The organism is Streptomyces sp. 3N207, assembly GCF_052246355.1.
Taxonomy (GTDB): Bacteria; Actinomycetota; Actinomycetes; order Streptomycetales; family Streptomycetaceae; genus Streptomyces.
This window is the reverse complement of record NZ_JBQQBV010000004.1, coordinates 170967-228182: the sequence shown is the minus strand read 5'-3', so window position 1 is coordinate 228182 and position 57216 is coordinate 170967. Positions and strand designations below refer to the sequence as shown.

Sequence of the window (57216 nt, the reverse complement as noted above, 5' to 3'; positions counted from 1 at the left end):
CGGCACCGACCCGGAAGCCGGCACCCCAGCCCGCGCGGGCCTGCCACAGCAGGGCGAGAACCGGCAGCAGCACGGCACCACCGGTCTGTTTCGAGAGCACTGCTCCGGCCACCGCCAGCCCGGCGCCGAGCCAGCGGGCCCGCTGGGCGCACCAGACCGCCGCGACGGTCCAGGGCAGCATGAAGACCTCGAACGTCGCCGCCTGGGTGTCCTCCGGCTTGAGCCCGACCGTCAGAAAGACGTAGCAGACCCCCGCCGTCCACGCCGCCCGCTCGCCCCAGCGGCGCCCCGCGAGGGAGGCGGCCAGCATCGCACCCACCAGTACGGCGACGATGGCCGCCACCCGCACCGGCCACAGCGAGTCGTCACCGAACAGCGCGAAGGCACCCCGGTAGAGCAGGGGCACGAAGGGAGGCTTCCGGTCCACCACGGTGTCGTAGAGCACGCCCCCCTCGGCCAGTTGGCGGGCCTGCGTGGCCAGATACCCCTCGTCGGGGTTCCAGGGGGTGCGCGCGAAGGACGGGAGGCGGGTGAGGACCGTGAGGGCGACGAGGACGGTGACAAGCCGCGTCCAGTTCGCCACGGGCTCCTTCGCGCTCGCAGCGGCCGTATGGCGCTCCGCAGCAGGGGACAACGGCATACGACCCAATTTAGCGAGCCCCCGCGGGCCCTCGCCGCGCTACCCCCGCCCCGGCCCTGAACAGGGGCGCCCCCTCACCGAACAGGAGCAGGGGGCGCCCCCGCAAAGCCGCTAGTCGCGGGCCACTTCGGCCTGCTCCGCGTCGAAGCGCCCGTCCAGCTTGGCGACGAGCCCCGTCACCTGGCGGGCGATATCGGGCGCGGTGAGCCCGATCTCCGTCAGGATCTCCTTCCGGGACCCGTGGTCCAGGAACCGCTCGGGGATGCCGAAGTCCCGCAGCGGAACGTCGACACCGGCGTCCCGCAACGCCTGCGCCACGGCCGAGCCGACACCGCCGGCACGGCTGTTGTCCTCGACGGTGACCACGACGCGGTGCTGCTCCGCCAGCGGCGGCAGCGACTCGTCGACCGGCTTGACCCAGCGCGGGTCCACCACCGTGGCGGTGATCCCCTGCTTGTCGAGCAGCCCGGCGATCTCCAGGGACATCGGAGCGAGTGCTCCGACCGAGACCACCAGCACATCGCCGGGCCCCCCGTCGGCGGGCTCCCGCAGTACGTCCATGCCGCCCACCCGGCGCACCGCGGGAACTGCCGGGCCGACGGCGCCCTTGGAGTACCGCACCACGGTCGGCGCGTCGTCCACCTCGACGGCCTCGCGCAGCTGGGCGCGAACCTGGTCGGCGTCGCGGGGCGCGGCCAGCCGGAGTCCGGGGACGCACTGGAGGATGGACATGTCCCACATGCCGTTGTGCGAGGCGCCGTCCGTGCCGGTGATGCCCGCCCGGTCCAGCACGAAGGTGACGCCGCACTTGTGCAGTGCCACGTCCATCAGCAGTTGGTCGAAGGCCCGGTTGAGGAAGGTGGCGTAGACCGCGAAGACCGGGTGCAGACCGCCGGTGGCGAGTCCGGCGGCGGAGACCGCGCCGTGCTGCTCGGCGATGCCCACGTCGTAGACCCGCTCGGGGAACTCCTGGGCGAAGGCGTGCAGTCCGACGGGGCGCATCATGGCCGCCGTGATGGCGACGATGTCCTTCCGTTCGCGGCCGAGCTTGACCATCTCGTCGCCGAAGACGGAAGTCCAGTCGGCGCCGGAGGACTTGACGGGCAGGCCGGTGTCGGGGTGGATGACGCCGACGGCGTGGAACTGGTCGGCCTCGTCCTGGCGCGCGGGCTGATAGCCGCGGCCCTTCTCGGTCAGACAGTGCACCAGCACCGGACCACCGAACCGCTTGGCCCGCTGCAACGCCGACTCCACAGCCGCGATGTCGTGCCCGTCGATCGGCCCGACATACTTCAGCCCCAGATCCTCGAACATCCCCTGCGGCGCGATGAAGTCCTTCAACCCCTTCTTCGCGCCATGCAACGTCTCGTACAACGGCTTGCCCACCACCGGCGTCCGGTTGAGCACGTCCTTGCCCCGGGCCAGAAAACGCTCGTACCCGTCCGTTGTACGCAATGTCGCCAGATGGTTGGCCAGACCGCCGATCGTCGGCGAATACGACCGCTCGTTGTCGTTGACCACGATCACCAGCGGACGGTCCTTGGCAGCAGCGATGTTGTTGAGCGCCTCCCAGGCCATCCCGCCCGTCAGCGCCCCGTCACCGATCACAGCCACCACATGAGCGTCCCGCCCGCGCACCTCGTTCGCCTTGGCCAGACCATCCGCCCAGCCCAGAACAGTCGAGGCGTGCGAATTCTCGATCACGTCATGCGCCGACTCCGCACGCGACGGATAACCCGACAGACCACCCTTTGCCCGCAGCTTGGAGAAATCCTGCCGCCCGGTCAGCAGCTTGTGCACATACGACTGATGCCCCGTGTCGAAGAGCACGCTGTCCTTGGGCGAGTCGAAGACCCGGTGCAGGGCGATGGTCAGCTCGACCACACCGAGGTTCGGGCCCAGATGGCCACCGGTCTTGGAGACCGCTCCGACCAGGAAGGTGCGGATCTCCTCGGCCAGCCTCTCCAGCTGCTCCGGGGTGAGCCGGTCCAGATCGCGTGGTCCCCTGATGCGGGTCAGCAACGCCACCCGTACCTCCTTGCGTCAAGCGTGATCGAACGCTGTCGAGCCGTTGTTGTCGGACCGTGCCGATCTTCTCCCAACCTTCGGCCGGGAGGTGCCTCCAGAGTCTAATGTTCCGCCTCCATCCGGATTCACCGGACGGTGCCATCTCAGTCACACGAATGCCAGCCTGCCCTCCAGGGTGCATACGGAGGGCATGGGCAGCCGGAACAGGGGCCGTACACCCATTTGGCGGCGCATCTCGCTGGTCTCACCGTAAATGCGCTTATAACGGACAACGGTGATGGTGATTACGCCGTCATCCCCCGACCCGTAGGAGGCTCCATGCCGAATCGGCTCAAGCGCACCGTCGCTGCCGCAGCCCTGGTGGTCGCCCCGCTCGCCATGACTCTGGGCAGCACACAGGCCCTGGCCGCCGCCCCGTCCTCGGTCGCCGGTGACGCGCCCGAGAAGAACAAGAAGCAGAAGAAGGAGAAGCCCGACCCGGCGTGGAAGGAGAAGTACGAGAAGATCCACGAGCCGAAGGAGAAGTCGGAGCAGGCCGAACTCGCGAGAGAGCAGAAGCAGGCCAGGCGGTAGGCCCGCTCGGCGGATCGCCCGCGAACGGCCTCCGTCACTCCTTGCAGGCGTCGGTCCAGGTACCGGAGCCCTTCGCTCCGGCGCCTGGACCGATCCATCCGCACCTGTGCGGCGTGCGGACTGAGCGCGCTAGGCCCGACCAGCGGTTTTCTGGGTCCGGCGGGAGATCGAGTCGATCACGACCGCCGCCAGCAGCACCGCGCCGGTGATCATGTCGCGGAGGGCCGAACCGGTGCCCAGCAGGGCCATACCGGAGTTGATCGACTGGATGACCAGCGCGCCCAGCAGCGCGGACCAGGTCTTTCCGCGACCACCGAAGAGGCTGGTGCCGCCGATGACGGCCGCCGCGATGCAGTTCATCAGCAGGCTGCCCGCGCCGGAGGACTGGTTGGCCGCGTTGATCTGTGACGCGAAGAACAGTCCGCCGACGGCCGCCATCGTCCCGGCGATGGCGTAGACGGTGATCCGCACCATGGGCACGTTGATGCCGGCCCGCCCGGCGGCCTCGCTGCTCCCGCCGACGGCGAAGACCTGACGGCCGTAGCTGGTGCGGCGCAGCACGAAGTCGCCGAGGACGACCACGCCCAGGAAGATCACCACCGCCAGCGGCAGCCCTTTGTAGGAGTTGAAGACGGCCGCTGCGACGTACGCGGGGATTGCCAGCACCGCCGTGCGCAGCAGGATCTCGCTGAGCGGGCGGCTGGGAACGTCCGCCGCCTTGCGTCGGCGCTGGTCCAGCAGGGAGAAGCCGAGGAAGGCCAGGACGCAGACGGTGGCCAGGCCCATGGCCGCCGCCTTGTCGGAGAAGTAGTAGTTGGTGAGATGCGCCACCAGCCCGTCGTCGTCGAGGTTGATGGTGCCGCTGGGGCCGAGGATCTGGAGCATCAGGCCGTTCCAGCCCAGCAGGCCCGCCAGGGTGACCACGAACGCCGGGACGCCGATCCTGGCGAAGAAGAAGCCGTGTACAGCGCCGGCCGCCATACCGGTGAGGACGGCCAGCAGGACCGCCAGCACCTCGTTCATGCCCTGGTTGATGTTGAGGACGGCCAGCACGGCGGCCGACATCCCGCTGACCGAGCCGACCGACAGATCGATCTCGCCGAGAATCAGCACGAAGACGATGCCGACCGCGATCAGCCCGGTGCCCGCGCTCTGTACGAACAGATCGCTGAGGTTGTTCGAGCTCAGGAACGCGGAGTCCTGGAACTGGAAGACCGCGCCGATGACCAGCAGGCCGACGATGACCGGGACGGAGCCCAGCTCGCCGGTGCGGAGCCGGCGCAGCAGGTCCTCCAGATAGCCGGCGAAGCCCTGCTGGCGCACCAGCAGCCGGGGGTCGACGGTGGCGACGGGAGCGTCCGGGGCCGCCGTCCCGTTCTCCGCCGCCCCGCTCGGGGCCTTGGTGACGTTCAGGTGGGTGCCCTCGGTGGGCGTGTCGTCGGCCGGCGTGCCGTCCGTGGGGGTGCCGGTGGTCACTTGTGCACCTCCGTGGTGCGCGCGTTCTCTGCGGTACGGGCATTGCGGCGGGTGACGACGTTGTCACTCGCCCCGGTGATCGCGGAGACGATCTCCTCCTGGCTGGTCTCGCTCACCGTGAAGGTCCCGTTGTTGCGGCCGAGGCGCAGCACGGCGACCCGGTCGCTGACGGCTCGTACGTCGGCCATGTTGTGGCTGATCAGCAGCACGCCCAGCTCCCGCTCCCGGAGCCGCTCGACCAGGTCGAGGACCTGCGCGGTCTGCTCGACGCCGAGCGCGGCGGTGGGCTCGTCCAGGATGACGACGCGGGGCTCGCCGAGCAGCGAGCGGGCGATCGCCACGGTCTGCCGCTGCCCGCCGGAGAGCGAGGCGACGGGGACCCGGACGCTGGGGATACGGATGGAGAGGGTGGACAGCAGCTCGCGGGCGCGGCGCTCCATCTCCACCTCGTTCAGCACGGCGCGTGTCTTGATCTCGTTGCCGAGGAAGAGGTTGCCGACGACGTCGAGGTTGTCGCACAGCGCGAGGTCCTGGTAGACGGTCGCGATGCCCAGCTGCTGGGCATCGTGCGGCCGGTCGATACGGGCGGGCCGTCCGTCCCATTCGATGGTGCCCTCGTCGGCCGGGCCGACGCCCGCGATGGCCTTGACCAGGGTGGACTTTCCTGCACCGTTGTCGCCGACGAGGGCGACGACCTCGCCGGGGTGGATCTCCAGCTGGACGTCCGTGAGCGCCTGGACGGCACCGAACCGCTTGGAGATTCCGCGCAACGCCAGCACGGGCGTAGCGGACACGTGAATCACTCCTTATGCCTCTGGGCCGTCACACCCACCGTTCGAACGGTGGGTGTACCGGCCGCTCGACGCGATTACTTGATGCCCGCCTCGGCGCATGCCTTCTTGAACTTGGCGGTGCAGATCTCCTTGGACGTGAAGAAGCCGGACTTGCCGACGTACTTCTTGATGTCGTCCTTGACCAGCGGCAGCGGCGTGACGATCTTCGTGGGGACGTCCTTGGCGGACTCGCTGTCGGTCTTCGAGGAAGCGACCTTGTCCACCGACTCCCCGCGGGCCAGCGCGACGGCGAACTCGGCGGCTGCCGAGGTCTCGGGGACGTACGGCTTGTAGACGCTCATGAACTGCTCGCCCGCCAGAATCCGCTGCACGGCGTTGAGCTCGGCGTCCTGGCCGGTGACCGGGGGCAGCTCGTCCTTGTCGAAGCCCGCGCGCTTGAGCGCGGTGATGATGCCGCCCGCCATGCCGTCGTTGGCGGAGTAGACCCCGACGATGTTCTTCTTGCCGAGGGAGGAGATGGCGCCCTTCATGTTCTCGTTGGCGTTCTCCGGCTTCCACTCCTTGGTGTCGTACTCCTTGCCGATCTTCACCTTGCCGTCGAGGACGGAGTGGGCGCCGTCCTTGTACTTCTTGGCGTTGGGGTCGGTGACGGAGCCGTTCATCATGACGATCTTGCCCTTGTCGGCCTTGTCGCCCATCTCGTCGAGGAGGGACTTGGCCTGGATCCTGCCGACCCGCGGGTTGTCGACCGAGGTGTACGCCTTGATCGGGCCCTCGGCGAGGCGGTCGTAGGCGACGACGGGGATGTCGCTGTCGTCGGCCTTCTTGACCGAGCTGGAGACGGACTTGGCGTCCACCGCGTCAAGGATCAGCGCGTCGACCTTCTTGGCGATCATTGTGTCGACCTGCTGCTGCTGGACGTTGGCGTCCTGCTTGGCGTTGGCGTACAGGACCTTGGTGTCCTTGCCCGCCAGCTCCTTGATCTTCTTGACCATCAGCGGCTTGTCGAAGCGCTCGTAGCGCGCTGTCTGGTTCTCGGGCAGCAGCAGCCCGATGGTCAGCGGTCCTTTCTTGGACTTGCCGCTGTCCTTGCCGTCCGCCTGGTCGGCACTGCCACAGGCGGCCGTGGTGAGCGCGAGGGAAAGAGTGACGGTGCCGAGGACGATGCCGCGCAGCGCTGCGTGCATTGAGAGACCTCCCTGACGGGGCCGCGGCATTGCGGCCGAGGTAGCGGGAAGTCAACTCGCAGCTGACTCAGCGGTCAATAAGCAAATCCTTAACGAGATGACAACGATGCCATCCGTTGAACCCCCGAAAAGGGGCGCCCCGATCAGCGCCCCGAAGGGGCGCGGGGAACTGCGCGACCAGCCACAACGAGCCGACACCCGGCAACTGCCCCGATCGGCAACGGCGGGCCGCCGCCCCACCGAGACGGCCACCCGTCATCGCGGCGAGCCCCCAGGGCAGCGAGCCCTCAGGCGGCAGCCGAAGCCGCGTCCACCAGCGTGGTGTCACCCATCTCGTTGAGGACCAGGGCCAGCGCACCCAACACCTCGGCGCGGCTGTCGAGTTCGCCGGGCAGGACCTTCAACTGACGCGCCGCGCTGGGAATGGCGTACCGCGCCACCGAGTCCCGCACGGGACCCAGCACCAGGTCTCCGGCCTCGGCGAGGTCCCCGCCGAGTACGACCCGCGAGGGGTTGAGGAGGTTGCACAGGCTGGCGACGCCGCTGCCGATGTGCCGACCGATGTCGGCGACGACCCGCCGGCAGCCGGGGTCACCCTCGGCGGCCAGCCGCACCACCCGGGCCATGGTCAGGTCCGGGCCGTGGCTGGAGTGCAACAGCGGGAGCACATAGCGGGCCGCGGTGAAGGTCTCCAGGCAGCCGCGGTTGCCGCAGCGGCAGACCGGGCCCGACTCGTCCAGCGTGATGTGGCCGATCTCGCCGGCGGTGCCGCCCGGGCCGCGGTAGATCTGGCCGTTGATCACCAGACCGGCGCCGACACCGCTGGCGACCTTGATGTAGGCCAGATCGCGGGCGCCGTGGCCGGCCCCCCAGACCTGTTCGCCGAGTGCCCCGAGGTTGGCGTCGTTGTCCACGTAGACGGGGACGCCCATCCTGGTGGTCAGCTCGTCGCGCGGGTTGGTGCCGACCCAGCCCGGAAGGATGGCGGTGGAGCCGAGCACGCCCGTCTCCATGTCGATGGGGCCCGGTACGCCCAGGCCGATGCCGATGACCTTCGCCGGGCTGATGCCGCTCTCCCCGACCAGCCGCCGCACCAGCTGCTCGGCGCGGTCGAAGCCCTGGTCCGCCGAGGCGTCCACATCGATGGGCTCGGCATCCTCGGCCAGCACCGTGTGCGCCAGGTTGCCGACGGCGACGCGCAGGTGGGAGTGGCCGAAATCGACGCCGACGACGATCCCGGCGTCGGCGCTCAGCGAGACCGCACGGGCCCGGCGACCGCCGGAGGAGGTGGGGGTGACCTCGACCGTCCCGGCGTCTTTGAGCTCACGGACGATGTTGGAGACGGTCGCGGCCGACAGCCCGGTGGTGCGGGCGATCTCCGCCTGGGTGAGCGAACCGGCCATGCGGACGGCCCGCACGACGCGCTCCAGGTTTGCCCGGTGCAGCGAGGACTGCGAGCCCGGAGTCTCCACCACTGTTCACTCCCCGTTTGTCTCCAACATCTGAACCCTAAGCAGAGCCCCGGCGGATCTTCCCGTCAAGCCCTTTGAGCTCGGCTGGGACCGACTGGTGCTCATTTGTGGCTCATCATACGGAGCGGAGCAGGGCGAATGCGCTGGGTCCCCGGCCGCGGCCGGGGACCCGGAACGGCGAACCGTTCACCTCACTTGACGGAGCCTGCCGTCAGTCCGGAGACCACGTGCCGCTCGATGAAGGCGAACAGAACGATCACCGGCACGATGGCCACGACCGACGCGGCGAACAGGTAGTTCCACTGCACCGTGTAGGCGCCGATGAAGTTGTTGATCCCGACCGTCAGCGGCTGCTTGTCCGGCTCGGTCGAGAGCGTCAGCCCCATCACGAACTCGTTCCAGGCCGAGATGAAGGTGAAGATCACCGCGGTGACGACGCCGGGCAGCGCCAACGGCAGCGTCACCTTGATCATCGCTCCGAAACGGCTGGTGCCGTCCACCATCGCCGCCTCCTCCAGCTCGGCAGGGATCGACCCGATGTAGGCGGTCAGGATCCATACGGCGAAGGCGAGGTTGAACGCGGCGTTGGTGAGGATCAGCGTCCAGACCGAGTTGAGCATCTCCAGCTGGTGGAACTCCCGGTAGAGGCCCACCAGCAGGGCCGTCGGCTGGAACATCTGGGTGACCAGCACCAGCAGCAGGAACCACTTGCGTCCCTTGAACCGCATCCGCGCCGTGTAGTAGGCGGCCGGGAGTGAGACGAGCAGCACCAGCACCGTCGCGCCGCCCGAAATCAGCAGCGTCACCTGGAGGTTGTCCCCGAGCGAGGACTCCTTCCAGACGTCGATGAAGTTCGACCAGTTCAGCTTGCCCGGCAGATAGGTGCGGTCGCGCAGCTCGTCGGCCGGCCGCAGCGCCGTGACGATCATCTCCAGATACGGCGCGAGGAAGAGCGCCGCGAGCAGCCAGGCGACGGCGGTGATCACCAGCGTGCGCGGCCGGAAGGTGCGCTTCGGCGGCCGTACGGCGCGCTTGGCGGGGCCTGCGGGCCCCTCCTTGACGGGTCCGGGCTCGGGTTCGGAGCCGGATCCGGCAGTCTGTGTTGCGGTCGCCATCAGTCCTCCTCGTTCCACCGGCTGACCTTCAGGAAGATCAGCACGAGCACGACGACCATCAGGAAGTTGACCACCGACATCGCCGCGGACTCGCCGATGTCCGTCTCCTTGAGCTTGTACATGAACACCGTGGTCGTCGCGGTGTCGCTGCCCGGTCCGCCCTGCGTCATCGCCCAGATGATCGGGAACGAGTTGAAGACGTTGATCAGGTTGATGACCACACCGACGAGGAAGGCCGGCCGCAGCAGCGGCAGCGTGATGCCCCGGTACGTCTGCCAGGCGCCCGCGCCGTCGATCCGCGCGGCCTCGTAGACGTCCGTCGGGATCGTCTGAAGCCCGGCCAGCAGCGTGTAGGTGGTGAACGGCAGCGAGACGAACACCGCCACGAACATCATCCACGGCCAGGCGGTGCCCGCCGAGCCGAGCCAGTCCTTGGACTTGTCGATGATGCCGAGGTCGATCAGCACGGTGTTGAGGACACCGGCCGTCTGGTTGAGCATCCACTTGAAGCCGATGGCCGTCATCAGGACCGAGGCGGCCCAGGGTGCGATGAGCGCCCAGCGGGTGATCCGGCGGCCCGGGAAGTGCTGGTTGAACAGCTGGGCCAGGGCCAGCGAGACGATCATCGTGACGCCGACGACCACGACGGTCCACAGCGCGGTCCAGAGGATGACGTGCCCGAAGTCGGTCTCGTCGAAGAGCTTCTTGTACTTGTCGGTGCCGGCCGAGCCCCGCACGATCCCCGCGATGCTGATGTTCAGGAACGAGGTCCTGATCAGCTCGATGACGGGCCAGACGACGACAGCGAGAATGAGCAGGACGACTGGAGCGATCCAGGGAAGCGGGCCGAGCCTGGCCAGCCCGCCGCGGGAGCGGCGGACCGGCGGGGCCTTCAATGACACGGGGTCTCCTTGTGATGCGGAGGTTGTGCTGGCGGGGGCCGGTGAGGGGGTGCCCCTGCTGTCCGTCGGCCGGAGGCTGGGGGAGCAGTTCCCCGCGCCCCTGACGTGCTACCCCGCGAAGCTTGGGCAGTCTGCCAGGGGCGCAGGGTGGGCAAGCGCAGCCCCCGTTGCGGGGTACGCAGAATGCGACGGGCCAACCCTGGGACGGAACCGGCTGTCTTACTTGTTGGCCGCGGCCTCTTCCGCCTTCTTCTGCAGGTCGCCGAGGACCTTCTCCGGGTCTTCCTTGGCTGCCTTGCCGCCGGACTTCTTGATCTCGGCGGAGACGACGTCCCAGGCCGGGTCGCCCAGCGGGTAGAACTTCGCGTTCGCCAGCTCGTCGAAGAAGGGCTTCAGGTCCTCGTGCTTGCCGTTGGACTGCATCGTCTTGAGCGCGTCCTGGGTGACCGGCGGGAAGTTGTACATCTCGTCGAACTTCAGCATCTTCTTCGAGTACACGAAGTCGAGGAAGGTCTTGATCTGCTTCTGCTTGCCGCCGTCCTTGAAGGCCATCATCCAGTCGGCGACGCCGAGCGTGGACTTCAGCGGCGCATCCTTGCCGGGGATGGCGGTGACGCCGTAGTCGACCTTGCCCTGCTTGGCCATCTGGACGAGGCTCGGGTGACCGTTGAGCATGCCGGCCTTGCCTGCGGCGAAGTCCGCGAAGGCGGTCTTACGGTCGGTGGTACCCGGGTTGGAGTAGGTCAGGCCCGGCTTGACCAGGTTGCTCTGGAGCCACTTGAAGGTCTCGACGTTCTTCTTGCTGTTGATGGTGTACTTGCCGCTGTTGTCGGTGTAGCCACCGCCGTTGCCCAGCTCCCACATCATCATCTCGCCCTGCGCCTCTTCGGGGCCGAGGGGCAGCGCGTAGGGGGTGTCGGCGGCCTTCGAGCTCTTGATCTTCTTCGCGGCGTCGGCCAGCTCGTCCCAGGTCTTCGGCGGGTTCTTGATGCCCGCCTTCTTGAAGACCTTCTTGTTGTAGAAGAGCACCCGGGAGGAGGAGACCCACGGGATGCCGTACTGGGTGCCGTCCACCTCGCCGGCCTTGGCGAACGACGGGATGAGGTTCTTCTGCGTCTTGGGCGAGAGAACGTCGTCGGCCTTGTAGAGCAGGTCGTCGGCGACCTTGTCGGCGTAGCCGCCGGTCTGGACCAGGTCCGGAACGTTTCCGCTCTGGATCATCGTCTTGACCTGCTTGTCGATGTCGTTCCAGTTGATGACCTGGACGTCGACCTTGATGTCCTTGTGCTGCTTCTCGAAGTCCTTGGCGACCGCGTCCCAGTAGATCTTGGACGCGTTGGACTTCTTGTCGCCGTAGTCGGCGGCCACCAGTTTGATGGTGTTCTTGTCCCCGGAGCCACCGCTGTCACCGCCACAGGCGGTGACGCTCAGTGCCATGGCGAGCACTGCGGCACCGGCCGCCGCTGCTCTCTTGTTCATGTTGCTCAACCCTTCGACATCGGTGTCGACTTGCTCGCAGGTGGTACGTCACTCCGGGCGCGACCCGGATCCCCCAGGCAACGTCGGGCGAGGAGAGCCCCGACTGCCTGGCGAGGTGATCCCCGTGCCGCTACGGCGCAGAGACTACTCACGGCATATTCCGCCGCACAGGTCTAGGCCACTTTCGTGGCCAACCTGAAATCACTGCCCGGCACGGCTGGTTCGGGCCGGCTACTTGAGCGCGCCCGCGGTCAGTCCTGCCTGCACCTGGCGCTGGAAGACGGCGTAGACCACCAGCACCGGGACCATGGCGATGGTCAGCCCCGCGAACAGGGCGCCCCAGTCTCCCGCGTACCCCTGGGAGACCGTCAACGCCGCGAGCCCCTGGGGCAGCACGTAGTTGTTCTCGTCCTCGTTGTTCAGCAGCAGCGGCAGCAGGTACTGGTTCCACTGACCGAGGAAGTTGAAGATCCCGATACTCACCAGCCCCGGCTTGGCCATCGGCAGCATGACCTGGAAGAACGTCCGGGTGTGCGAGGCGCCGTCGATCATCGCCGCCTCCTGGACCCCGCTGGGCAGGGTCCGGAAGAACGAGGTGAGGAAAAAGGTGGTGAACGGCAGCGAGTAGGCGATGTAGGCGATGATCAGTCCCGGGCGGGTGTCCAGCAGGGACATATTGTCCATGATCGTGAACAGCGGGATCAGCGCCAGGATCACCGGGAACATCATGCCTCCCGCGAACAACAGGAAGATGAATCTGTTGCCGGGGAAGGTGAACCGGGCGATGACGTAGGCGGCCATCGAACCCAGCAGCATGGTGCCGGTCAGCGAGCCCGCGAGGATGATCACGGAGTTGAACGCGTACCGGCCGATCTTCGCTTCCGTCCAGGCGTTGGCGAAGTTCTGCCAGTGGATCGAGCTCGGCAGGCCCATCGGGTCGTTGAGGAAGTCCGCCGTGGGCCGGAGGGCCGTCAGCGCCACCCAGACCAGCGGACCCGCCGCCATGACGACCCAGGCGATCAGGAAGGCGTGCGAGAAGACGTTCAGCGCGCCGCTCTCGCTGCGCACTGGCCCCTTGGCCTTTCCGGCGGCGGACCGCCGTCCGGCGGCCGTCTCGGACGAGGACGAGGACGCGGCGGCGTGGGCCGGCTGGTCGGTGACTGCGTCGGTGGGCATCGGTTCGGCACTCATCGCTTCGCTTCCCGTTTCTCAGTACTCGACCTGGTCACGGCGCCCGATCCTCATCACGATCAGCGTGAAGAGCATGCTCAGTGCCAGGAGCACCACGCCGATGGCCGTGGCGTAGCCGAACTGGCCTTCCCGGAAGCGCTCGTAGAGGTAGACGGGGGTGACCTTCAACGCGTGCTTGGGCACCATGATCAGCACGACGGCGAAGGCGTCCAGGGCCTGGATGCCCATATAGATCCAGCCGGTGCGTACGGTGTCCCAGATCAGCGGCAGCGTGACCCGGAAGAACGTGGAGATCCGCCCCGCGCCGTCCAGCAGCGCCGCCTCGTAGATGTCCCTGGGGATGGCACCCATCGCGGCCGAGAAGAGCACCACGTAGAAGCCGACGAAGCTCCAGGCGATCACCGCCATCGTGGCGAACAGCGCCAGTTTGTAATCGCCGCCCAGCCAGCGCTGTTCCAGGCCGTCCAGCCCCACGGCTCCCAGCGCCCCGTTCAGCAGGCCGCTGCGCGAGCTGTAGACCTGCTGCCAGACGACCGCGATCAGCGCGATGGAGAGCACCTGCGGAAAGAAGTAGACGACCTTGTAGAACGAGGAGCCGAAGACCCCCGAGATGGCCTCTCCCCTGCGGTGCCGCCCGCCCGCGGTGATCATGTAGGCGAAGAAGATACCGAGCGCGAGGGTGATCAGTGGCACGATCACCATCAGCAGCAGACTGCTTTCGAGGGAGTCCCAGAACTTCTGGTCGTTCCACATCTTCACGTAGTTGTCGCCGCCGACGAAGTTCGCCGAGGCGCCGCCGGCCCAGTCGGTGAAGGAGTAGTAGATCGCCTGGAAGAACGGGGAGATGACGAAGACCGCGTAGAAAGTCAGCGGCAGTACGAGAAAACCGACGATGAACCGGTACTTGTCCAGCGTGCGGTATCTGCGGTCGTAGCGGACGCGCTCCGGGGTGAATCGGGGCGGCAGCAGAACTGCCACGATGAAGGCCATTTTGTCGCCCAGCGGCAATTTGCGCCACGGGACCGTCTTCGGTGTCGAGGGCCCGCTTTTGGCCGGCCGTATCTCAGTCGTCACGTCGCTCTGCTCTCCCCCGCCCCGGACCGGGCGGTCTCCCGGCCCGGGGCTGCCGCTGCCGCTGAAGGTCAGGCCTTCTTGATCTTTTCGACGTCCGGGTCCTTGGCCACCCGGTCGGCCGCCTTCTGCATGGTGTCCATGGCCTGCTTGACCGACATCTCGCCCATCATGAACTTGCCCGCGACGCTGTTGAAATCGTCGTCGAACAGCTCCGAATACCATTCCTTGAAGAACGGAATGACGACGTTCTTGCCCGCCGCCTTGACCGCCTTCTGCGAACTGTCGACGCCCGGCGGCAGATCCATTCCGTCGATGGCGCCCTTGACCGCGGGCATGGAGGAGACCTCACGGAAGAAGTTCTGCGCGGCCTTCTTGCTGTACATCATCCGCATCCACTCCAGGCCGCCCTGCCGGTTGGTGGCCTTCTCCGGGATGACGAAGGGCTCACCGGGCGGCGCGTAGAGGGTGCCGAACGGCAGGGCGTCGCCCTTGTCGAGCGACGGCGTGGCGCCGACGGCCATCTCGAAGTCCTTGGGCGTGGTGTCCTTCGCCTCGTTCTCCACCCAGGAACCGTTCGGAATGAAGACGGCCTTGCCCTTGGTCCAGGCGGTCTGGGATTCGATGTGCCCCTTTTCCCCGTCGAATCCGAGCAGTACGTACTTCTTGGCCAGCAGCTCCTCGTACGCCTCGAACACGGCCTTGACCGCGTCGCTCTTCCAGGCGTTCGGCTCCAGGTAGTCCATGGCCTCCAGCTGCTTGCGGCCACCGGCCTGGCCGAACATCGCGTACATGCTGAAGAACATGTAGCGCGGGTGGCCGCCCGCGTACGTCCAGCCGTGGATGCCCTTCTTCTTCGCCTTCTTGCAGACGTCGAGCATCTCGTCCCAGGTCTTCGGGTATTCGACCTCCAGCGTGTCGCGGAGCATCTTCTCCGAGTACCAGATGCCGTAGACCGTCTGAGCGATGTTGAGCTGATAGCAGGCGTCACTGCCGAACTGCCCCATCTCGACCACGCCGGGAACGAGGGTGTCGCGGACCTTGACGTCCGGGTCGTCCCAGCTCGGCGCGTCCAGCAGCTCCGTCACATCGGTGACCTGCTTGTTCTTGACGAGTTTGGCGATGTTCATGTCGTCGGCGCCGGAGTTGTTGATGACGTCCGGCGGGTCGCCCTTCACCAGCCGCGGCTGCGTCTGGGTGGCGATCTTCTCGGTCTTCTTCTGGTTGACCTTCGCCTTGGGATACTTCTTCTCGTACATGTCGCTGACGAAGCGCGCGTATTTGTCGTCGTATCCGCCGTTGAAGATATACGTCGCAAGAGCGGCGTCCTCTTTGACGGAGAGCGGATTCTTGGCCGACTTCTTGCCCTTCTCGGCCTTGTTGTCGTCACCGCCGCCCGTGGCGCAGGACGTCAGCGAGCCGAGGGCCGGCACGGCGAGCAGTCCGGCCGCGGTGGCCTTGACGACGTTGCGACGGTTGACGCTGTTGGTTCCCATGCTCAAGTCCTCGCCTTCTCCAGGACTCAGGCGGTGTACCGGTCTCCCGTCAACTCGCCACCGGCGAAGGGCCCGACACCGCGGGTCAGTTCAAGCTGGGTGGTGCGGATCTTGCGGATGGTGCGCCAGTGATACGGCGCCCGCGCGCGGGCACCGTTCAAGGTGCGGACAGGTATAGTCCACTCTTCGCCACCTCGGCAAGATCAAGAACGCTCCGGCCCGGCATCTTTCCCGAGTTGAGACCTGTGCGGATTTCCCCTTCTTCCGATATCTCCAACTCCCTTGACAGCCCGGGGTGTACGTACGCTACTGGTCGCCGAAAATGACAGCCTGGCAACGTTGTCCAGCCTGTTGAGAGGTCCACGTACGCCGCAACCCGCTGCCCCGGTTCGGTCACCATGCCCGGCGGTCCGCGTTCGACGCACCCGTCACCGGCGGCAGCAAGCGGTCGGGCGGCGGCAGCAAGGACGCCCGGGCTATCTGCGTTTCGCCCCCGGCAGCGACCGCACCGTCACCAGGCGGATTGCCACCTCACTGATCAGCGTCGACCAGGCGAAGGCCAATCTGCGCGCCGAGATCCCGACCGACCGCTCTTTCGCGCAGGTCAAGCAGCGGGCGCAGGCGCGGTGGGACGAGCTGCTGGACGTCATCGAAGTCGAGGGCGCCACCTCCGACCAGCTCACCACGCTCTACTCCAACCTCTACCGGCTCTACCTCTACCCCAACGCGGGCCACGAGAAGTCCGGCGGGCGGACCCGGTACGCCAGCCCGTTCTCGCCCGCCGAGAAGCCCGATACGCCCACCGAGACCGGGGCGAAGTCCGTCGACGGCGAGGTGTACGTCAACAACGGCTTCTGGGACACCTACCGGACCACCTGGCCCGCGTATGCGCTGCTATCAAGCAGGCGGGGAAGATGGCCGACGGCTTCGTGCAGCAGTACAAGGACGGCGGCTGGATCTCGCGCTGGTCCTCACCCGGCTACGCCGATCTGATGACCGGCACCTCCTCCGACGTCGCCTTCGCGGACGCGTACCTCAAAGGCGTCGACCTGGACGCGGAAGCCGCCTACGACGCCGCTGTCAAGAACGCCACCGTCGCGCCGCCCGACCCGGGCGTGGGCCGCAAGGGCATGGCCACCTCCCCCTTCCTCGGCTACACCAGCACCGGCACCAAGGAGGGCATGTGCTGGGCGCTGGAGGACTACCTCAACGACTTCGGCATCGCGAACATGGGCAGAGCGCTGCGAGAAGACCGGAAAGAAGCGGTACCAGGAGGAGTCCGCCTGCTTCCGCCAGCGCGCCCGGAACCACGTCCACCTCTTCGACAAGAAGACCGGCTTCTTCCAGGGCCGTACCGCCGACGGCTCCTGGCGACTGCCGCCCGGTGCGTACGACCCGCGGGCGTGGGGCTACGACTACACCGAGACGAACGGCTGGAACTTCGCCTTCACGGCGCCCCAGGACACCCGGGGCCTGGCCAACCTCTACGGCGGCCAGCCTGCCCTCGGCAAGAAGCTGGACCGCTACTTCGCCACTCCGGAGACGGGTGAGGAGAAGTACGCCGGCAGCTACGGCAGCGTCATCCACGAGGTGACCGAGGCCCCCGACGTTGGGATGGGCATGTATGGGCACAGCAACCAGCCCTCGCACCACATCGCGTACCTGTACGACGCGGCCGGGCAGCCGTGGAAGACGCAGGCCACCGTCCGCGAGGCACTCTCCCGGCTCTACGTCGGCAGCGAGGCGGCAGGGCTATCCGGGCGACGAGGACAACGGGGAGATGTCGGCCTGGTACGTCTTCAGCGCGCTGGGCTTCTATCCGCTGGTCATGGGCTCCCCCGAATACGCGGTCGGCTCCCCGCTGTTCACCAAGGCCACCGTCCATCTGGAGGGGGGCGTGATCTGGTGATCAAGGCGCCGAAGAACAGCGCCAAGAATGTCTACGTCCAGAGGCTGAAGGTCGACGGCAAGCGGTGGCGCTCCACCGCGCTGCCGCACGAACTGCTGGCCGACGGCGGCACGCTGGAGTTCGCCATGGGCCCGAAGCCGTCGAAATGGGGCTCGGGCCGCGGCGCGGCGCCGTCGCCCCTGACCAAGGGCGACAAAGTGCCCGCACCCCAGGGCGATGTCACCGAGCCCGGTGACTCTCCACTGCTGGACGACACCTCGGGCACGGCCGCCGAGCTCACCGACGCTCCGGTCACCATGCGCAAGGGCGCCCGCGTCACCTCGTACACCCTCACCTCCGAGGACCAGGACATGGCGCCCGGCAGCTGGCGGCTGGAGGGCTCCCGCGACGGCAAGCGCTGGCACACCCTCCCCCACCCCGGCCGCTACCCCAGCTACCGCCTGGTCCCGGCGAAATCCGGAGGCCGACTCGCGGAGCTCGAACTTCTGGGCAGGGACTGACCATTCAGGCGCGACAGACGCTGTCTCGGGCAAGGTACGTACTGCGCGGTCAGGGGAGTTGAACTTCCGGTACGGCTCGTTCCTGCTCGTCGGAGCGCCTCGTCGCCTGGATCACCACAGGATGTCCGGAATGCTCGCGCTCTACTTGCGTGCGTCCCTGGAGCCTTCGGCGGATCTCCTGCCTCACCGGGTCATGCACCCCCTACAATCCGTTGCTCGGGGGATGACAAAGGGTGAGCGGTCGCCGCCGAGCCACTGCCGCTGACCGACAACCGACACAGAGCACCAGGGGGGCGAATGACGTTCGATGAGGAGTGGGCGGGTCTCAAGTCCGGAGCGCAGAAGGAGTCCTCTCCCCACATGAGACTCAACGGCTACAACGCGGAGAACCGACAGTCCCCGGATGGCAACTACACCCCAAGTCTCACTGTTCACCAGGACGACCTGGGGGACGTGGGTAAAGACGCCTACAAACTGCACCGCCAGCTCCAGAAGTGCGCCGACATTGACGGCAAGGGACTCGACGGCTCTGGTCACAGCACCACTGACCGAGCTGCGCGAGAACTCGACCAGCATGACTTCCGGATGGGGAAGGCCCTGCGCACGGTGGTGAAAATGTGGGACACGCAGCGCAGGACACTGCAACAGGGCTGCGCGCGCATCTCCAACCACCTGGATTACACCAAGGCAACGCACGCCAAGGAGGACGCGGATATCGCCGCCTCCCTGAAGTCACCAAACGGGAAACCGACTTCCACCTCCGCGATCTACAAATGGATCAAGTAAGGGATAACCATGGCTCGACTCACCTGGCGCAGCGTCTACCAGGTCGACCTCGGTCCCTTGAAGTCGGCGATCGCCCAATGGGACACCATGGTTGGCAAGCTGGACGACGCGGCCACCGAAGCACACAGCGGCATGCTCAAGAAGGCGAACAAGGCCCGATGGGCTGGTGTGAACGCGGATGTGACTCGCCCCTTTGTCAAGGCAATCGCGGACGAGGTCACAGACGCCCACACCCAAGCCAGGGATCTCCACAAGGAGTTGAGCGCCGCATACGACGCACTGAAATCCGTCCAGGACGAGTTGCAGACAAAAGTCGATGCCGCGCGACGCAAGGGCATTGAGATCTCGGATGGCAAGGATGGGCAGATTCTCTGCAAGTATCCGCCACAGCCCGGTCACCAGAACGAGGTTGTCTCGGAGGAGAGACGCAAGGAGCTCAAGACTCTCGGGGAAGAACTGGCGGACCTGGTCGCTCGGGCAGACAGCCGGGACTCCTACACAGCAGGCATTCTCGCCCAGATCCACGGCAACGATCCCCACAACTTTGCGAAGAACGGACCGATCGACAAATACAAGGCCAAACAGGCTTTGACCATTGCCAAGAAGGGCACCGAGGCGAGCAACAAGGAGATCCGCGAACTGGCGGAGCTCCTAAAATACAACAAGGACAACCCGACCTTCAGTCACACCTTTTTCAAGGGACTCGGGGGCCCGAAGGAGACACTCGAATACTACGCCAGAATGTCCATCGACAGCACGGGGGATCCAGGGAAGTCCCGCCTCAACGCCGTACAGGACCTCCAGCGGCACCTGGGACCGACTCTCGCCACTGCAACGGACCCCGACCACAAGGGTTATCTGAACTGGGGGCCTGAGTTCCGACGCCTCGGCGCGAAGGACATCCACATCGACGGGCTCGGCTTCAAACCCAAGGGCTATCAACTCCTCGGAGGAATCCTTCGTTACGGGAACTACGACAAGAAGTTCCTCACCCCCATCGCCGAGCATGTCGTGCAACTTCAGCACGACCGCCCCAAGGGCTACTGGAACAGCCCTTCCGGCCCCGACATGCAGTTCGGGCTCGACCCGAACGGGAAGAAGAAATCCGGATACGATCCCGTGACCAGCGTGTTGGAAGCACTTGGGCACAGCCCTGAGGCTTCCGAGGCGTTCTTCTCGAAGGACCCCAGCGATGAGCCAGTCGATGGCTACGACGAAAACGGGAAGATCGACCCGGGGAAAAACATCAACTACAGCTACCTGAGTGAGCTGACCAGCAAGGATTACCACTGGAACAATGACGGTGCCTCCCCTGTCCGAGGTGAACGGGTGCTGGGCGGCAAGGACGCCCTGGGGCATGCGCTTGAGTCCGCCACCATCGGCACTCCGTACGACCGCCCCGGGCAGGCCGCCCCGGAACATACACCAGCGCGGGCAGACATCGTGCGCAGGATTACCGAGGCCGTGGATGATAACCACGACTTTGTTTCCCGAGACATCAGCGACAGCATGGGTAAAATCTCGGCAGAATACATGCCTGAGATCAATCAGGCGATGGCAGCAGGAAGCAAGCGGAGCAACGAGGGATTGTTCCTGGTTGAACATTCGGTTCCCCTGAAACAAGAAGCCACCGCTCGTTTTCTTGATGCTGTTGGACGTCACCCTGAAGGACACGCAGAAGCCACCTTGGGTGCACAGGGATACCAGGCTGAGCTGATGCGCGAAGTGGTGCACCACCCCGACAAGTTCGACGGGCAATCAGCCGCGAACATTCGAGGAATAACCTACAACGGCGGCACCATCGAAGGAATACTCGGCTCGGCTCGACACGACGCCATTCAGGTCGATGGACAGGCGACCGAAAAGGAATTCAACGAAGCGGTTGAAAAGCGCGGGGAATGGGCTAAACAAGCTATCGGCGTGCCGCTGGGAGCAGCGGCCGAAAGATTCCCTGTCGTCGGCGAGGTAATCACCGGTGCCACGGAAGGAGTGGTCGACTCCGTGGTGGAAAGCCACAAGAAGAACACTTTGGAACAGGATGCGGCCAGCGGGGCAGCCGTGTCTTTCGATACACGGCAAGAGGCAGAGCGGTGGGGTCAGCAGGCTGTACGAGAAGCGGGATATCCACCAGGAGTGGATCACGCAACCTTCAGCAGGGGCATTGCGCGAGACGTTACCGAAGGATACGACCACGGTGAAAAAATCAGAGAAAATGCCTTCGATAATAAGGCGCGACGCTCTTCGGACTGAAGCGGCGAGCTCACTGAAGATAGCCACCGCTGCTCTGCTGGCTCTGGCGCTCGTGTCCGGGTGCGGTGAACCGGAGCGGGAATACCAGGTGCCCAGCAGTCTATGCGGCGCAAAGGTGGATCCGGAGAAGGTCGAGCCCTTCCTGCCTGGCGGAAAGGAGGTCAGCGAGAAGGAGTCGCCAGGTCCAACAGATAAGGTCGGCCTCGGCTGCAGATTGAGCGTGGACGGCGATGAGGAGTTGGAGATCAGCGGGTCGTGGGTGCTGCGGAAGGACTTGAAGATTCGCGGATACGATATCAATGACCCCACTCGCCTCAAAGGTGGGAAGCACATCGTCGGGGAAAGGGCAGCAGCATCTCATTTCCCGTGCCTCAACCCGAAGGCGCGCCTCGGCACGCGGACTCCCCCCGGCGAGAAGCACAAGACGGTACCGGCCGACACTTACCTGATCGAAGTCGAAGCGCGGCACGAGCCCGAAGACCCGGAAGAGAGCAAGAAGGCCATGAAGCGCTTTATCGTTCCCTTCTCCGAGGCGGTGAAGAAGCAGCTTCCGTGTCAGGCCCCAAAGTAGACGAAACGACGGGCCGCACCCCTGCCGGGGTGCGGCCCGTCGTCGTACGGCCCGAGCGGCTGATGTCAGTCGCGGATGAGCGAGCGCAGGACGTACTGGAGGATGCCGCCGTTGCGGTAGTAGTCGGCCTCGCCGGGGGTGTCGATACGGACGGTGGCGTCGAACTCCACGCCGGTGTCCGTGGTGACCTTCACGGTGGCCGGGATCTCACCGCCGTTGAGCGCGGTGATGCCGGTGATGGAGAAGGTTTCCTCGCCGGTCAGGCCCAGGTCGAGGGCGGAGCCGCCGGAGGGGAACTGCAGCGGGAGGACGCCCATGCCGATGAGGTTCGAGCGGTGGATGCGCTCGTACGACTCGGCGATGACGGCGCGCACGCCCAGCAGCGCGGTGCCCTTGGCCGCCCAGTCGCGGGAGGAGCCGGAGCCGTACTCCTTGCCCGCGAGGATGACCAGCGGGGTGCCCTGCGCCTGGTAGTTCTGCGAGGCGTCGTAGATGAAGGAGACCGGGGCGCCTTCCTGGGTGAAGTCGCGGGTGAAGCCGCCCTCGGTGCCCGGCGCGATCTGGTTGCGCAGCCGGATGTTGGCGAAGGTGCCGCGGATCATGACCTCGTGGTTGCCGCGGCGCGACCCGTAGCTGTTGAAGTCGCGGCGCTCGACACCGTGCTCGGTCAGGTACTTGCCCGCCGGGGTGTCGGCCTTGATGGCACCGGCCGGGGAGATGTGGTCGGTGGTGACCGAGTCGCCCAGCTTGGCCAGTACCCGGGCGCCGGAGATGTCCTCGACCGGGGCCGGGTCCATGCCCATGCCCTCGAAGTACGGGGGCTTGCGCACATAGGTGGACTCCGGGTCCCACTCGAAGGTGTTGCCGGTGGGTACGGGGAGCGCCTGCCACTGGGCGTCACCGGCGAAGACGTCGGCGTAGTCCTTGGTGAACATCTCCTGGCCGATGCAGGACGCGACGACCTCCTCGACCTCCTGCTCGGAGGGCCACAGGTCGGCCAGGTGGACCGGGTTGCCGTCCTGGTCGGTGCCGAGGGCCTCGGTGGTGATGTCCACCTTCATCGAGCCGGCGATGGCGTAGGCGACCACCAGCGGCGGGGACGCCAGGTAGTTCATCTTGACGTCCGGGTTGATCCGGCCCTCGAAGTTGCGGTTGCCGGACAGGACGGAGACGACGGCCAGGTCGTTGTCGTTGACGGCCTTGGAGACCTCGTCCGGCAGCGGGCCGGAGTTGCCGATGCAGGTGGTGCAGCCGTAGCCGACGAGGTTGAAGCCCAGCTTGTCCAGGTAGGGGGTGAGCCCTGCCCGGTCGTAGTAGTCCATGACGACCTGGGAGCCGGGGGCCAGCGTGGTCTTGACCCAGGGCTTGCGGGTCAGGCCCTTCTCCACCGCCTTCTTGGCCAGCAGCGCGGCGCCGACCATGACGTACGGGTTGGAGGTGTTGGTGCAGGAGGTGATGGCCGCGACGGCGACGGCACCGTGGTCGATCTCGTAGGTCACCCCGTCAGGGCCGGTGACCTGGACCGGCTTGCTGGGCACTCCGTCGGAGACGGCCGGCGCGTCGGAGGCAGGGAAGGATTCCTTGCCCGCCTCGTCGGTGTCGACCTCCGAGACGTAGTTGACGACGTCCTCGCCGAACTTGTGCGCGGCGTCGGCCAGCGCGATGCGGTCCTGCGGGCGCTTCGGGCCGGCGATGGAGGGGACGACCGTGGACAGGTCCAGCTCCAGGTACTCGCTGTACTCCGGCTCCTGCGCCGGGTCGTGCCACAGGCCCTGTTCCTTGGCGTACGACTCGACGAGCGCGAGCTGCTCGGCGCTGCGGCCGGTCAGCTTGAGGTAGTTGATGGTCTCCTCGTCGATCGGGAAGATCGCCGCGGTGGAACCGAACTCGGGCGACATGTTGCCGATCGTGGCGCGGTTGGCGAGCGGCACGGCGCCGACGCCCTCACCGTAGAACTCCACGAACTTGCCGACGACGCCGTGCTTGCGCAGCATCTCGGTGATGGTGAGCACCAGGTCGGTGGCGGTGGTGCCGGTCGGCAGTTCGCCGGTGAGCTTGAAGCCGACGACCCGCGGGATGAGCATCGAGACGGGCTGGCCCAGCATCGCGGCCTCCGCCTCGATGCCGCCGACGCCCCAGCCCAGGACGCCGAGGCCGTTGACCATGGTGGTGTGCGAGTCGGTGCCGACCAGGGTGTCGGGGTACGCCTGACCGCCTCGGACCATGACGGTGCGGGCCAGGTGCTCGATGTTGACCTGGTGCACGATGCCGGTGCCGGGCGGGACGACCTTGAACTCGTCGAAGGCGGTCTGGCCCCAGCGCAGGAACTGGTAGCGCTCGCGGTTGCGGCCGTACTCCAGCTCGACGTTCTTCTTGAACGCGTCGGAGGTGCCGAAGGTGTCGGCGATGACGGAGTGGTCGATGACCAGCTCGGCCGGGGCCAGCGGGTTGATGCGGTCGGCGGCGCCGCCCAGCTCCTTGACGGCCTCGCGCATGGTCGCCAGGTCCACGACGCAGGGCACGCCCGTGAAGTCCTGCATGATCACCCGGGCGGGGGTGAACTGGATCTCCTGGCTGGGCTGCGCCGCGGGATCCCAGTTGCCGAGCGCGCGGATGTGGTCGGCGGTGATGTTCGCGCCGTCTTCGGTACGGAGCAGGTTCTCCAGCAGGACCTTCAGGCTGTACGGCAGCCGGGCGGAACCCTCTACTTTGTCCAGCTTGAAGATTTCGTACGACTCGTCGCCCACCTGCAGCGTGCTGCGGGCGTCGAAGCTGTTCGCCGACACGACAGTCTCCTTCAGTGCCTTGAGTGCATCGGCCGCCGGTGCGCTATGGTGAGCGGAACACGAAGTTAGGTAAGCCTTACCAATCCCTACCGACGCCAACCCGTTCCCGCTCTGCGACAGCGACCGCGACGTATGCCGTCGCCAGTTATCTCGATGTCGAGATAACTCTAGTACACGACCGCCCGCCGGTCATGCGCTGCCCCCGGGTGCCCCTCGCGCGGCGCGCCGACACATGCACGGGATGACCGCCGGGCTGCCCGATTGCAAGCCGACTGTGGCATTCGGGCGGTTGCCCGGACGCCACACGCGCCCTCCGACCCCCGGACGCGTGACTATCTCAGATCTGAGATACGGTTTCCCCCATGACCGACGACTACCTCGCACGAATCGGCCAGTTGATCCGCGATGCCCGTCAGCACCGGGGCTGGACGCAGTCGCAACTCGCGGAAGCACTCGGCACCAGCCAGAGCGCTGTCAACCGGATCGAGCGCGGGAACCAGAACATCAGCCTTGAGATGATCGCCCGCATCTCCGAGGCGTTGGACAGTGAGATCGTCTCCCTCGGGTACTCGGGCCCGATGCATCTGCGGGTGGTGGGCGGTCGGCGGCTCTCCGGCAGCATCGACGTCAAGACGAGCAAGAACGCCTGCGTGGCCCTGCTGTGTGCCTCACTGCTCAACTCCGGCCGTACGGTGCTGCGTCGGGTCGCCCGCATCGAGGAGGTCTACCGCATCCTGGAGGTGCTCTCCTCCATCGGCGTACGCACCCGGTGGATCAACGGCGGTGCCGACCTGGAGATCGTGCCGCCCGCCGAACTGGACCTGGACTCCATCGACCAGGAGGCAGCGCGCCGCACGCGGAGCATCATCATGTTCCTCGGCCCGCTGCTGCACCGGATGGACCGCTTCCGCATTCCGTACGCGGGCGGCTGCGACCTGGGCACCCGCACGGTCGAGCCGCACATGAGCGCGCTGCGCCACTTCGGCCTGGCGGTCACCGCGACCGAGGGCATCTACCACGCCGAGGTGGAGTCGGACATCGCCCCCAAACGGCCGATCGTGCTGACCGAGCGCGGGGACACCGTCACCGAGAACGCACTGCTGGCCGCGGCCCGGCACGACGGCGTCACGGTCATCCGCAACGCCTCGTCCAACTACATGGTCCAGGACCTGTGCTTCTTCCTGGAGCAGTTGGGCGTACGGGTCGAGGGCATCGGCTCGACGACGCTGACGGTGCACGGCGTGCCCGTCATCGACACGGACGTGGACTACTCGCCCTCCGAGGACCCGGTCGAGGCGATGAGCCTGGTCGCTGCCGCCGTCGTCACCGAGTCGGAGCTGACGGTGCGCCGGGTGCCGGCCGAGTTCATGGAGATCGAGCTGGCGGTCCTGGAGGAGATGGGCCTCGACTTCGACCGCAGCGCGGAGTACGCGGCCGACAACGGACGCACCCGGCTGACGGACCTGACGGTGCGGCCCTCCAAGCTGGAGGCCCCCATCGACAAGATCCACCCGATGCCGTTCCCCGGGCTGAACATCGACAACGTCCCGTTCTTCGCCGCGATCGCCGCCTCCGCGCAGGGCAAGACCCTCATCCACGACTGGGTCTACGACAACCGCGCCATCTATCTCACCGACCTCAACCGGCTCGGCGGCAGGCTCCAACTGCTCGACCCGCACCGGGTACTGGTCGAGGGCCCCACCCGCTGGCGGGCCGCCGAGATGATGTGCCCCCCGGCGCTGCGCCCCGCCGTCGTGGTGCTGCTGGCCATGCTGGCGGCCGAGGGCACCTCCGTACTGCGGAACGTGTACGTCATCAACCGCGGCTACGAGGATCTGGCCGAACGCCTCAACGAAGTGGGCGCCCAGATCGAGACGTTCCGGGATATCTGAGCGGCTTTCACGAAAATCCCGTTACTAATTAATCCCGTTACGAACGGTCCCGCACCCCCTTCAGAGCCGCACGGACGCGGGCCAGGAGGGGGTGCGGCAGTACGGGGGCGCATCGAGACTCCGCACCGCAGGCGCCGCCCCCGCGCCCCTTGCGGGGCGCGGCCCTCGATGCCGGATCCGGAGGTTGTCGGCCCGGTGGCGGAGGGACGTCAGCTCTTGACGGCGGCCATTCCGCGCTGGACGTCCTCCAGGTTCATCGCGGGCTGGACGGTGACCTCGGCGCCCATCTGCGAGAAGAACGGCTCGGTGAGGGGCACCATCTGCGACGGGTCGTCCATGTCGAAGATCAGCAGACAGCTCCGGTGCCCCCGCTCGGGGGTGAAGTAGGCGGCTTCGGGCTGAAGTCGCTGGATGATGGAGCTGAGCACGTCGCCCATCCTGCCGCTCTCGATCAGCTCGTTGCCCTTCTCCGTGTCCACTCTGGCCTTCAGCAGCATGCGCATGATGCGGTCTCCTCGCGGGTCTGGGTTCCGGCCCCTCGCGGGTCGTGGTGCCGGGCGATCTCACCCTCTCCCGCCCGGCACCGGCACGCGACAGGACAGCGCCCATGGGGGTGACCGAGCGTCAGGTCGGATGGAAGCGCTGCGGATCGTACGGTGCCGGATCCGGGCAGCCCGGGTACCCCGGCGGCAGCTGCGGGAGTGCCCCCAGCGTCCACCGGTACGGCCCGAGGGTCAGGCGTCGACGCCCGGCCGCTCCGGACTCGTGGCCCGGTGGCCGAACACCCGCAGGAGCGCCGCCGCGGCCAGGTGGAGGGCGGCGACGAGGAGAACGAGGGCCGGGGGCGGGAGCTCGGCGAGGGCACCGACCGAGGCGGTACCGGCCGCTGCCGCGGCCAGCTTGAGCCCGGCGCCCAGGGTGAAAACCTGGGTGCGGGCGCCCTCGGGAGCGTGGTCGGCGCGGATCCGCAGGGTGGCGGTCAGCAGTGGGCCGTCGCCCAGCCCCGCGAGGGCGAACAGCGCGACGGTCCATGGGAGGGACGGGGCCAGGGCTGCGCCCGCCAGCGCGGCGGCGGTCACCAGCAGACTGAGCAGGGCCAGCCGCTCCGGTCCTGGCGCGCGGCGCCACCGCGACAGTCCCAGCGCGCCGGCGAGCCCGCCCACCGCGAACGCCGTCAGCAGCACCCCGCCCCCGCCGGGGTCACCCCGCTCCCTCGCGAGCAGCACCGCGATGACGGGGAGTCCGCCGACACCGAGGAAGGCCACACAGGTCGAGAGGGTGATGGCACGCAGCTGCGGGGTGAGCCACAGGGCGCGGATGCCGGTGGAGAGTTCACCGAAGCCGAGCGCTCGTGTCCGCGGGGTGCTCCGATCGGCGGTGGGAAGCCGCACCGCGGAAAGCCGCTCCGCGGGGAACCGCAGCGTCGTGGAGAGGAGCGCCGCGCCGCCCGCCGAGGCTGCCAGCAGCACCGTCGCCAGGGTCGGCGAGGCGGCGGAGGCCGTGGCGCTGACGGCGGCCGGGGCGGTGAGGGCGGCGGCGTTGTAGGTGGTGGCGTCCAGGGCGTAGGCGCGGGTGCGCGGGAGGGCGGCCGGCAGGCTGGAGAGGCCACCGGTGACGACAGGCCCCATGCTGCCGCCGACCAGTGCGGCGCCGACCGTGAGCGGTACTGGCGCCCGACCCAGCGTCAGCCCCAGCAGGGCGATCGCCGCGCCGAAGAGGGCCAGCGCGCAGCCGTGGAAGAGGCGCCGGGAGCGGGCTCGTTCGGCCAGCGTGCCGACCAGCGGGGCCGCCACCGCGTGCGGTGCCAGCCAGGCGGCGAGCACGAACGCGCCCAGCGCCGGGCTGTCCGTCCGCTCCAGCGCGAGCAGGGCGAGCGCGATACCGACACCCTCGTCGGCGAGCCGTGCGAGGAAGGCCGTGGCCAGGTACGTCCCCATCGACGCGGCTCCCTCACTCCCGGTTGGTGCGTGTACGCCTCTGGGTGTAACGCCATTGGATGTAACGCCTTTTTTCTATAATGCGTTACATGGAGCAGCACGGCGAGCAGCTGATCGACCTCGCGAACGCCGTACGTGAGAATCCCGCGCTCCCCCGCGACGCGCTGGCGGCCCTCCTCGCCCGGCACGGCGAGACGGAGCGGGAGCTGCGCAGTCTGACCGCCCCCGCCGCGGCGGCACTTCGCCGTGCGGTGGCGGAGCTGACGGAGCGGGTGCTCACCGAGACCGACACCGATCGCGCGGCCGAGGCGCTCAACGCGCTGCTGGAGCGCTGCGCCGCCCGTCCCCGGCTGAGCAGACACGACGGCCACGCCTGGCACCTGCATGTCGACCGGGGCGACGACGCGAGCTGGGCGGACTGGTTCACCGCGGGCGCTGCGGTTGCTCTCGCCCGGCTGTTGAGCGAGCGCCGCGGCGTCGTCTGGGGCGAGTGCGCCGCCCCCGACTGCCGTCGGCTCTTTCTCGGCGGCGGCCCCGGTGCGGCGCGCCGCTACTGTTCGCGGACCTGCGCCACCCGTACCCGCGTCGCGGAGCATCGCCGCCGGCACGCCGCCGACTGCGGGTGAGCTGTCGCTGGTCGCGCAGTTCCCCGCGCCCCTTACGGGGCGCAGCCCCATGCCGGGCCACAAGACTGTTATGGCAGCACCGCGATGCCGTCCAGCTCGACCAAGGCTTCCTCGTCCCACAGCCGTACCGCTCCCACGACCGCCATCGCGGGATAATGGCGTCCTGCCAACTCACGCCAGATGTGGCCGAGTTGGGCGGCGTGTGCCCGGTAGCCGGGCACGTCGGTCGTGTAGACGGTGACCCGGGCCAGCCGACTCGGGTCACCCCCGCACTCGGCGAGGGCGGCCAGCAGATTGGTGAGGGCCGTCCGGAACTGGCCGGGGAGGGTGTACGCGGCGATACGGCCGTCGCCGTCCAGGGCTGTCTGGCCCGCGAGGAAGACCAGCCGCGAGCCGGTGGCCGTCACGGCGTGCGAGAAGCCGCGCGGCGGGGAGAGGTGTGCGGGGTTGACCCGGTGCAGGGCGCCTCCCGCGGTGGGTTCGGGGCTCGTGCTCATGCGTGCGGCCCTCCAGTCTGTCCCGTCTCCGTCGCGGCCCGGTCCAACTCCCTGTAGAGCTCCTTGGCGATGAGGGAGCGCTGCACCTCGCTGGCGCCCTCGTAGATGCGGGGTGCCCGCACCTCGCGGTAGAGGCGTTCGAGGAGGTGTCCGCGCTGGAGGGCGGCGGCTCCATGGATCTGGACGGCGGCATCCACCACGTACTGCGCGGTCTCGGTCGCCAGCAGCTTGGCCATGGCCGCGCGCCGCACCAGATCCGCACCGCCGTCACCACCGTCGCCGCCGCTGCTGTCGTACGCGCACGCCGACGCGTACACCAACAGCCGGGCAGCCTCCGTACGGGTCGCCATCTCCGCCAACTGGTGGGCGACGGACTGCAGATCGCGCAGGACGCCGCCGAACGCGGAGCGCCGCGCGGCATGCGTGAGCGAGGCATCCAGCGCAGCCTGCGCCATGCCGACGGCGAACGCGCCGACGCTGGGCCGGAAGAGGTTGAGGGTGCGCATGGCCACCCCGAAGCCGCCGCCCGGCTCGCCGAGGAGGTCGGCCCGGGTGACGCGTACGGCATCGAAGGTGAGGGTGCCGAGCGCGTGCGGCGCGAGCATGTCGAGCGGCTCGCCGGTCAGTCCGGGCCGGTCGGCCGGGACGAGGAACGCGGTCACTCCCCGGGAGCCGGGGGCCTCGCCGGTTCGGGCGAAGACGGTGTAGAAGTCGGCCCAGGGCGCGTTGGAGATCCACGTCTTGGTGCCGGTCAGCCGCCAACCGCCCGTATCGTCCGGGCCGCCCCTACCGCCGGCCTCCGGTTCGGCCTGAAGCTTCAGCGCCGCCGCGTCGCTGCCCGCCTCCGGCTCGCTCAGCGCGAACGCCGCCACGGCTTGTCCCGCGGCGACGGCGGGCAGCCAGCGGGCCCGTTGCTCGGCCGTCCCGGCATCCGCGACGGGCCCCGCGCCGAGTCCCTGGAGGGCGAGGGCGGTCTCGGCCTCCGGGCAGGAATACGCCAACGACTCGCGCAGCAGGCACAGATCGAGCGCGGCGACACGGCGCCACGGCGGCGCCCCGGGCACCACGCGGGCCAGCAGTCCGAGCCCGCCGAGCTCGCGGAGCAGCGCTCTGTCGACCTGTCCGGCCTCGCCCTCGGCGGCCGGCGGGGCGAGCTGTTCGGCACCCAGCGTGCGCAACCGCGCACACCAGGCGCGCTGTTCAGGTGTGAGCGCGAACGAGGACGTCGATGGCGGGGTGGTGGTCATGGGGGCTCCCCTCGGCCGTGGCCCGGTGCGGCCCGCACGCGCGGACCGCCGACTCCTGTCTATCGCGGACTGTTGACTGCCGTCACCAACGCGTTACGCTCGACGCCACTCGCCGCGCGGCACCACCGGCAGCCCGCCGCCTGCCGTCCGGCGTTCGGAAGGCCGCCCGCGAGGGGGTAGACCGGTGATGATTCCGACTCCGTCCGCGCACGTCGACACCTTCGTACGGGACCATCTGCCGCCGCCGGAACAGTGGCCGGTCCTGCTGCTGGACGATCCGGCCCTGGCCTACCCCGCCCGCCTCAACTGCGGTGCCGAGCTGCTGGACCGGACGATCGAGCGGCTGGGCGCCGACCGGCCCGCCTTCCACTCCGGCGGGCTGCCCGCGCCGGAGGGTGAGCCGCGTGCGGCAGCGCCGCTGCGCACCTGGTCGTACGGCGAACTGCGCAGCACCGTCGACCGGTTGGCGCACGTACTGACCGGCGAGCTGGGAGTGGTGCCGGGCAACCGGGTGCTGCTGCGCGGGCCGACCAGTCCTCAGCTGGCCGCCTGCTGGCTCGCGGTGATGAAGACGGGGGCCGTGGCGGTGACGGTGCTCGCGGCGCACCGGGCGGGCGAACTGGCCACGATCTGCCGGCTGGCCCGGGTCTCCCACGCGCTGTGCGACGCGCGGGCGGCCGAGGAACTGGCCAGGGCCGAGGTGCCGGGGCTGCGCACCGGGCTGTTCGGGGGCGGCCGTGCCGACGACGTCCTGCGGGTGGCGGCCACCAAGCCCGACCGGTTCGAGGCGGTCGCCACGGCGGCGGACGACGTGGCATTGATCGCCTTCACCTCCGGCACCACCGGTAGGCCCAAGGGCTGTGTGCACTTCCACCGGGATGTGCTGGCCATCGCCGACACCTTCGCCGCACGCGTGCTGCGTCCGCGCGGCGACGACGTGTTCGCGGGAACACCGCCGCTGGGCTTCACCTTCGGGCTGGGCGGGCTGGTGGTCTTCCCGCTGCGTGTGGGTGCCTCGGCGCTCCTGGAGCAATGGAGCGGCGCGGCCGGGACGTTGGACGCGATCGCGGCGCACCGGGTCTCGGTCCTGTTCACAGCGCCGACCGCCTACCGGGCGATGCTGGCGCTGCTGGAGAAGCCGCGGCCCGGCGGGGGCCCCTACGATCTCTCGTCGCTGCGCCGCTGTGTCTCGGCGGGCGAGCATCTGCCCGCCGCCACCTGGGAGTCCTGGTACATGCGGACGGGGCTGCGGATCATCGACGGGATCGGCGCCACCGAGCTGCTGCACATCTTCATCTCCGCCGCCGACGAGGCGATCCGGCCCGGCCGTACGGGTGTGCCGGTCCCGGGCTTCCAGGCGCGGATCGTCACGGAGGACGAGACGGGGGCGCTGGTGCCGGTGCCGGACGGCAGTCCGGGCCTGCTGGCCGTACGCGGCCCGGTCGGCTGCCGCTACCTGGCGGACGAGCGGCAGCGCAGCTACGTACGCGAGGGGTGGAACATCACCGGTGACACGTATGTACGGGACGCCGAGGGCTACTTCCGCTATGTCGCACGCGCCGACGACATGATCATCTCGGCCGGGTACAACATCTCGGGCCCGGAGGTCGAAGAGGTGCTGCTGCGTCACCCGGACGTATATGAGGCGGCCGTGGTGGGCCGTCCCGACGAGCGCCGGGGCCAGTCGGTGGTCGCGCACGTGGTACTCAACTCAGGCGTGACACCCGACAGCGGCACGGCGGAGCGGTTACGGCAGTTCACCAGGGAGGAGCTGGCCGCCTACAAGTGCCCGCGCCGGTTCGTCTTCGCGACGGCGCTGCCGCGCACCCCCACCGGCAAGCTCCAGCGTTTCCGGCTGCGGGAGCCGGAGCCCGAGCCGCAGCCTGGCGGCGGGCCGAGCGGACAGCAGCTCTAGAGTTACGGCGTGGTCCAGAACGTGTTTCCGCAGCTCGGCGAGGCCGCACCGGCCCCCGGAGCCGCACAGCCCGACGGAGCCGGACAGCCCGACGGAGCCGGACAGCTCCGCAAGCCCTCGCCCAGCTCCCTCATCCTCACCTTCTACGGCGCCTACGGGCGCGACCTGGAAAGCACAGGCACCGTAGAAGGCACTGTGCCCGTCGCCGTGCTCATCCGGCTGCTCGGCACCATGGGCGTGGACGCGCCGTCGGTCCGCTCGGCGGTCTCCCGGCTCAAACGGCGTGGGCTGCTGACGGCCGACAAGCCCGGCAGCAAGGCGGCCGGATACCGGCCCTCGCCCGCCGCCGCGCAGCTCCTCGCCGACGGCGACCGGCGCATCTACAGCCGCCCCGAGCCGGACGGCAACTGGCTGCTCGCCGTCTTCTCCGTACCGGAGAGCGAACGCGACCGGCGGCATGTGCTGCGCTCCCGGCTGACCCGGCTCGGATTCGGCAACGCCGCACCGGGGGTGTGGATCGCGCCCTCGCACCTGGAGGAGGAGACGCGGCACACGCTCGACCGGCTGGAACTGGCGCCGTACGTCGATCTGTTCCGGGGCAGCCACACCGGTTTCACACCCACCGCCGAGGCCGTGGCGCGCTGGTGGGACCTGGAGTCGGTCGCGGAGGGCCACCGTGCCTTCCTCACCGAGCACGAGCCGGTGCTGCGCCGCTGGACGCGGCGGAGCCGGGTGCCCGTACAGGCGGCGTGCCGGGACTATCTGCTCGCGCTGGACGCCTGGCGTCGGCTGCCCTACGCGGACCCGGGGCTGCCGTCGGCGCTGCTGCCCGAGCGATGGCCGGGCGAGCGCTCGGCGAAGGTGTTCTTCGCTCTGCACGAGATGCTGCGGGACGCGGGGTACGCGTATGTACGCGAGGTGTACGGGGAGGGCCTCCCTCGCTGAGGTGTTGCCCCGCCCTCCGTTTTTCCGGTGAGGGGGTGCTTTTCCGTTGAGGGGGTGCCCCTGCCCGTCGTCCGCGGGCTGCGGGTACATCGTGGCTGGTCGCGCCGTTCCCCGCGCCCCTTACGGGGCTCAGCCGCTGTGCCGGTCGGATGGGGGCGGCGGCTCGTCCCACCAGCGGTCGTCGGGCTCCCGCCGGTTGCCGATGATCACGGCGAGGGGCGGGAGGACCATGGCGACGGCACACATCCCGATGGCGGCGGGCACCGACCACAGCCGCACGAAGGACCAGGCGCTGACGAACAGCACCAGGCAGATGGCCATCAGCGTGAAATAGCGCCGCCGCCTCCGTGCGTACATATCTCCACCGTACGGCGACGCCCCCAGGCCGTCAGTCGGAGTGTTCGGAGAAGCGCAGGGCAAGCTTCTCCAGCGCATCGGCGGTGGACTCCGGGTCGGTGAGCGGGCTGAGGTGGTGCGAGGTTCGCCGCAGCACGCGGTGGCCGATGGCCTCGGCACGTATCGCGGTCTCCTCGTAGCCGGGGCTCAGCCGCAGATATGCCGTCCGGGCGTGGTCCGGGTCGGGGGCGGCGTCCGGGGCAGGCTCCTCGAAATAGGCGAGGGGCAGCCGCGGGATGCCTGCCCGGAACCGCTCACGCAGCGCCGGATCGGGCACCTCCTCGATCAGTACCTGCTCCGGGAACCAGGCGTCCCAGGGCGGCAGCGAACCGTCCTCGGCGAGCTCGCGCAGCTGCTCCGCCAGCGGAGGCGGGGCCGCCTCCAGCCAGCTCTGCCAAGGGTGCGGCCACTGGGCGTCCGCGTAGACCGTGCCGACGACGGTACGCAGCGGACGGTGCCCCTGGGTGAGGCGGGCGCGCAGCGCGGGCAGCAGCGGGCCGGCACCACTGTGCCCCACCAGGACGACCGGGAGGGCGGAGGTCCGGTCGGAGTCCGTGGCCGGCCGGCCGGTGACGGCGTCCAGCAGCTTCGGGTAGTAGGGCCCTTCGCCGTCGAAGAGGCCGGTGAGGGAGGGAACGCTGACCGTCCGGCCTCGGGCGCGCAGCGCGTCGGCGACCGGCTGCCAGAGGAGGTCTCCGGTCAGCGGACTGTGCACCAGCACCAGTTCGGCCTGGTTCAGAGCGGGCACATTGCTCCCCTTTCCGGCTCTCGGCGGGTGTCCGCGCTGGCTCGCCGTTCGCCCCCCGGGGCGCCTTCCACCCGGAGGCCGGGGATTGCGAACGAGACCGCTCAGCCTAGACCCGCGCCGGGCCGCAGGACCTGGGGGATCACTACATACCGCGCGGTATGTGCCGGGTGGTCAGAGTGCCAGCCGGGGCTTGGGCGCATCCGTACGGCCGGTGGGGGGTCTGCGGCTTCCCGCCCGGTACGGCTCGGGCCATGGCGCACCCGGCCCTTCGTACCCCTGCTCGGCCGCCGCGTGCAGCGTCCAGTGCGGGTCGTACAGATGCGGCCGGGCCAGCGCGCACAGATCCGCGCGCCCTGCCAGCACGAGCGAGTTGACGTCGTCCCAGGAGGAGACGGCGCCGACCGCGATGACGGGGACGCCCAGCAGGTTGCGGATCCGGTCGGCATACGGGGTCTGGTACGAACGGCCGAAGTCGGGGCGCTCATGGGCGACGACCTGACCGGTGGAGACATCGATCGCGTCCGCGCCGTGCTCGGCGAAGGCCGCGGCGATCCGCACCGCGTCATCCCCCGTGGTGCCGCCCGGGGCCCAGTCGGTGGCGGATATCCGTACGGTCATGGGGCGTTCGGCGGGCCATGCCTCGCGCACCGCGTCGAACACCTCCAGCGGATAGCGCAGCCGCGCGGACAGCGAGCCGCCGTACCCGTCGGTGCGCCGGTTGGCCAGCGGGGAGAGGAAGCCGGAGAGCAGATAGCCGTGTGCGCAGTGCAGCTCCAGCAGATCGAAACCCGCACGGGCTCCCCGCCGGGCGGCGGCCACGAACTCGTCCCGTACTGCGGCCATTTGGGCGGGCGTCAGCTCCTGGGGGGTCTGACTGACGCCGGGGCGGTACGGCAGCGGGGAGGCGGCCACCAGCGGCCAGTTGCCCTCGGGCAGCGGCTCGTCGATGCCCTCCCACATGAGCCGGGTGGAGCCCTTGCGTCCCGAATGCCCCAGCTGGAGCCCGATCGCGGCAGTCGGCGACTGCTGGTGCACGAAGGAGGTGACGCGCCGCCACGCCGCTTCCTGCTCGTCGTTCCACAGCCCCGCACACCCCGGTGTGATGCGGCCCCGCTCGGAGACACACACCATCTCGGTCATGATCAGTCCGGCCCCGCCCAGCGCCCGCGCGCCCAGGTGGACGAGGTGGAAGTCGCAGGGCATGCCCTGTTCGGACTTGTACATGTCCATCGGGGAGACGACGACCCGGTTGCGCAACGAGAGCCCCCGCAGCTGGAAGGGCGTGAACATGGGCGGCGTGCCCGGCGGAACCCCCGCCTCCTTCTCGGTGTCAGCGACGAACTCGGCGTCGCGCAGCCGCAGATTGGCGTGGGTGACGCGGCGGCTGCGGGTGAGCAGATTGAAGGCGAACCGGTACGGCGGCTGCCCCGTGTAGCCGGCCAGCTCCTCGAACCAGGTCAGGCTGGCGTGCGCGGCGCGCTGCGTGGACCGTACGACGGGCTTGCGCTCGGCCTCGTACGCGGCCAGCGCGGCGGGCAGCTCGGGCTGCTCGCGCAGACAGGCGGCGAGCGCCAATGCGTCCTCGACCGCGAGCTTGGTGCCCGAGCCGACGGAGAAGTGCGCGGTGTGCGCGGCGTCCCCCAGCAGCACGATGTTCCCCTGCGACCAGCGCTCGTTGACGACGGTGCGGAACGCTGTCCACTGCGAGCGGTTGCCGCGGAGGGTGCGCGCGCGCAGCGTTCCGGGGAACAGCTCGGCACACCGCGCGGCCAGCTCCTCCTCGTCCAGCCGGTCCAGTCCGGCGGCCCGCCACACCTCTTCGCGGGCCTCGATCACGGTCGTCGACGCGCCGGTCGAGAGCTGCGGCCCGAAGGGCCTCGATGAGGGGTGGTGGTCGGGTGACGGGCGGGCATAGGGATAGGCGTGCAGTTGGAGGAGGCCGTGCTCGGTCTCGGCGATCTCGAACCGGAAGGCGTCCAGCGCGAAGTCGGCGGCGAGCCATATGTAGCGGCAGCGATGGGTGGTGAGGGTGGGCCGGAAGACCTCGGCGTGCGCGGCGCGGGTGGCACTGTGCACCCCGTCCGCCGCGATCACCAGATCGTTGTCCCGCGCCAGTTCGGCCGCCGGGGGCGCCTCGGTGCGGAAGCGCAGCACTACGCCGAGCTCCCGGCACCGCGCGTGCAGCACCGACAGCAGCGTGCGGCGGCCGAGTGCCGCGAAGCCGTGGCCGGAGGAGGTGAGGGTACGGCCACGGTGGACGACCTCGATCGCGTCCCAGCGCACCATGTGCGCGCTCAGGGTGGCGAAGACCTCGGGGTCCGCGTTCTCGATGCCGCCGACGGTCTCGTCGGACAGCACGACACCGAAGCCGAACGTGTCGCCGGGGGCGTTGCGTTCGTAGACGGTGACGTCCCGCGTCGGGTCCAGCCGCTTGAGCAGCACTGCCGCATACAGCCCGCCGGGACCGCCGCCGACGACGGCCACGCGTAGCGGCCGGGCGCCCGGTGCTGCTTTCGGCTGTGCCGTGCTCACGGCTGCCTCACCGGCCCCGCCAGGCGGGCGGGCGCTTCTCGGTGAAGGCGGCGTGGAACTCCTTGTAGTCCTCGCCGTGCATCAGCAACGCCTGGGTGGCGGCGTCCAGTTCGACGGCGCCGGACAGCGGGAGGTCCAGCTCGGCGGTGAGCAGCGCCTTGGTCTGCGCATGGGCGAGCGCGGGGCCGTCGGCGAGCCGCCGGGCGAGGGCGTACGCGGCCTGTGCGGTCCGGCCCTCCTCCACCAACTGGCTGAGCAGCCCGATCCGTTCGGCCTCCGGTGCGCGGACGGGCTCGCCCAGCATCAGGATGCGGGTGGCGTGGCCGAGGCCGACGACGCGGGGCAGCAGATAGGCGGCGCCCATGTCACCGCCGGACAGGCCCACCTTGGTGAACAGGAAGGCGAACCGTGCGGTCGGGTCGGCCACCCGGAAGTCCGCGGCCAGCGCCAGTACCGCGCCCGCACCGGCCGCCGCTCCGTGCACGGCGGCCACCACGGGGAACGGCGCCTCGCGAAGGGCGCGTACGACCTGCCCGGTCATCCGGTTGAAGTCCAGCAGCCGGGCGGTGTCCATCCCGAGGGTGGCGCCGATGATCTCGTCCACGTCGCCGCCCGAACAGAAACCGCGCCCCTCCCCCGCCAGCACCAGCGCACGTGTACGGCCGCGGTGCGACAGCTCGGCGAGCAGATCTCGCAGGTCGGCGTACGCCTCGAAGGTCAGCGCGTTCAACTTCGCGGGCCGCGCGAGCGTGACGGTGGTGACCCCGTCCTCCTCGCCGACCCGCAGATGCCGCCACTCCTCGGTGCGCTGCGCTGATCCGGTGAACGGGCTCATCCCGCAGCCTCCGTCGCTCCGTCGGCGAAAAGCGAACCGCACATCCGCGAACCGCCCGCCGGGCGCGCGGGCCGCCACAGCCCGAAAGTATCACCTGTACGTGACTGCCGTCACGATGACGCAATACGGGGATTGTGCAGCGAGGAGACACAGCCGTTGTGCAACCCGGAGTTGGGCCGGCAACGGCTCACCGCCCCAACTGCCCGGCCACCGGCTCGTCATCCGATCGGGGGAGCGGGCTCATGCGGGAACGGTTCGCCTCGCGGGGGCGTGCGTACGGTCGCCGCCATGGGAGCGTCACAGCCCGCGGGCGGAGCGGCCACCTTGGAGGACCCCAGGGCCACCGGCGAGGATCCCGGACAGGACGTCCGGGCACCGGCCGTCAGTGCGCTGCACCTGTCCGCCTTCCGCTCACTGCGCGCCCGGACCGTCCCGCTCGGCCCGGTCACGGTGATCACAGGGCCGAGCGGCAGCGGCAAGTCGACCATCATGGAGGCGTACGAGGCACTGGCCAGGCTCGGGCAGGGCAATGCCCTCGGCGAGGTGTTCGGCGAGCGGACCGCCCGACCCGGGAGCCCCTCCCCGTACGTCCCGCAGGGCGCCCGACCCGACCGGCAGGGGCGGCGCGGGTTCCGGCTGGGCTGCGCCGTGACGGGCCCGGCCGGACCGCTGCGCTTCGACGTCGCCGTCCAGGCCGAACCCGAACTGCGGGTTGTGGGCGAGCGGTTGTCCCGCGACCCCGGGGAGACGCTGCTTGCCACGGCGCTGCGCGACCCCGCTCGGCGCTCGGTGACCGCCACCCGTCACGTGGCGGGTGCCGACCGGGCACTGCGGATGCCCTTCCCCGACGACCGGCTGGCCCTGCCGCTGCTGCCCCTGCGGGTGGCGGGGACGACGACGGAGGACCGCGCGCTGCTGGAGGCCGTCGAACAGGTCGTGGTCGCCCTGCGGTCGGTCTTCGCGTGCGACCCGGTGCCCGCACGGATGCGGGAGCCGGTCGCGGCGCAGGACGGGAGGCTGGGCGGCGACTGCGCCAATCTCGCCGACGTGCTGCGCCGGACGCGCGCGGAGTGCGCCACCCGGCACGCCGCACTGCTGGCCGTGGTACGGGAGGGCTGCGCGGGACCGGTCACGGAGTTGCGGGCCGAGGCTGCCGGGAGCGCCGGAATGGCCGGAAGCAATCTGGTGCGGGGCGTGCTGGAGCGGGGCGGCACCCTGCCTGTCACGCCGCTGGAGTGGCTGGGCGAGGGCGAGTTGCGGTTCACAGCCCTGGCGCTGGTGCTGCTGACCGGTCCCGGAGTGCTGTCAGTGGACACCGTGTACGAGGTCCCGGCGGCACGGCAGGCCCTGACGGTGCTGGCGGACGGCATGGACCGGGGGCTGGACGGGCGGCAGACAACGGAACTGCTGGCACTGGCAGGCCGGATGGCGCGGCGGGGCCACGTACGACTGCTGGCCACCGCACCGGCCGGGGGTGCCCTGGCGCGGGCGGCGGCGCAGACGGAGGGAGTGACCCTGATAGACCTTGGGAGGTGAACGAGCAGCACGACGACACCGATGACACCTTCGACACTCTCGACCAGGGCCCCCGGACGGTCGCGGGGCTCCAGCGCCGGCTCGCACGGTTCGCGGAGGCCCGGGACTGGGGGCAATACCACACCCCCAAGAACCTCGCCGCGGCGCTGAGCGTGGAGGCGGCCGAACTGGTGGAGATCTTCCAGTGGTTGACGCCCGAGCAGTCGGCGCGGGTGATGAGTGACCCGGAGGCGGCAGCGCGGGTCGAGGACGAGGTCGCCGACGTCCTCGCCTACCTCCTCCAGTTCTGTCATGTGGTGGGTGTCGACCCTCTCGCGGCGCTGGAAGCAAAGATCGAGAGGAACGAAACGCGTTTCCCGAAGCCCGGAACCGGTCACTCTATGGAGTGACGAAGTTATTCACACGAGCCTTTTATCCACGGAATTCCGAAACCTCCTGGCGGAGCTGACCATTTGCAGTCACGCTGGGTAACGACCAGTGAGGGGTAGGCAGATGGATGCTGTACGGCTCATCGCCGCCACACGCCAGGCCCTCGCGCTCAGCGCGGACGTTTCCGACATCCTCGCCGAGACATGGCAGGCGCAGGCGCTCGCCGCGGCGGTGGGCAGCCATCTGGCAGTCAGCGGCCCTCCGGCCGTGCGGTCGGAGGCGCTGGGACTGAGCGAGGTGGGCGGCAGAGCCAACACGACCAGGAACTCCGCGCTGCGTGCGGGTGCCGTGCGCGCCGCGCAACTCTCGGAGATCGAGGACCCCCGGCGCACACTGGACGACCTGGGCGCCCTCCTGGGCGAGGCGGGGGTCGCACTGGTGGGAGTGGCTGTCACGGCGGAGGACGAGACGCTGTACTGGCAGTGCATGGAGGCCATCGACGCCGCGGACGAGTCCGGCGACAGGATCGCCTCGATACTGCGCACGCTTTCCATGCGCGAGCGCGGCAGCCTGGCATAGACGCGGAACGGGGATACTGAGCGCCGGGTGACCTGAGGGCTTATGCGGCGGCCTCCGTTCCCGACGGGACGGTACGGGTCAGCATCCGGGCCTGCCGCATCCGCCCGTCGGGGGCGAACCGGCCGAAGAAGCAGACTTCGATGACCAGTTCCCGCTTCGGGTCCCGTACGTGCATCGTGTACCGGGCGGCGAGCCGGTCGTCGGCCGCGAGCGCCTCTTGGACCGTCACCCGGAGCTCGGGGCGGCGCTTGCGGGTGGGGCGGGTGTGTGCGACGAGCTTCTGGCGGTCTATCCGGTGGCCGTCGGCGATCTGGACGATGTCCGGGGTGTGGTAGCGGTCGACGATGGCCCCGGCGTCCTCGTCGCTGTTCACCAGTTCGTCGTGGAACCCCGTGATGAAGTCGGCGATGAAGCGCTGCGGATCGGTGCTGTCGAACGGTCTCATGGCACCTCGGCTCATTCTTGAACTTGGACACGCTGTAAGAGTTGTAAGATATGAGCCGCCGTAAACTTTGACAAGGTGTAAGCGATGACTCCCCCGCCGACCCGGAACCATGCCCGCAACCGCCGCGCCGACGCCCGCCGCAGCAGGGCGTCGATCCTCGACGCCGCGATCCAGCTGCTGAACGAGCGCCCCGATGCCAGCGTCGAAGCCGTCGCCACCGCGGCAGGTGTGACCCGGCAGACCGTCTACGCCCACTTCCCCTCCCGCGAGCACCTGCTGACCGCCGTCCTCGACCGGCTCACCGAGCGGACCGTCGCCGCCATGGCCGCCGCGGACCCGGACTCCGGCCCGGCGGCGGAGGCGCTGCTACGGCTGCTCGACGCCGGTGAAGAGGTCTCCCGGGAGTACCCGGCCCTCCTCCGGCTGCTCGGCGCACTGCCTGCCGGCAGCCAGGAGGACGCGGAACGCCACCTTCCCGTCGCCGAGCTGCTGGGCCGCGTCGTCCGGCGCGGCCGGGCGAGCGGCGAGTTCGACGACCGGCTTCCCGCCGACTGGCTGGTCACCGCCACCATCGCGCTGGCCCACGCCGCGAGCGGCGAGACGGAGGCCGGCCATCTCTCCCGACAGCAAGCACGAAAGGCCCTCCACACGAGCGTGCTGCGCCTGCTGGGCGCCGACTGAGGGGCCGGCCGCAACCCGCACGTGCGCCGCAGAACGTTCGCGGCAAGATGGGGTGCATGCGACTGCGAATCTTCACCGAGCCCCAGCAGGGGGCGGACTACGACACTCTTCTGAAGGTCGCGAAGGCCACCGAGGATCTGGGCTTCGACGCCTTCTACCGCTCCGACCACTATCTGGTCATGGGCGACTCCGACGGGCTGCCCGGCCCGACCGACGCCTGGGTCACCCTGGCAGGGCTGGCCCGCGAGACGAGCCGGATCCGGCTGGGCACGCTGATGACCGCGGGGACCTTCCGGCTGCCGGGGACGCTGGCGATCCAGGTCGCGCAGGTGGACGCGATGTCCGGCGGCCGGGTCGACTTCGGCCTGGGCTCCGGCTGGTACGAGGCGGAGCACACCGCCTACGGCATTCCCTTCCCCAAGGAGAAGTTCGGCCGGCTGGAGGAGCAGCTGGCGATCATCACAGGGCTGTGGGAGACGCCGGTCGGCGAGAAGTTCGACTACGAGGGCACCTACTACCAGCTCAAGGACTGCCCCGCGCTGCCCAAGCCGCACCAGAAGCACATCCCCGTCGTCGTCGGCGGCTTCGGCGCCAAGCGCACGCCGCAGCTTGCGGCACGGTACGCGGACGAGTTCAACGTGCCGTTCGGCTCACTGGCCGACAGTGAGCGGCAGTTCGATCGGGTGCGGGCCGCCGCCGAGGAGCGCGGCCGTGACGCCTCGGGGCTGGTGTACTCGAACGCGCTGGTGGCCTGCGTCGGCAAGGACGACGCCGAGGTGGCCCGCCGCGCCGCCGCCATCGGACGCCAGGTGCCCGAGCTGAAGGAGAACGGCCTGGCGGGCACACCCGAGGAGGTCGTCGACAAGATCGGCCGCTACGGCGAGTTGGGCAGCTCCCGTATCTACCTCCAGATCCTCGATCTGAGCGACCTGGACCACTTGGCGCTGATCGCGGACCACGTGCAGGCCAAGCTGTCATGAGCCCTGACGCCGCACCCCCGCTCGCCCGGGCGCTCACCTCCGGAGGTGCCACCAGTCCAGTACTGCTGGACGGTGGACTCTCCAACCAGCTGGAGGCGCAGGGCAACGATCTCGCCGACGAGCTGTGGTCGGCACGGCTGCTGGCCGAGGCGCCGGAGGAGATCGAGGCGGCGCACGCCGCTTACGTACGCGCCGGCGCCCGGGTACTGATCACCGCCAGCTATCAGGCGTCGTTCGAAGGCTTCGCACGGCGCGGACTGACGAACGCGGAGGCGGCGGCGCTGTTCCGCCGCAGCGTGGAGCTGGCCCGTACAGCGGCGCGCGGGGTGACGGACGAGACCGTGTGGATCGCGGCTTCGGTCGGCCCGTACGGCGCCGTGCTCGCCGACGGCAGCGAGTACCGGGGCCGGTACGGGCTGGATGTCGGCGAGTTGGTCGCCTTCCACCGGCCGCGGATCGAGGCGCTGGTCGCGGCGGAACCGGATGTGCTCGCGCTGGAGACGGTGCCGGACGTGGTGGAGGCCGAGGCGCTGCTGCGGGCCGCCGAAGGCTGCGGGGTGCCGGTGTGGCTGAGCTACACGGTGGCAGGCGGGGAAACCAGAGCGGGGCAGCCGCTGGCGGACGCCTTCGCCGTCGCCGCGGGGAATCCGCAGGTGCTCGCGGTCGGCGTCAACTGCTGCGCGGTGGACGAGGTGACGGAGGCGCTGGAGGTGGCCGCGCGGGCGTGCCCGGGGGTGCCGCTCGTCGCGTATCCGAACAGCGGCGAGGGCTGGGATGCCGGGCGCGCGGCCTGGTCCGGGTCACCGTCCTTCGCGGCGCCGCTCGCCGCGGAGTGGGTGGCCCGCGGCGCACGGCTGGTCGGCGGCTGCTGCCGGGTGGGGCCCGGCGACATCGCGACGGTGGGCAGCGTGCTGCGGCAGGGCGGCTGAGTACGGCACCAACGCAGAAGCTGCCGTGCCCCGAAGGGGCGCGGGGAACCGCGCGACCGGCCACGACGCACCCGCAGCCTGCGAACAGCAGACACGGGCACCCCCTCCCCGGAAAACGCGGGCATCCTCGCGAAGCGACCGGCGCTCCGCGAGGATACGCGCATGGGATTCCATGTCGACTCCGAGTCCGGGCGGCTGCGCCGCGTCATCGTGCACCGGCCGGGGCTCGAACTGAAGAGGCTCACCCCCACCAACAAGGACGACCTCCTGTTCGACGATGTGCTGTGGGTGCGCCGGGCCCTCGAGGAGCACGACGCGTTCGCCGGCACCCTGCGCGAACTCGGCGTCGAGGTACATCTGTTCGGCCAACTGCTGACGGAAGTGCTGGAGGTGCCCGCGGCCCGCGCCCTCGTCCTGGACCGGGTCTTCGACGAGAAGGAGTACGGCCTGCTGGCCACCGGCCATCTGCGGGACTCCTTCGACCGGCTGCCGACCGCTGAGCTGGCCGAGGCGCTGATCGGGGGCATGACCAAGCGGGAGTATCTGGACCGCTGTGCCGAGCCGGCCTCCGTACGCTTCCATGTGATGGACCGGGACGACTTCCTGCTCGCCCCGCTGCCGAATCACATCTTCACCCGTGACACCTCCGCCTGGGTCTACGACGGGGTGTGCATCACCGCGATGCGGTGGCCCGCACGGCAGCGCGAGACCGTCCACTTCGAAGCCGTCTACCGGCACCATCCGCTGTTCGCCGGACCCGAAGAGGACGCGGCGGGCGGGGCAGGCGGCGGCTTCCACACCTGGGCGGGGGGACAGTCGGCCTCTCCGGCCACGATCGAGGGCGGCGACGTACTGGTCCTGGGCAACGGTGCGGTGCTGGTCGGAATGAGCGAACGGACCACACCGCAGGCCGTGGAGACGCTGGCCCACGGCCTGTTCGCGCAGGGGTCGGCCCGCTCGATCGTGGCGCTGGACATGCCCAAGCGCCGTGCCTTCATGCACCTGGACACGGTCCTGACGATGGTCGACGGGGAGACCTTCACGCAGTACGAGGGGCTGGGCATGCTCCGCTCGTACACGATCGAGCCTGGCGCGGGCGACGCGGAGCTGAAGGTCTCCGACCACCCGCCCGAGCACATGCACCGCGCCATCGCCGCCGCGCTCGGGCTGGACCGGATCCGGGTGCTGACGCCGAAGCAGGATGTGCGCTCCGCGGAGCGGGAGCAGTGGGACGACGGCTGCAATGTGCTGGCCGTCGAGCCCGGCGTCGTCCTCGCGTACGACAGGAACGTGACGACCAACACCCATCTGCGGCGGCAGGGCATCGAGGTGGTGGAGATCCCGGGCGGAGAGCTGGGGCGGGGGCGCGGCGGGCCGCGCTGTATGAGCTGCCCGGTGGAGCGCGATCCCGTCGCATAGGAATTCCAGCGGCTGTATATAATTGCGGCGCACCCGTCAGCGCGCGAGCTAGGAGCCCACATGGCAGCAGACCTCACAGGCCGCCACTTCCTCAAGGAGCTGGACTTCACGCCGGAGGAGTTCGGCGGTCTGGTCGCCCTCGCGGCAGAGCTGAAGGCCGAGAAGCAGTCGGGCACCGAGCGCCCGCGGCTGCGGGGGCGCAACATCGCGCTGCTCTTCGAGAAGTCCTCCACCCGCACGCGCTGCGCGTTCGAGGTCGCCGCCGCCGACCAGGGCGCGCACACCACCTACCTCGACCCCTCCGGCTCACACGTGGGCGCGAAGGAATCGGTGAAGGACACCGCACGGGTGCTTGGCCGGATGTTCGACGGGATCCAGTACCGCGGCAGCGGACAGGAGATCGTCGAGGAGTTGGCTGCGTACGCCGGAGTGCCGGTCTACAACGGGCTGACCGACGAGTGGCACCCCACCCAGATGCTCGCCGACGTTCTCACCATGACCGAGCACGCTCCGGGCGCCCCGGGCCGGGCGCCGGGCGAGCTCTCGTACGCGTATCTGGGCGACGCGCGCAACAACATGGGCAACTCCTACCTGGTCACGGGCGCGCTGCTGGGCATGGACGTACGCATCGTGGCGCCGCGCTCGCTGTGGCCCGAGGAGTCGGTGACCGCCCGGGCGCGAGAGCTGGCCGGGCGCACCGGCGCGCGGATCACGCTGACCGAGGACGTGGCGGAGGGCGTGCGCGGCGCGGACTTCCTCGCCACCGACGTCTGGGTCTCGATGGGTGAGCCCAAGGAGGTGTGGGCCGAGCGGATCGCGCTGCTGCGGCCGTACGCGGTGACCATGGACGTGCTGCGGGCAACCGGGAACCCGCAGGTGCGTTTCCTGCACTGCCTGCCCGCCTTCCACGACCTGGGCACGGCGGTCGGCCGGGAAATCCACGAGCAGCACGGGCTGACCTCGCTGGAGGTCACCGACGAGGTGTTCGAGTCGGAGCACTCGGTCGTCTTCGACCAGGCCGAGAACCGGCTGCACACCATCAAGGCCGTCCTGGTGGCAACGCTGGGGACCTCCCTGGGCTGAGGCACCGGGGCCGTACGGCCGCTCCGTGTGTACCTAGTCATTGTGTGCATAGTCATACAGCGACCTGCGGGATCATGCATAACCGGCCGTTACGATGAAATCCAACCTCGAAGGGTCCGGGCCACCGCCCGGGCCCTTCCCTTGTGCACGTCCGCGTGTGCACACCACCCCGTGCACACCCAGCACCGCCCTGGAAGTCCCATGCCTCGCACCGGCCTGCGCCTGAAGTCCCCCGATCTGCTGGTCGCCGAATCCGGCGCCGATCTGGAGGGACACGGCCTCAAGCGCACCCTCGGCCCGTTCCAGCTCGTGTGCTTCGGCATCGGCGCGATCGTCGGCACCGGCATCTTCGTCGGCCTGTCCGACACCGTGGCCGAGGCCGGGCCCGCCGTCCTGGTCTCGTTCCTCCTGGCCGCTGTGACCTGCGTTTTCACCGCCTTCTCCGTCGCTGAGCTGGGCGGCGCCATCCCGGTCTCGGGCAGCTCCTACTCCTACACCTACGCCTCGCTCGGGGAGCGCGCGGCGTTCCTGGTGGGCTGGTGCCTGCTGCTGGAGTACGGGGTCTCCGTCTCCGCGGTCGCCATCGGGTGGGGGCAGTACCTCAACGAGCTGCTGGACAACACCGTCGGCTGGCGCATCCCGGCCGCACTCGCCGAAGCGCCCGGGCACGGCGGCGTCGTCAACGTGCCCGCCGTGGTCGTGATACTGCTCGCCGCCGTGCTGCTGGTGCGCGGCGTGCGGGAGAGTGCGCGGGCCACGGCCGTGATGGCAGTGATCAAGGTCGGCATCCTGGTGCTCTTCTGCGCCATCGCCTTCACGGCCTACGACGCGGGGAACCTGACGCCCTTCGCGCCCGAGGGCATCGGCGGCATCGGGGCCGGGGCCTCGCTGGCCTTCTTCTCCTTCATCGGCTTCGACGCGATCTCCACCGCCGGTGAGGAGGTCAAGAACCCGCGCAGGAACATCCCGCTGGCCATCATGGTGACCATCGGCTGTGTGGCGCTGCTCTACTGCCTGGTGTCGGTTGCGGCGATCGGCGCGATGCCGTGGGAGCAGGTCGGCGGCAAGCCCGCCGCGCTCTCGCTGATCGTCGACCACGCCACCGGCTCGGCCTTCGGCTCGACCGTGATAGCGCTGGGCGCCGTGGTGGCCATCGCCTCGGTGGTGCTGGCCGTGATGTACGGGCAGACACGGATCCTGCTGGCGATGTCGCGGGACGGGCTGGTGCCACGGGTGTTCGAGCGGGTCTCGCCGAAGACCTCGACGCCGGTCGCCAACACCTGGATCGTCGCGGCCGTCTTCGCCGTCCCGGCTGCCGTGGTGCCGCTGGACGTGGTGCTGGACATGACGGTGATCGGCACGCTGGCGATCATGGCCGTGGTGAACGTCTGCGTTATTGCTCTGCGCCGCTCCCACCCCGGGCTCCAGCGCAGGTTCCGGGTGCCGTTGTACCCGGTGGCGCCGCTGCTGGGGGTGGGCTTCAGCCTGTATCTGATGGCGGGTCTGCCGCGGTTGGCCTGGATCCAGTTCGCGGGCTTTGTGGCGGTCGGGGCGTTGGTGTACGCGGCGTACGGACGGCGCCGATCACGGCTGGCCGCCTCTTTGGAGAGTGCCGCTTCCATGGCCCGGTGAGGGGGTGCCGCTGCCCGGCTTCGGCGGACTGCGGGTATGTCTTGGCTTGTCGCGCAGGTCCCCGCGCCCCTTACGGGGCGCAGCCCTCATGCCGGGAAAGCCCTATCCGCGGCCGGCGCTGCCGTGCCGGCGGCGGGCCAGTTCCTCCTTCGTGAGCTGGTCCAGCAGTCCCAGGCGAGCCGTCAGCTCGGGGTCGTCGTCCTCCTGCTCCTCCTCCGCGTCCGGATCCCAGCCCTCGGCGCGCATCCGCTCCTCCTGCACCATGACCGGTTCGTCCGGGTCGTAGTCGCTGGGGCGGGGGCCCTCCGGACCGTCGGGGCCGATCCGGACGAACCGTTCGACGCGGACGAGCCGCAGATGGCGGCCCGCGAAGCGGAGCTCGACGCCGCGCTCCGCGTCGAGCCGGTCGGCGGCCTCCTTGTAGACGGTGCGGGTGGCCTCGTCCAGCCCGTGCATGGCGGGCGCCAGAACGCGCAGCAGCATGGTGAGGGCGTCGCGGGCCTCCTGCGGGGTGTCGCTGTCGCCGGTCTCCGAGCGCCAGGCGCCGCCCTCTTCCTCGGCGAAGAGGAACGCGGGCGGCAGCAGCACTCCGCCAGGATGGCTGACGGCCGCCCGCCGGGCGTCCTCACGGACCTGTGGGTCGTCGCCCTCGCGGTGGGCGAGCGCGAGCAGCTCGGCCTTGAGGATGCCCTCGGAGGGGCCGGTGGGTACCGCGGCGTCCAGGACGAAGCCCTGGGTGCGGTCGGGCAGCCGGTTCGCCTCACCCGGTTCCGCCGGGTCGGCGTCGGAGGGGCGGGGCGGCTCGGGGCCCTCGGGTCCGGAGCGGATGACGTTCTCGGCGCGTACGACGCGATAGCGCTCGCCCAGCACGGTCAGCTCGTCCAGGGGCTCCCAGTCGATGCGCTCGGCAGCCGCCTGGCAGGCGGCGCGGGTCTCCTCGTCGCCCGCTTCCTTCGCCTCATGGGCGCGGCGCCGCAGATGCGAACCCAGTCCGTCCCGGGCGCTCTGCGGGGTGGGCGAGCCGAAGTACGGCAGCAGCTGCCAGCCGCAGCCCTCGCTCTCCGTCCGTTCCCTTGCCAGGCCGAAGACGGGCCGGAAACCCATCAGCACGGGGTAGCGCTCCCGTGCCCGCCACGCTTCCTCGTCCGCCATGGCGGCCACCGGTTCCGCCAGCGGTGCCACCCTGATCGTCCGGTAGGCCGGTACCTGATCCATCGCGTCACGCTCTCCGTGCATGCGGCAAGTATGCGCACGACTACCGTACGTACGGGGCGAGTTGGGCATAGTCCCTCGTCAGCCCGATTCGTACTGGCGTACGGTCATGCGAGAGCCGACCATCGGAGCGACCCCACTGCATCACGGGCCAGGACAGGCCCTGGGCGTACGCGCTCGTCGGGCGGTGGCACCGGCGCGCGGCTACGCTCGTGACATGGGTGGTCGGCACCGTCATGCGCGGCCGGCGAGCGCCGACGATCTGCTCTCGCAGCTCGGGCGGCTCACCGCCAGGGTCCGGGAAGAGGTCGAGGTCCAGCGCGCCCGGGTCGAACTGGCCGAGGCCCTGCAGCGCGGCATGCTGCCCTCCCGGCTGCCGACCGCGCCGGGGCTGCGCGTCGCGGCCCGCTACGCACCGGCACGCAACGGCCTGGACATCGGGGGCGACTGGTACGACGGCTTCCGGCTCTCCGACGGGACGCTCGGTTTCTCCGTGGGCGATGTGCAGGGGCACGACGTGGAGGCCGCCGCCTATATGGGCCAGGTACGGATCGCGCTGCGCGCCGTGGCCGCCATGGGCACCACGGACCCGGGCGAAGTCCTGCACACGGCCAACGAACTGCTTGCGGCCACCGACAACCCGCTCTTCGCCACCTGCGTCTTCCTGCGCTTCGACCCGCGCAACTGGAGCGTGCACACCGCGCGTGCCGGGCACACCGGCGCCGTGTGGGCGCGGGCCGACGGGGTGGGCGGTGTCATCGACCACCCCCCGGACGAGATCGGTCTGCCGCTGGCCGTCATGGAGGGCCAGACCTACACCGTCACCGAGTACCGCTTGACCCTGCCCGGCGCCCTGGCGCTGCTGACCGACGGGGTGGTGGAGGGGCCCAGGTTCCCGCTGGAGGAGGGCCTGGCCCAGGTGGCGCAGGTGCTCCGGGACGGCGTCCGCGAGGACCCCGAGGTACTCGCGGACCGCGTCATGGAGGTGGCGGAACAGACCGGCCACACCGACGACGCGGCCGTCCTGGTGCTCAGCTATGACGGGCCGGAGGCGTGTCAGACGGCCGACGCGGCGCCCGGCGTTGTCTGATGAACGATGTGGCACCCAGCGATGCGACGGCGGACCGGACACCGCAACCCTCCCCTCCCCCGGCCGGGCCACTGCCCGCGGGCGCCAGGGGGAGCCTGTTCGCTGCGTACGTTCTGCGCCTCGTCGTCCTCGCCCTGTGCTACTACGCGGGCGGGCGGCTCGGCCTGCTGTGGAAGGTGGCGGTCGAGGGTGCGGTCGTCACCCCGTTCTGGCCGCCGACCGGTATCGCCCTCGCCGGCCTGCTCTACTTCGGGCTGCGGGTGTGGCCGGGGGTGGCGCTCGGTGCGCTGCTGGTGCTCCTCTACATGGGGCCACTGAGCTGGACGGCGATGGGATCCGTCGCGGGCAGCACCCTCGCGCCCCTCATCGCCTGCCTTCTGCTGCGCCGCGTACGGTTCCGCGAACAGGTCGACCGGCTCCGGGACGGGGTGAGCCTGGTCTTCCTCGGCGCGTTCCTCGGCATGCTGGTCAGCGCGACCGTGGGCTGTCTGATGCTGGTCGCGGGCAACCATCTCACGCTGTCCGAGTTCTGGCCGGTCTGGTCGGCGTGGTGGGCCGGCGACGCAGTGGGGGTACTGGTCGTCACGCCGCTGCTGCTGTCGCTGCCCACGCTGGGCCGGCCGCGCAGCTGGGGACAGGCGGCGGAGGCGGTGGGCCTGGCCGCGGCGATCACCGTACTGGCGATCGTGGTGACCCGGGCCCCGGTCGACCTGCTGTTCCTGGTCTTCCCGCTGCTGGTGTGGGCGGCGCTGCGGTTCCAACTGGCAGGCTGCGCGGTGAGTACGACCATCCTCGCCATCGCCGCGACCGCCGCCGCCACCGACCGGACCGGGATCTTCGCCCGGCAGGATCTGATCACGGACATGGTCACCCTCCAGGCCCTCAACGGCTCCGCGGCACTGACCACGCTGCTGCTGGCCGCCGTCACCGCCGAGAAGCGCAACACCCACCGCAGGATCGCCGCCGCCTGCGACGACCTCGCCGAGATGGTCGAGGTCCTCGCTCCCCAGGGCCGCGGCCCCCGCTCCTTCCCGGCGGGAGGGCGTACGGGGCAGCGCCAGGGTTAGGCCCTCTCTGATGTTCCGGTGAGGAGGTGCCCCTGCGTGTCGCTTGCGGTCTGCGGGTGAACTGTGGTTGATCGCGCGGTTCCCCCGCCCCTGACGGGGCGCGTCTCAGTGCTGCTGCCCACTCTGCCGGGTACGCAAGACACGTCGGACACGGCTTAGAGTCCCCCTATGGCCTCGCCCTCTTTCGGTCCGCCCCCGGATGCCGTCGCCTGGGAAAGTTCCCTGGGCACCCTCCGGTTGTGGCTGGCCGCTGTGGGGCCCCGGGAGCACCCGGACTGGTTGCGGGACGCTGCGGCGGTGCTGCAGCTCAGGACCCGCGACCCGCGCGGCTGGCGGAACATCGACCTGCACACGGGAAGCGCCGAGCGCACCCGTCACACCCCGTACTACCCGCTCGACCAAGTGGACGAGCACCATCTCAACCACCACCTGGAGCTGGTCACGCCGCACGAGGCCGCCGCGCTGTTGACGTACCAGTGCGCCGAGTACGGCAACCTCGCGCGGATTCCGTCCGGGGACGGCCGCCCGGGACTGCTCGACGAGCTGCATACGGCGGCCCGTACCGTCCTCGCCCGGTTCGGCCCGTCGGCGGAGTTCGCCACCAACGAGGAACTGCTCGGCGAGGAGTTTCCCGGCAGCCAGGGGCCCGTCGGGGACGGCGAGCGGTGCCGCCGGAGCTTCGCCGTCTCCTGCTTCGGGCACCCCGACGCGCAGCGGAACGGCTACCTCATGGACGTGGGCGTCCTTGCGGCCTCGGAAACCGAAGTCGGCGTCTTCTGGAACTACTTCATCGACTGACCCGGCTCGGGGCCCGGCGGCGGGGCGGGCTCAGGCCGCCAGATGGCCGATGAGGTCGGGGCCTGCCGGGTAGGGCGGTTCGGCGGGCAGCAGGGCGCGGGCCGCGTCCAGGTCGCCGTCCCGTACGGCGGCGTGCACCTGGTGGGCGAGCGGAGTGACATCGGTGAGGGAGACCGTCCACTCGTCGGCGTACCGACGTGCTGCCTCACCCGCCAGACCGAGCTGGAGGGAGCGGTGCGGCAGCGGACGCAGGTGCAGATCGCGCTCGGGATCCCACTGGACCCGGGCCGGCGACTGCCGCAACTGCCGCTTCCACGCAGCGTGGTCGGCGTGCCGGTCGGCGACGTAGTGCGACAGGCAGGCATGACGCAGTGCCCACTCGAAGCCCTCGCGGGTGATCTCGACGGCGAGGACGGTCTCCTGGTCCTGCTTGGTGCCCCAGCCGCAGCGGTACATCATCCACAGGAAGGACGGCTTGATCCAGGTCATCCGGTCCCGCTTCCACGCCGCCGGGAACCGCCCGTCACGGGCCGCGGGCAGACCGAGCCGGGGCGCGTACGCCTGGTAGACGGTGACGGTGGACGCCGTATGCGCGGCGCGTATCTGGTACTTGGGTGGTTCTGACACGCGCCCAGGGTCGCCGCAGCGGGCCGCTTCTTGCCAGCGATTTACCGCGCCGGGCGCCCCAGGCGTCGTCGTACGGCGCCTCAGAGGATCTCCAGCGGGCGCTTGCGGGCCGGGGGCGGGAACGCCTCGTCCAGCGCGGCCAGGTCCTCCGCGGTGAGCTGCAGGTCGGCCGCCGCCCGGTTCTCCTCCACGTGGGCGCGCGACGCAGCCTTGGGGATCGCGATCACGTCGCCGTGCCGCAGCACCCAGGCCAGCGCCACCTGCGCGGGGGTGGCCCCGTGCGCGTCGGCGACGGTACGCAGCGCAGGGTGGTCCAGCAGCCGCCCCTGCTCCACGGGCGAGTAGGCCATCACGGGCACCGACAGCTCGCGGCAGCGGGGCAGCAGATCGAACTCGGGGCCGCGCCGGGTGAGGTTGTAGAGCACCTGGTCGGTGGCGGGCACCGCTCCCTCGGGCAGGTCGGCGAGGTCGTCGGTGTCGAGGTTGCTGACGCCCCAGAAGCGGATGTCTCCCTCGCGGACCAGCACTTCCAGTGCCTCGACGGTCTCCGCCAGCGGGACGCCGCCGCGCCAGTGCAGCAGATACAGATCGATGCGGTCGGTACCCAGGCGGCGGAGGCTCGCCCGGCAGGCTTCGACGGTGCCGCGCCGGTCGGCGTTGGACGGCAACACCTTGCTGACCAGGAAGACCTCGTCCCGGCGCCCCTTGACGGCTTCGCCGACCAACTCCTCGGCGGCGCCGCTGCCGTACATTTCGGCCGTGTCGATGAGCGTCATGCCCAGGTCGATACCGGCGCGCAGCGCTTCCAGCTCTTGGGTGCGCCGGGAGGAAGCGTCGCCCATGTGCCAGGTGCCCTGGCCGAGCGCCGGGACGGGCGTACCGGAGGGAAGGTTCACTGTGCGCACGACGTTCGCGGTCCTTTCCTTGGGCGGCGGTGCTGCTTCTGGGGCGGCGGTACTGCTTGAGCGGCGGTACTGCTGTTCCTGGGGCCGCGGTCCTGCACGGACTCCGCACCCATGATCGCTCAGGCTGCCGCGCGCTCCGCTATCCGCCTCCCGTTGGCGAGGCCCGCGGGATCGAGCCCCAGCGCCGCGGCCGCTGTGGCCCCCACGTCGGCCAGGCTGTCGGTGTCCGGCAGCAGCTCCACGCCGGACGCATCGGGACGGTGGATGAGCAACGGCACGTACTCGCGGGTGTGATAGGCGTGTCCGATCGTCGGGTCGTTGCCGTGGTCGCCGGTGACGACGAGGCGGTCGCCGGGCCGGTCCAGCAGCGCGACCAGCGCGGCCAGGCCCGCGTCGACCTGCTCCAGGATGCGTGCATACCGCTCCGCATCCCGCTGGTGGCCTGCCAGGTCGCTCTCCTGGACATTGGCGACGACCAGTGACTCGCCGGGCGCGCGGACCGCCTCCGCGGTGTGGGCGAGGACGTCGGCGGTGGGCACCGCGGGGCGGCGGACGGCCGTCTCGCACGCCAGGATGTCCGCGGCCTTGCCGACGAGCGTCACCGGGATTCCGGCCCGGGCCGCCAGTTCGGGAAGCTGGCGGGTGTGGTCCAGCTCCACGCCCAGGTGCTGCACCTGGAGGCCGCCGTTGCGGTAGAAGCCGCTCGCCGGGGTGTCCAGGCCCACCGTTCCGCCGTCCCCGTCGCGGACGAACCGGCGCAGCGGGCCGTCCGCGTGGCCGCCGACCGCGATGACCCGGGCGACGGGCGCCACCGCACGCACCGTACGGGCGACGGTGAGAATGCCGTCGAAGCCGACGTCGTCCAGCCGGGCCGAGGCGTTCCAGTTGATGCCGGGGTCCGCCTCGAGGTTGTCGTGCACCAGCACACCCCCGTCGACCAGCAGCAGCGGTCTGCCGTCCAGGAGCTCCACCCGGTGGCCTGCCGCACGCAGTGCCGCGCCGACTTCTTCCACGTGGTCGCCGAGGCGGGCGACCGTCACCCGGCTGAAGTCCGCGCCCATCATCGTCTGGTGGCCGGCGAATGTGTCGGCACCGGGGTAGCCGAGCGCGGCCCGGCCCGCCGCGACCGGCAGCCGGGTACCGCGGGCGAGGTCGGGATGCGGGTGGACCAGGCCGAGGCCCAGCGCCCCGAACACCGGCAGCCGCAGCGGCCGTCCGAGTGCCTCGCGGGCGTGGTCGAGCACATGGCCGCAGGTGTCGGCGGCAGCGTCGCCTGGGCGCAGCGCCCCGGCGTCCGGCATGGCGCCGATGCCGAACCCGTCGACGACGACGATGACGGCGCGCCCCCGGCCGTACGCGTCCCCTGTCACAGCGCCCTCCCATGTGCGTCGTACAGCCCCGTCAGCCGTGGCTTTCCGGACGAGAGGCCGGCCACCACCGCGACCGTGGAGCGGGTCACGAAGATCTGCGTACGGAACGCCAGCAGCGCTGTGTCACCGGCCTGCACCTGCCCGCCGTCCCGGGGCGCGGCCAGCAGCCGGTAGTAGTCGATGTTCTCCGCGGGCACACCCTGCACGGACAGGCGTCGGCCGGTACGGGGCAGCAGCGCGGAGGTGATGCGGGCGCGCGGGTAGAACCCGCCGCCGAACACCGCGGGACGCCCGTCGGCCAGCGTGTGCGCCACCTCCGTCACATAGACGTACGCGGGCCGCTCGGGCTGGTCGGCGTCGAGTGCGTGCAGCGGAGTGGTGCCGGTCAGGGCGTGGCCGGGCTCGCCATGGGTGGCACCGAGCCGGGCCAGCAGCGGCAGGCTGGCCATGGAGGTGGCACTGGGGGCGCTGAGCTTGAGGTGCTGGTGCCCGCGTGCGGCGAGCAGTTCGCGGGCCTTGAGGGCGAGGTCGAAGGAGGGGGTGGGGACCGGGGCACCGGTCTTCGGATCGCACAGGACGCAGGGGAACGCGGTGACGCCCGCGATCCTGATCCCCGGCAGCCGCTCGGCCTCGGCGGCGAAGGCGTCGAGCGCATACAGCGGGACGCCGCCTTCCTGTCCGGGGTAGACCGATCCGTCCGCGCCTTCCAGCCTGACCAGTACCTCCTGGACGAGTCCGAGGCGCTCGGCCGCCGTGGAGACGGCGCGCGCGTTGGCGAGGTCGAAGACCGTGACGGCCTCCGGCCGCCAGCCGAGCATCTCCGGCAGCGCACGGTGCGGGATCTGCACGAGGTGGCCGAGGTTTCCGGCACGGGCTCCTGCCGCGTACAGCGTGCGGGCCTCGGCTGGATCGATGGCCGCGAAGGAGGGAATGGCGCGGGAGACGGCGCGGATCAGCTCCGGGTTGCGGCCCAGCTGCTTGACGACGAACCACAGGGACAGGCCGAGGCGTTCGGCCTCGCGTGCGAGGAGGGCGGCGTTCTCCGCGACGGCGTCCAGGTCCATGACGTAGGTGTCGGGTGGGATCTCGCCGCGCCGATGGAGGTCGGCCGCGGTGTCGGCGAGCCCCGGATTGCGGGCGAGGAGGCTGTCGAGGAACACTTCAGTCCTTTGTGCGGTGTTTCTGTGCTTCGTGCGGGGGCGCATCGTGCGGTAGTGCTTCGTACGGTGGTGCTTCGGTAGCCGGTTGCTGCGCGGCGGGGTGCTCCGCGGCGAGGTCTCCAGCAGTTGGTTGGTCGGCGTCCGACTGTTCGGCGGCGGTCGGTTCGTCGCTCAGCGCGGCCAGGGAGCGGCGCAGGATGTCGAGGACGAGATCGGCGCCCGCCCGCATCGGGTTGACGCGGATGACCCAGTCGGCGAGCTCCGGCGCATCGTCCAGGGCCGAGCTGGACATGCGGTAGAAGAGCGGCGCGATCTCGTACCGGGAGTTGGAGCCCACCGGAAACGGCGCCGCACCGAACCGCGCTGCCACCTCGGGGAGTTGCTCGGCGACAGGTCTCTCCAGCTGGACGAGCACGCATCTGTCCTGCGCGTTGGCGAGGCGTACATCGGCGACTCCGGGCACCTCCCCGGCGGCGAGGCGCTCGGCGACCTCGGTGCCGACGCGGGACTGGACGGCCCACATCACCGGCACATGGGTGAGGGCACGCAGCGCTTCGAGCGCCTGGTGGCCCTGGACCTGGCCGCCGCCCGAGTAGTTGTCGGCGCGCACCCGGGCGATCAGGTCGGCAGCGCCGACGACGGCGCCGACGCCTTCCGGACCGTGCAGCTTGAACAGCGAGAAGCAGGAGGCGTCCGCGCCCAGTTCGACCCCGGAGGCTGGCACCCGGAAGACGGCGTAGTTGTCGTCGGTGAGCGTGCGGACCCCGGCCCGCCGACAGACGGCCAGTACCTCGGCGGGGTCGTAGGAATCAGCGAGCCGCTGCCGGGTGTGCTGCACGTACGCCCAGCGGAAGCGGCCGGAGGCGAGCGCGGTCCGCAGCGCGTCGAGGTCGTTGAAGTCGGCCTCTGCCGTCTCGACGCCCAGCCCGCGCAGGGTGACGGCGGTGGAGCGGTAGACGGGTGCCCGGTGGATGAGCAGCGGCTCGCCCGGCCCGACGGCGGCGCTCAGCGCGGCACGGATCGCGCCGGTGCCCGCGCCTTGCACGAGCGCCGCGTCCTCGGCGCCGAAGTACTCGGCCAGCACCGCCTCGACCCGTGCGGTGGTCCGAGGCCGCCCGAGTCCCGGCACCACGCCGGCGTCGGCGGCGAACAGCTCCTCCCCGGCGAAGTGCGCGGCGGTGGCCTCCAGCAGCCGGAACTGCCGGGTGACCGCCTCCTCCACGGGGACGGTGGCCAACGGGAACGTACGGGGCAGCGGCGGAGGCACCGGCCGGGCGCCGGCCGGGCTGGGGCTGTTGGGTCCAGAGCCGCCCGGTCGGGAGGGCGTCGGCGGGGTGGCTGCCGTCTTGGCCATCTCAGATCTCCTCCGGGCCGGCGCCGGTCAGGAAGCGCAGCGGGTTGCGCCGGGTCATCAGGTCGATCAGGTCCTCGTCCACGCCCGCGGCGCGGGCGGCGGGGAGGAAGGAGCGGAACAGGTGGCCGTAGCCCTGGCCGCCCTCGGTCCGCAGATAGCCGTGCCGGGAGATGTCGCAACTGAG

General features: G+C 69.8%; 50 protein-coding genes and 1 pseudogene (2 of these 51 running past the window's edge). 21 read left to right on the top strand and 30 right to left on the bottom strand.

Annotated elements, in window-relative coordinates:
• Together ACTWP9_RS08745 and dxs are read right to left on the bottom strand one after the other, a co-directional pair.
• Window positions 1-583, bottom strand: partial view of an ArnT family glycosyltransferase gene (locus tag ACTWP9_RS08745; RefSeq protein ID WP_443245428.1) — the start only. The gene continues 890 nt to the left of window position 1, outside the view; only the first 583 of its 1473 coding nucleotides appear in the window; it begins with the start codon at window positions 581-583; its stop codon lies off the left edge, out of view.
• Window positions 584-751: 168 nt separating this feature from the next.
• Window positions 752-2668 carry a 1-deoxy-D-xylulose-5-phosphate synthase gene (dxs, locus tag ACTWP9_RS08740; RefSeq protein WP_443245427.1) on the bottom strand — a complete coding sequence of 639 codons (1917 nt, stop codon included), beginning with the start codon at window positions 2666-2668 and terminating at the stop codon, window positions 752-754.
• Window positions 2669-2986: 318 nt separating this feature from the next.
• On the opposite strand from dxs, the gene ACTWP9_RS08735 reads away from it, so the two are divergent.
• Window positions 2987-3241 (top strand): hypothetical protein, encoded by a 255-nt coding sequence (locus tag ACTWP9_RS08735; RefSeq protein ID WP_443245426.1) that lies wholly within the window; start codon window positions 2987-2989, stop codon window positions 3239-3241.
• A 129-nt stretch (window positions 3242-3370) separates the two neighbouring features.
• Here ACTWP9_RS08735 and ACTWP9_RS08730 read toward each other — a convergent pair whose 3' ends face one another.
• The 11 genes from ACTWP9_RS08730 to ACTWP9_RS08680 form a co-directional block, all read right to left on the bottom strand.
• A complete protein-coding gene (locus ACTWP9_RS08730; RefSeq protein ID WP_443245596.1) occupies window positions 3371-4654 on the bottom strand; it encodes a sugar ABC transporter permease in 1284 nt (427 codons plus the stop codon).
• A 59-nt stretch (window positions 4655-4713) separates the two neighbouring features.
• Window positions 4714-5520 (bottom strand): ATP-binding cassette domain-containing protein, encoded by an 807-nt coding sequence (locus ACTWP9_RS08725; RefSeq protein ID WP_443245425.1) that lies wholly within the window; start codon window positions 5518-5520, stop codon window positions 4714-4716.
• A 65-nt stretch (window positions 5521-5585) separates the two neighbouring features.
• The gene (locus ACTWP9_RS08720) at window positions 5586-6698 is read right to left on the bottom strand and encodes a substrate-binding domain-containing protein (RefSeq protein ID WP_443245424.1); all 1113 of its coding nucleotides are present in this window, start codon (window positions 6696-6698) and stop codon (window positions 5586-5588) included.
• 287 nt (window positions 6699-6985) lie between these two features.
• Window positions 6986-8170, bottom strand: a complete 1185-nt coding sequence (locus ACTWP9_RS08715; protein ID WP_443245595.1) for an ROK family transcriptional regulator — start codon at window positions 8168-8170, stop codon at window positions 6986-6988.
• A 191-nt stretch (window positions 8171-8361) separates the two neighbouring features.
• The gene (locus ACTWP9_RS08710) at window positions 8362-9285 is read right to left on the bottom strand and encodes a carbohydrate ABC transporter permease (RefSeq protein ID WP_443245423.1); all 924 of its coding nucleotides are present in this window, start codon (window positions 9283-9285) and stop codon (window positions 8362-8364) included.
• On the bottom strand, window positions 9285-10187 hold the full coding sequence (locus ACTWP9_RS08705; protein WP_443245422.1) for a carbohydrate ABC transporter permease: 903 nt from the start codon (window positions 10185-10187) through the stop codon (window positions 9285-9287). Before ACTWP9_RS08705 ends, ACTWP9_RS08710 begins: the two co-directional genes overlap by 1 nt.
• A 219-nt stretch (window positions 10188-10406) precedes the next feature.
• Window positions 10407-11666 carry an extracellular solute-binding protein gene (locus tag ACTWP9_RS08700; RefSeq protein WP_443245421.1) on the bottom strand — a complete coding sequence of 420 codons (1260 nt, stop codon included), beginning with the start codon at window positions 11664-11666 and terminating at the stop codon, window positions 10407-10409.
• A 231-nt stretch (window positions 11667-11897) separates the two neighbouring features.
• A complete protein-coding gene (locus ACTWP9_RS08695) occupies window positions 11898-12857 on the bottom strand; it encodes a carbohydrate ABC transporter permease (RefSeq protein WP_443245420.1) in 960 nt (319 codons plus the stop codon).
• Between the two features lie 18 nt (window positions 12858-12875).
• Window positions 12876-13931, bottom strand: coding sequence for a carbohydrate ABC transporter permease (locus ACTWP9_RS08690; RefSeq protein ID WP_443245419.1), 1056 nt, complete (start codon window positions 13929-13931; stop codon window positions 12876-12878).
• Between the two features lie 68 nt (window positions 13932-13999).
• Window positions 14000-15424 carry an N-acetylglucosamine/diacetylchitobiose ABC transporter substrate-binding protein gene (gene ngcE / locus ACTWP9_RS08685; RefSeq protein ID WP_443245418.1) on the bottom strand — a complete coding sequence of 475 codons (1425 nt, stop codon included), beginning with the start codon at window positions 15422-15424 and terminating at the stop codon, window positions 14000-14002.
• Between the two features lie 26 nt (window positions 15425-15450).
• A complete protein-coding gene (locus tag ACTWP9_RS08680; protein WP_443245417.1) occupies window positions 15451-15585 on the bottom strand; it encodes a hypothetical protein in 135 nt (44 codons plus the stop codon).
• Between the two features lie 254 nt (window positions 15586-15839).
• Between ACTWP9_RS08680 and ACTWP9_RS08675 the strand changes: the two are divergent.
• The 4 genes and pseudogenes from ACTWP9_RS08675 to ACTWP9_RS08660 all read left to right on the top strand — a co-directional run.
• A pseudogene (locus ACTWP9_RS08675) lies at window positions 15840-17833 on the top strand (GH92 family glycosyl hydrolase); the annotation flags it as partial.
• 297 nt (window positions 17834-18130) lie between these two features.
• On the top strand, window positions 18131-18619 hold the full coding sequence (locus ACTWP9_RS08670) for a hypothetical protein (protein ID WP_443245416.1): 489 nt from the start codon (window positions 18131-18133) through the stop codon (window positions 18617-18619).
• Window positions 18620-18628: 9 nt separating this feature from the next.
• The gene (locus ACTWP9_RS08665; protein ID WP_443245415.1) at window positions 18629-20869 is read left to right on the top strand and encodes a hypothetical protein; all 2241 of its coding nucleotides are present in this window, start codon (window positions 18629-18631) and stop codon (window positions 20867-20869) included.
• Complete coding sequence (locus tag ACTWP9_RS08660) at window positions 20814-21440, top strand: hypothetical protein (RefSeq protein ID WP_443245414.1); 627 nt, start codon at window positions 20814-20816, stop codon at window positions 21438-21440. The genes ACTWP9_RS08665 and ACTWP9_RS08660 overlap by 56 nt, the downstream gene beginning before the upstream one ends.
• Before the next feature lie 65 nt (window positions 21441-21505).
• Here the strand turns inward: ACTWP9_RS08660 and acnA are convergent, their stop codons facing one another.
• Window positions 21506-24226: an aconitate hydratase AcnA gene (gene acnA / locus ACTWP9_RS08655; RefSeq protein ID WP_443245413.1), complete on the bottom strand. Its 2721-nt coding sequence runs from the start codon at window positions 24224-24226 to the stop codon at window positions 21506-21508.
• Between the two features lie 362 nt (window positions 24227-24588).
• Here acnA and ACTWP9_RS08650 point away from each other — a divergent pair, with 362 nt between their 5' ends.
• A complete protein-coding gene (locus ACTWP9_RS08650; RefSeq protein ID WP_443245412.1) occupies window positions 24589-26118 on the top strand; it encodes a helix-turn-helix domain-containing protein in 1530 nt (509 codons plus the stop codon).
• 209 nt (window positions 26119-26327) lie between these two features.
• On the opposite strand, the gene ACTWP9_RS08645 is transcribed toward ACTWP9_RS08650, so the two are convergent.
• Together ACTWP9_RS08645 and ACTWP9_RS08640 are read right to left on the bottom strand one after the other, a co-directional pair.
• A complete protein-coding gene (locus ACTWP9_RS08645; RefSeq protein ID WP_443245411.1) occupies window positions 26328-26621 on the bottom strand; it encodes a DUF3303 family protein in 294 nt (97 codons plus the stop codon).
• Window positions 26622-26852: 231 nt separating this feature from the next.
• Window positions 26853-28055, bottom strand: coding sequence for an MFS transporter (locus ACTWP9_RS08640; protein WP_443245410.1), 1203 nt, complete (start codon window positions 28053-28055; stop codon window positions 26853-26855).
• Between the two features lie 89 nt (window positions 28056-28144).
• On the opposite strand from ACTWP9_RS08640, the gene ACTWP9_RS08635 reads away from it, so the two are divergent.
• Window positions 28145-28681 (top strand): CGNR zinc finger domain-containing protein, encoded by a 537-nt coding sequence (locus ACTWP9_RS08635; protein ID WP_443245409.1) that lies wholly within the window; start codon window positions 28145-28147, stop codon window positions 28679-28681.
• Window positions 28682-28749: 68 nt separating this feature from the next.
• Here ACTWP9_RS08635 and ACTWP9_RS08630 read toward each other — a convergent pair whose 3' ends face one another.
• Together ACTWP9_RS08630 and ACTWP9_RS08625 are read right to left on the bottom strand one after the other, a co-directional pair.
• Entirely contained in the window at window positions 28750-29178 is a 429-nt protein-coding gene (locus tag ACTWP9_RS08630; protein ID WP_443245408.1) for a RidA family protein, read from the bottom strand.
• Window positions 29175-30425, bottom strand: coding sequence for an acyl-CoA dehydrogenase family protein (locus ACTWP9_RS08625; RefSeq protein ID WP_443245407.1), 1251 nt, complete (start codon window positions 30423-30425; stop codon window positions 29175-29177). Before ACTWP9_RS08625 ends, ACTWP9_RS08630 begins: the two co-directional genes overlap by 4 nt.
• 187 nt (window positions 30426-30612) lie before the next feature.
• On the opposite strand from ACTWP9_RS08625, the gene ACTWP9_RS08620 reads away from it, so the two are divergent.
• Window positions 30613-32340, top strand: coding sequence for an AMP-binding protein (locus ACTWP9_RS08620; protein ID WP_443245594.1), 1728 nt, complete (start codon window positions 30613-30615; stop codon window positions 32338-32340).
• Window positions 32341-32472: 132 nt separating this feature from the next.
• On the top strand, window positions 32473-33285 hold the full coding sequence (locus ACTWP9_RS08615) for a PaaX family transcriptional regulator (RefSeq protein ID WP_443245593.1): 813 nt from the start codon (window positions 32473-32475) through the stop codon (window positions 33283-33285).
• Window positions 33286-33414: 129 nt separating this feature from the next.
• Here ACTWP9_RS08615 and ACTWP9_RS08610 read toward each other — a convergent pair whose 3' ends face one another.
• The 4 genes from ACTWP9_RS08610 to ACTWP9_RS08595 form a co-directional block, all read right to left on the bottom strand.
• Window positions 33415-33642 (bottom strand): DUF3099 domain-containing protein, encoded by a 228-nt coding sequence (locus ACTWP9_RS08610; RefSeq protein ID WP_443245406.1) that lies wholly within the window; start codon window positions 33640-33642, stop codon window positions 33415-33417.
• A gap of 31 nt (window positions 33643-33673) precedes the next feature.
• Window positions 33674-34429 (bottom strand): hypothetical protein, encoded by a 756-nt coding sequence (locus ACTWP9_RS08605; protein WP_443245405.1) that lies wholly within the window; start codon window positions 34427-34429, stop codon window positions 33674-33676.
• Window positions 34430-34600: 171 nt separating this feature from the next.
• Complete coding sequence (locus tag ACTWP9_RS08600) at window positions 34601-36961, bottom strand: bifunctional salicylyl-CoA 5-hydroxylase/oxidoreductase (RefSeq protein WP_443245404.1); 2361 nt, start codon at window positions 36959-36961, stop codon at window positions 34601-34603.
• 7 nt (window positions 36962-36968) lie between these two features.
• The gene (locus ACTWP9_RS08595) at window positions 36969-37796 is read right to left on the bottom strand and encodes an enoyl-CoA hydratase family protein (RefSeq protein ID WP_443245403.1); all 828 of its coding nucleotides are present in this window, start codon (window positions 37794-37796) and stop codon (window positions 36969-36971) included.
• Window positions 37797-38084: 288 nt separating this feature from the next.
• Here ACTWP9_RS08595 and ACTWP9_RS08590 point away from each other — a divergent pair, with 288 nt between their 5' ends.
• From ACTWP9_RS08590 to ACTWP9_RS08580, 3 genes are all read left to right on the top strand, one after another.
• Window positions 38085-39332 carry an AAA family ATPase gene (locus ACTWP9_RS08590; protein WP_443245402.1) on the top strand — a complete coding sequence of 416 codons (1248 nt, stop codon included), beginning with the start codon at window positions 38085-38087 and terminating at the stop codon, window positions 39330-39332.
• Window positions 39329-39721, top strand: a complete 393-nt coding sequence (locus tag ACTWP9_RS08585; RefSeq protein WP_443245401.1) for a nucleotide pyrophosphohydrolase — start codon at window positions 39329-39331, stop codon at window positions 39719-39721. The genes ACTWP9_RS08590 and ACTWP9_RS08585 overlap by 4 nt, the downstream gene beginning before the upstream one ends.
• A 103-nt stretch (window positions 39722-39824) precedes the next feature.
• A complete protein-coding gene (locus ACTWP9_RS08580; protein ID WP_443245400.1) occupies window positions 39825-40280 on the top strand; it encodes a DUF6099 family protein in 456 nt (151 codons plus the stop codon).
• 40 nt (window positions 40281-40320) lie between these two features.
• Here ACTWP9_RS08580 and ACTWP9_RS08575 read toward each other — a convergent pair whose 3' ends face one another.
• The gene (locus ACTWP9_RS08575; RefSeq protein ID WP_443245399.1) at window positions 40321-40725 is read right to left on the bottom strand and encodes a nuclear transport factor 2 family protein; all 405 of its coding nucleotides are present in this window, start codon (window positions 40723-40725) and stop codon (window positions 40321-40323) included.
• Window positions 40726-40809: 84 nt separating this feature from the next.
• Between ACTWP9_RS08575 and ACTWP9_RS08570 the strand changes: the two genes are divergently transcribed.
• The 6 genes from ACTWP9_RS08570 to ACTWP9_RS08545 all read left to right on the top strand — a co-directional run bounded on the left by ACTWP9_RS08570 (window position 40810) and on the right by ACTWP9_RS08545 (window position 47449).
• The gene (locus ACTWP9_RS08570; RefSeq protein WP_443245398.1) at window positions 40810-41406 is read left to right on the top strand and encodes a TetR/AcrR family transcriptional regulator; all 597 of its coding nucleotides are present in this window, start codon (window positions 40810-40812) and stop codon (window positions 41404-41406) included.
• Window positions 41407-41462: 56 nt separating this feature from the next.
• Window positions 41463-42386 (top strand): LLM class F420-dependent oxidoreductase, encoded by a 924-nt coding sequence (locus tag ACTWP9_RS08565; protein WP_443245397.1) that lies wholly within the window; start codon window positions 41463-41465, stop codon window positions 42384-42386.
• Complete coding sequence (gene mmuM, locus ACTWP9_RS08560; RefSeq protein WP_443245396.1) at window positions 42383-43315, top strand: homocysteine S-methyltransferase; 933 nt, start codon at window positions 42383-42385, stop codon at window positions 43313-43315. The genes ACTWP9_RS08565 and mmuM overlap by 4 nt, the downstream gene beginning before the upstream one ends.
• 162 nt (window positions 43316-43477) lie before the next feature.
• Complete coding sequence (locus ACTWP9_RS08555; protein WP_443245395.1) at window positions 43478-44734, top strand: arginine deiminase; 1257 nt, start codon at window positions 43478-43480, stop codon at window positions 44732-44734.
• 60 nt (window positions 44735-44794) lie between these two features.
• Entirely contained in the window at window positions 44795-45817 is a 1023-nt protein-coding gene (gene argF / locus ACTWP9_RS08550) for an ornithine carbamoyltransferase (protein ID WP_443245394.1), read from the top strand.
• A gap of 201 nt (window positions 45818-46018) precedes the next feature.
• Complete coding sequence (locus ACTWP9_RS08545; protein WP_443245393.1) at window positions 46019-47449, top strand: amino acid permease; 1431 nt, start codon at window positions 46019-46021, stop codon at window positions 47447-47449.
• A gap of 102 nt (window positions 47450-47551) precedes the next feature.
• On the opposite strand, the gene ACTWP9_RS08540 is transcribed toward ACTWP9_RS08545, so the two are convergent.
• Window positions 47552-48685 (bottom strand): DUF5954 family protein, encoded by a 1134-nt coding sequence (locus tag ACTWP9_RS08540; RefSeq protein ID WP_443245392.1) that lies wholly within the window; start codon window positions 48683-48685, stop codon window positions 47552-47554.
• A 193-nt stretch (window positions 48686-48878) separates the two neighbouring features.
• On the opposite strand from ACTWP9_RS08540, the gene ACTWP9_RS08535 reads away from it, so the two are divergent.
• From ACTWP9_RS08535 to ACTWP9_RS08525, 3 genes are all read left to right on the top strand, one after another.
• Entirely contained in the window at window positions 48879-49751 is an 873-nt protein-coding gene (locus tag ACTWP9_RS08535) for a PP2C family protein-serine/threonine phosphatase (protein WP_443245391.1), read from the top strand.
• A complete protein-coding gene (locus tag ACTWP9_RS08530) occupies window positions 49751-50818 on the top strand; it encodes an MASE1 domain-containing protein (RefSeq protein WP_443245390.1) in 1068 nt (355 codons plus the stop codon). The genes ACTWP9_RS08535 and ACTWP9_RS08530 overlap by 1 nt, the downstream gene beginning before the upstream one ends.
• Window positions 50819-50986: 168 nt before the next feature.
• Window positions 50987-51616: a hypothetical protein gene (locus ACTWP9_RS08525; RefSeq protein ID WP_443245389.1), complete on the top strand. Its 630-nt coding sequence runs from the start codon at window positions 50987-50989 to the stop codon at window positions 51614-51616.
• Between the two features lie 30 nt (window positions 51617-51646).
• Here ACTWP9_RS08525 and ACTWP9_RS08520 read toward each other — a convergent pair whose 3' ends face one another.
• The 6 genes from ACTWP9_RS08520 to ACTWP9_RS08495 form a co-directional block, all read right to left on the bottom strand.
• Window positions 51647-52243 (bottom strand): DUF4291 domain-containing protein, encoded by a 597-nt coding sequence (locus ACTWP9_RS08520; RefSeq protein ID WP_443245388.1) that lies wholly within the window; start codon window positions 52241-52243, stop codon window positions 51647-51649.
• 80 nt (window positions 52244-52323) lie between these two features.
• A complete protein-coding gene (locus tag ACTWP9_RS08515; protein WP_443245387.1) occupies window positions 52324-53148 on the bottom strand; it encodes an aldo/keto reductase in 825 nt (274 codons plus the stop codon).
• Window positions 53149-53267: 119 nt separating this feature from the next.
• The gene (locus tag ACTWP9_RS08510; RefSeq protein ID WP_443245386.1) at window positions 53268-54518 is read right to left on the bottom strand and encodes a phosphopentomutase; all 1251 of its coding nucleotides are present in this window, start codon (window positions 54516-54518) and stop codon (window positions 53268-53270) included.
• Window positions 54515-55678, bottom strand: coding sequence for an alanine racemase (locus ACTWP9_RS08505; protein WP_443245385.1), 1164 nt, complete (start codon window positions 55676-55678; stop codon window positions 54515-54517). The genes ACTWP9_RS08510 and ACTWP9_RS08505 overlap by 4 nt, the downstream gene beginning before the upstream one ends.
• 1 nt (window position 55679) lies before the next feature.
• On the bottom strand, window positions 55680-56945 hold the full coding sequence (locus ACTWP9_RS08500) for an aminotransferase class I/II-fold pyridoxal phosphate-dependent enzyme (protein WP_443245592.1): 1266 nt from the start codon (window positions 56943-56945) through the stop codon (window positions 55680-55682).
• Window positions 56946-57033: 88 nt separating this feature from the next.
• On the bottom strand, window positions 57034-57216 hold the 3' portion of the coding sequence (locus ACTWP9_RS08495; protein ID WP_443245384.1) for a phosphotriesterase family protein. 834 nt of this gene lie beyond the right edge of the window; 183 of the gene's 1017 nt are visible here — the last part of the coding sequence; its start codon lies beyond the right edge, outside the window; its stop codon occupies window positions 57034-57036.

What these genes read in the sequence shown, in the direction of transcription:
- ACTWP9_RS08735 (WP_443245426.1), top strand. Translation starts at nt 2,987, where the DNA reads ATGCCGAATCGGCTCAAGCGCACCGTCGCTGCCGCAGCCCTGGTGGTC.
- ACTWP9_RS08720 (WP_443245424.1), bottom strand. Translation starts at nt 6,698, where the DNA reads ATGCACGCAGCGCTGCGCGGCATCGTCCTCGGCACCGTCACTCTTTCC.
- ACTWP9_RS08710 (WP_443245423.1), bottom strand. Translation starts at nt 9,285, where the DNA reads ATGGCGACCGCAACACAGACTGCCGGATCCGGCTCCGAACCCGAGCCC.
- ACTWP9_RS08700 (WP_443245421.1), bottom strand. Translation starts at nt 11,666, where the DNA reads ATGAACAAGAGAGCAGCGGCGGCCGGTGCCGCAGTGCTCGCCATGGCA.
- ACTWP9_RS08695 (WP_443245420.1), bottom strand. Translation starts at nt 12,857, where the DNA reads ATGAGTGCCGAACCGATGCCCACCGACGCAGTCACCGACCAGCCGGCC.
- ngcE (WP_443245418.1), bottom strand. Translation starts at nt 15,424, where the DNA reads ATGGGAACCAACAGCGTCAACCGTCGCAACGTCGTCAAGGCCACCGCG.
- ACTWP9_RS08670 (WP_443245416.1), top strand. Translation starts at nt 18,131, where the DNA reads ATGACGTTCGATGAGGAGTGGGCGGGTCTCAAGTCCGGAGCGCAGAAG.
- ACTWP9_RS08665 (WP_443245415.1), top strand. Translation starts at nt 18,629, where the DNA reads ATGGCTCGACTCACCTGGCGCAGCGTCTACCAGGTCGACCTCGGTCCC.
- ACTWP9_RS08650 (WP_443245412.1), top strand. Translation starts at nt 24,589, where the DNA reads ATGACCGACGACTACCTCGCACGAATCGGCCAGTTGATCCGCGATGCC.
- ACTWP9_RS08645 (WP_443245411.1), bottom strand. Translation starts at nt 26,621, where the DNA reads ATGCGCATGCTGCTGAAGGCCAGAGTGGACACGGAGAAGGGCAACGAG.
- ACTWP9_RS08640 (WP_443245410.1), bottom strand. Translation starts at nt 28,055, where the DNA reads ATGGGGACGTACCTGGCCACGGCCTTCCTCGCACGGCTCGCCGACGAG.
- ACTWP9_RS08635 (WP_443245409.1), top strand. Translation starts at nt 28,145, where the DNA reads ATGGAGCAGCACGGCGAGCAGCTGATCGACCTCGCGAACGCCGTACGT.
- ACTWP9_RS08630 (WP_443245408.1), bottom strand. Translation starts at nt 29,178, where the DNA reads ATGAGCACGAGCCCCGAACCCACCGCGGGAGGCGCCCTGCACCGGGTC.
- ACTWP9_RS08625 (WP_443245407.1), bottom strand. Translation starts at nt 30,425, where the DNA reads ATGACCACCACCCCGCCATCGACGTCCTCGTTCGCGCTCACACCTGAA.
- ACTWP9_RS08620 (WP_443245594.1), top strand. Translation starts at nt 30,613, where the DNA reads ATGATTCCGACTCCGTCCGCGCACGTCGACACCTTCGTACGGGACCAT.
- ACTWP9_RS08610 (WP_443245406.1), bottom strand. Translation starts at nt 33,642, where the DNA reads ATGTACGCACGGAGGCGGCGGCGCTATTTCACGCTGATGGCCATCTGC.
- ACTWP9_RS08595 (WP_443245403.1), bottom strand. Translation starts at nt 37,796, where the DNA reads ATGAGCCCGTTCACCGGATCAGCGCAGCGCACCGAGGAGTGGCGGCAT.
- ACTWP9_RS08590 (WP_443245402.1), top strand. Translation starts at nt 38,085, where the DNA reads ATGGGAGCGTCACAGCCCGCGGGCGGAGCGGCCACCTTGGAGGACCCC.
- ACTWP9_RS08580 (WP_443245400.1), top strand. Translation starts at nt 39,825, where the DNA reads ATGGATGCTGTACGGCTCATCGCCGCCACACGCCAGGCCCTCGCGCTC.
- ACTWP9_RS08575 (WP_443245399.1), bottom strand. Translation starts at nt 40,725, where the DNA reads ATGAGACCGTTCGACAGCACCGATCCGCAGCGCTTCATCGCCGACTTC.
- ACTWP9_RS08570 (WP_443245398.1), top strand. Translation starts at nt 40,810, where the DNA reads ATGACTCCCCCGCCGACCCGGAACCATGCCCGCAACCGCCGCGCCGAC.
- ACTWP9_RS08565 (WP_443245397.1), top strand. Translation starts at nt 41,463, where the DNA reads ATGCGACTGCGAATCTTCACCGAGCCCCAGCAGGGGGCGGACTACGAC.
- mmuM (WP_443245396.1), top strand. Translation starts at nt 42,383, where the DNA reads ATGAGCCCTGACGCCGCACCCCCGCTCGCCCGGGCGCTCACCTCCGGA.
- ACTWP9_RS08555 (WP_443245395.1), top strand. Translation starts at nt 43,478, where the DNA reads ATGGGATTCCATGTCGACTCCGAGTCCGGGCGGCTGCGCCGCGTCATC.
- argF (WP_443245394.1), top strand. Translation starts at nt 44,795, where the DNA reads ATGGCAGCAGACCTCACAGGCCGCCACTTCCTCAAGGAGCTGGACTTC.
- ACTWP9_RS08545 (WP_443245393.1), top strand. Translation starts at nt 46,019, where the DNA reads ATGCCTCGCACCGGCCTGCGCCTGAAGTCCCCCGATCTGCTGGTCGCC.
- ACTWP9_RS08540 (WP_443245392.1), bottom strand. Translation starts at nt 48,685, where the DNA reads ATGCACGGAGAGCGTGACGCGATGGATCAGGTACCGGCCTACCGGACG.
- ACTWP9_RS08535 (WP_443245391.1), top strand. Translation starts at nt 48,879, where the DNA reads ATGGGTGGTCGGCACCGTCATGCGCGGCCGGCGAGCGCCGACGATCTG.
- ACTWP9_RS08530 (WP_443245390.1), top strand. Translation starts at nt 49,751, where the DNA reads ATGAACGATGTGGCACCCAGCGATGCGACGGCGGACCGGACACCGCAA.
- ACTWP9_RS08525 (WP_443245389.1), top strand. Translation starts at nt 50,987, where the DNA reads ATGGCCTCGCCCTCTTTCGGTCCGCCCCCGGATGCCGTCGCCTGGGAA.